Consider the following 41899-nt stretch of genomic DNA (forward strand, 5'->3'; position numbering starts at 1 on the left):
GATCATCACGGCGTCGCAGGCCAAAAATTTTCCGTGTTCGCGGACATATTTGTCAATCCCCTCTCCACCCACTTCTTCCTCCCCTTCCAAAACAACTTTGATGTTTACGGGGAGTTTGCCGACCGTTTTCAGATAGGCTTCCATCGCGCAGATGTGGCTAAAGTGCTGGCCCTTGTTGTCCGAGGAACCGCGGGCAAATAAATTATCGCCAACAATCGTGGGTTCAAACGGCGGCGTTTTCCAAAGATCAAGGGGTTCGGGCGGTTGTACATCATAGTGGCCATATATAAGGATGGTGGGTTTGCCCGGTGCATGAAGCCAGTCGCCATAAACCAGAGGATATCCGCCGGTGGGAATCAACTGCACATGCTCAAGACCAATCTCTTTGAGAATTTTTGTTTCCAGATCGGCGCATTTTAAAACCTGATCTTTTTTTGCGGGCTGGGCTGAAATACTTTCCAAACGAATAATCTGTTTCAAACTCTCCAAAAAATGGTTTTTGTTTTTTGCAATATAATCGAGAACTTGTTGTGACATAAAACCTCCAGCCCAGCGCAATAAGACTCCTGTCAGATTTTTTCAAGGGAAAAGGATTAACGATGCTTTAATTTTTTTTCTTTGTTCCATACTTTATAACGACCAGCGGCGATTTCCCTTTCCGCGCTTTTGAGCTTTCTTAAAATATCGGGCTCGTCTTCCAGAATATCCAGCGTCTCAAGAATGGCCTCGTATTCTTCAAAAGGGAGAAGAGCGCTCACAGGCTCCCCGTCTTTGAGAATGATAAAAGATTCCCCCAACTCTTGATTACGTCGGGCCAATTCCAGCAATTGCTGTTTGGCTTTTGTGATGGTCAATAATTGTGCCATAGGTTACCTCCTAAATTTTTCATAAACTTCTTTGCGATGTTGTATTCTCAAAACTTCCACAATAATTTCTTCCTGATGGATTTTATAAATAATTCTGTAAACTCCAACTCGATAAGACCAATAATCTCTCAAATCACCTTTTAGCATTTTACCGATATGGGGATCTTGAGAAAGTTTATTTAAACCGTTTGTTAATTGCGTTTTATATTTACCAGTCACACCCTCATAAAAAGTAACGGCCTGTGATGATAATTTAAGTGTCCACATTGATAGCCATTTTAAATTCATTATTTCCTCACGTCAAGGGTTTTGGCGCTTGCTTCTAGATTTTTGTGGGCTTCTTGCCAGGCGGGGACTTCGGTGAAGAGGGCGGTCTTTTTTGCTTTCTCATAAAAGGGTTTGGCGACGAGACTTCCTTCCAACTCTTGCACTGTTTTGGCTTCCATTAGCAGGGGTTCCGATTTTTTTTGGAGCAAGTCATAGACTTTCTGTAGAAGCTGGCTCGTCTCTTCAGATGGGGGATAAGTCGAAACTATCTTTTTTAATTTCAAACCGATTTCTTCTAAATTTGGATTTTCTTTTTGCAACGCGGTTTCCCAATTTTTAAGCGCCGGTTTTAATTGTTCATTGAGTTTTACGGCACTCTCTTTGAGGCCCTCTTCCAACTCCCGATAAAAAGGGGGCTTCAAATCCTCCGGCTTGAAAAGCGCCAGCGCTTCTTTGTATTTTGGATAACCACCGCCATTTTTTGCTTCCGTTAATAATTTTTGCGCGGCTTCAAACTGTTTTTGAATTGCTTCGGATAAATTCTGACTTGTCTCATCTTTTGAAAGAGAACTTTGCAAACGGTTTAAAAGATTTTGTGATCTCTCTTCTTTCTCATCACGACGAAGACTCTCTTTCAAAACAAGAGCCGCTTGGCGCGGTTCCCCTTTTTCCAAAAAACCTCTCACCTCTTCCATGGTGCCGCGTGTTGGATCTGACATTTCCGGCGGTAGACTCTCTTTTTTTGCGGCCGGAACTCCTTGTTTAAGAAGGATCAGCGCTGTTTCAATTTTTTGTTTGAGGGGACTTTGAGGTTCCACAACCGATTGCAACGCCATCTGCCATTGAAGATTGGCTTCATTAAAACGGAGGGATTGATAATCTCTCAAACCTTCCAAATAAAATTGCTCCGACTGTTTTTGCAGTTCCGATGTGAGGTTTTTTATTTTCGATTGCGTTACAGCGAGGTTTGGGTCCAAAAAACGGGCAAGTTCGTAATTCCAAATTCCCTTTTTCCATTCTTGGATGGCAACATGATAATTTCCCTGTTCATAAAAATTTCCAACCAATATTTCGGCGGCGCGATTGTTTCCATAAGAAGAAATCGGCGACAAAAGCAGTAGAAATTTAATGACAAGCGAGCAAAAAACGTTTCGTTCCATCTTTTTCCCTCCAACTTCCCATTCTGATTTTTTCTCCGTCAAAATGAGTGACTGAATTCCCATCCTCTTTTGTTTTTTGGAAGAGGGTCAGAATATTTTGTGCCTCTCCGGGCTCCGGAAAAAGATCGAGCAGATGAGTCTTATTGGTTTCTGAGGAACAGGCGAGAACATTTCCCTCTTCGTCAAACATATAGACTTCTTCTCCAACCCATCGATGCAACAGGGGAATCCAATCCAGCGAGTGTTGGCAGATGGGCTTTGGCAGAGACTTGCTCGCTGGCTCTTTTTTACGACGCAACGAAAAATAGAGATAAAAACCAATTACCCCCAAAACAGGTGATAAAAATAAAAACTGGAGACCATAAAAATTGGGAACGTCGGGATGAAAAAGAAGAAGCGCCGTCCCCAAATTTTCCTGATTCAAACCCAATATCTCTTTTTTAAAAACAAGGTCGCCCCCTTTTTTTTGCGAAAAAATATCTTTTTCACCGAAGTGCTGGAGAGGAACCAAAACTTTTCCCTGAAAATCGCTAACCATGGCTTCCACAACGCCCTGTTGCTGAAGCAGATCACCAAGACCCACAAGAGGTTCCAATTGATTTTGGAGAGGGGTTCTGTTTGATGCGGCGAGCGTCGTGACATAAGACTCACCTCTCGCGATTTCTTTTCGCAGAAAATCTTTTTTTGTCTGATCAATCCAAAGCCAAGCAAAAAAAAGCCAGATTATACCCAGCGATATCAGAAGAAGATTGCGCAATTTCATAGAAATCCCTCGAAGCCTTTGGTTAGAAAACGAATGCCCAGTGGTGCAAAAATGGTTAAGAATACGGAAGGTAGAATGCAAAAGATCAGAGGTAATAAAATTTTCTGCGAGGCTTTGATGCCCAAACGCTCCACTTCCAAAAAACGCTCTGTGCGCATCTGTTCGGCGCTGGCCAGCAGGACTGGTGCTAGCGGAGTACCCAACTGAATGGCTTGCAGAAGCAGAGCGACAAACTGGCGAATCTCGGGCAGAGGCATTTTTTCTTTAAAATGTTGCAGTGATTCTTTTCGTGTTTGTCCCAGCTTCAAATCACTCTGCACTTCTTCGAATGCGATAAGCAGTGGAGTGGCGGGCAAAAGCTTCACCATTTTTTGAATGGCCTGCATCATATCAAGTCCCGCACCAACCGAGAGAGCCAGAAGATCCATGACGAGAGGCAAATCCTTGCGAATCAAACGCCAGCGTTCTCTTTTTTTAAGGATGATCCACAAAAAGGGGTAACCCGCGCCACACAACAATCCGATGAACAGCGAAAAAAAGGAGAAACCAAAAAGAAGCACGGCGATTAAAACTCCTTCCCACGCGAGACAAAAACTCCACGAAAGAAATTCAGACGGATTTAAAATTTTGTCGGCACCGGAAAGTTGCAACAACGAAGATAATTTTTTAGTCTGTTTTTCGAATAAATCCCTTTTAAAAAGAAATCCAAAGAGTGGGATCAAGGGACGATTCCAGACAAGCAGAGGTCCTTCCTTTTGAATCTGCTTCAATGCGGAAAACCACTGGGCTCTTAAATGTTCTTTCTCCAATTTTTTAAAAAAGAGAAATAAAATCCACCCAACCGCCCCGCTCATCATTACAGAGATTAGAAATATCATTTTCCCCCCGTCCATAGTCCATGGTCCATAGTCCCTTGTCCTTCTCCAAACGCCCATTCCATCTGCCAATGTTCCTTCCCCGTATTTTTTGTTACTTCTCCAGATAAAACAAACTGTTCCGCCACGGCTGATTTTGTTTTTGGATCGATCAAAATTTCTCCTGTCCCTTCCAGCGCGATATCCTGAATTCCATAAGCTTTGAGCTTTTGACTCAAATCCCTTTCTTCTTCCGTCAACGGAATAATTTCATCTTTTGCTTTGAGGGAAAGATGCTCCCGATATTTTTCGAAGCTTGTTCCAAGAATGTTGACGGTATTTTTGTCATCGAATGTTCTTTGCAACGCAAGCGTCGGAAAATCTTCAAAAATAAAGGGTGCTGTTTCCTCTAGAGACGGCAAACCCGCAAGATACCATGGAGAGCCGGAAATCAGATGATCCGGGAAAAGGCCGACGCGTTTATTAAAATAAATTTCATTTCCTTCGATGCGGGCAGAAAATTCACGCACCTGAGCTCCGCGTTTTTCAATATAGGTGATATGTTTTTGGGCGAGGGCCGGACTATGGACCATGGACCATAGACCAAGGACCAACAACAAAAATAGTGATTTTAGGTTTTTAGTCCCTTGTCCATGGTCCATAGTCCATTGTCCTTTCCCATGTCCTTTCATATTTCTATCCTCGACAAATGACGCATCCAGAACCAACCGCCTGCATCTAAAATTAAAATCGCGCAGAGAGCCATCCATCCCAGCGCGCTCTCCCACAAAGGAGAAATAAATTCGGGGGACAAACAAAAAAGTGCCAGTCCAAGACCCAAAGGCATGAATCCCAAAATCACTCCCTGAGTCATTCCCTGCGTTGTTTGAAGTCTGATTTTAGAAGAAACTTTTTTTCTTTCCCGCAAAATGTGCGCCAAATTTTCAAAATGCGGGACAAAATTTCCGCCAGTCTGGCGCAAAATCAAAACCGAATGCACCATCAAAGAAAAGTCGGCCAGTTTTAATGCGGACTCTTTTGCAAGAAGGGCTTCTTCCAGCGACCATCCCAAATTAACTTTTTCCAAAATTTCCTTGAATTCCTCTTTCAGAGGAGAAGGCCCCTCTTGACTCGCCATTTGCAAAGCTTGAGGGAAACTCAATCCCGCCTTCATCGCGTTGGCGACCATCGTAAAAAATTCCGGAAGTGTTGCTTCGATCTCCTTTAATTTTTTCCGTTTCATGCCAGCCCTCCGAAAATATCTTCAAGCAAAAAGACATCTCCTTCCAGTCCGGTTATCTTTGAAATTTGCGTGATTTTTCTCTCGCCACCGGACAATCTTGACACCTGAATAATCAGATCAATCGCCGAGGCGATTTGTTCCCGAATTACTTTGGAAGGAAGTTCCATACCCGAAAACATCACGAGAGTTTCCAGACGATTCAGCGCATCGCGCGGAGCATTGGCGTGAAGAGTTGTGAGCGATCCTTCGTGTCCCGTGTTCATCGCCTGCAACATGTCAAGCGCCTCGCCACCGCGGCATTCTCCGATCACAATCCGGTCGGGGCGCATGCGAAGCGCGTTGCGAACAAGATCACGGATGGTGATCGATCCCTTCCCTTCGATATTGGAGGGGCGCGATTCAAGCCGCACAACATGGGGTTGACGCAACTGAAGTTCCGCCGCATCTTCAATGGTGATAATGCGTTCCGTTTCCGGAATAAACGAAGACAAAACATTGAGAAGCGTTGTCTTGCCGGAACCGGTGCCGCCCGAAACAAGAATATTTTTTCGAGTCCGCACTGCTTCTTCTAAAAATGCAAATGTCTCCTCGCTGGCGGCTCCCATTTGTATCAAATTTTTCGGACCCAAAAGTTCTTTGGAAAACCGGCGGATGCTGATGACCGGACCATTGAGAGCCAGAGGAGACAGAATAATGTTGACGCGCGAACCATCATGGAGACGCGCATCAACCATCGGAGAAGATTCATCCACGCGTCTTCCCACCGGCAACAAAATTCGTTCGATTGTTTTTTGCAAAGAGTCGGCATTCAAAAATTTCAACGGGGTGAGGCGGAGTTTTCCCTTCTCTTCCACATAAATTGTACCTGCGCCGTTGACCAGAATTTCACTATAGCCGGAATTGGAGATCAATTTTTCCAAGGGACCAAGACCTAGCAATTCACTCAACAACTCTTCAAGCAGAGCCGTTTTATCGAGCGACTCTGGGAAAGTGTGTGATTTTGCCGCCATCACCTCTAAAATAATTTTGGAAATCTTTGGTCGGAGTTCCTTGTCTTCTTTTTCCGCTTTCAGTCCCTTTGCTTCCATTTCTTCCTGAACCGACCGCAGAAGCGCGATCTTTAAAGAGTTCGTGTCTTCGCCGGAAATGACTTGTTCAACAGAAGAAGGAGAAGAGATAGCCGAATCAATTCTATCTTCCTGTTTTTGAAGTGCCTCAATCACTTCTTCAACCGAAGAGCCCCGGCAGGAAATTTTTGAAAAATCGCTGACGGTTTTGTTTGTCAAAAAAGATTGTGCATCCCAATTCCACGCAACCCAACCTGTTTTTTCCAGAGGAAAATAATTCTGGATAAGCTCATCCGCTTTGCAACGCAATTCCTGCACGAGATTGGAATGGGCCTGCAAAACAAAAAGAAGGCAAAAACTTTTTTCCAACAGTGGAGTTATAAAAGGATTCCATCGCGAACCAATATCAGCCACGACATAATCAAAATGAACCAGCAAAGGTTCCAGAAGAGAAAAGGCACTCCGGGGTGTGAAATTGGAAAGTTCCGATCGCGCCTTTCCCCAACTAAGAGAATCAACGCCGTCGGAATTCTTCAAAAAACCATGAAGCCAATTTTTATCAACGGGCTCGGGAATTTTCTGCAAATCCCGCAAAGTCCGCCAACCATTTTGAGAAGAAGAAAGACGGCCCAAATCCCCCACATATTCAGGATGCCAATCCAAAAGAAGAACCCTAACCCCCTGCTTCTTCAATCCCAAAGCCAGCTTAAGCGCAAACGAAGAAGCTCCGACTCCATCTTTGACACCCATGATATTGATAAAACGTGTCATAGAAAAATTAAAAATCAAAAATTAAAAACCAAAAACACATATCAAAAATTAAAAATAACTACCTGCGGCCCTTCATTGTTAAAATGCTGGGGGCAAAAATATTGGCAAATTCTTGTGTTTCTTTTAACAAGGCATCGCAGGAAACAAGACATTCTTGCGACACAAGACCGCTTTCTTTTAGAAGAGAAAGCCAAAATCGCGATTCATTGGACGATTTCAACGAATGGTTGAAGTAGTTTTGATAGTCTTTTTTTGAACTGGCGCCTTGAGCTTCAAAATAATTTGCTCCAATGCTTGTACCGCTACGGACAAGCTGTCCAGAGATTTCCCGATAAATTGGTTCTTTAGGCAAATATTGCAAAAATTTTATCAAATTCAGGGAGTATTGGTATATTCGCCTTTTGAATTCCATGTGATGGCTTTGATAATTGTTTTGCATAGTTGTTTTTTATATTTGGTATGTGTTTTTAATTTTTGATCTTTGATTTTTGATTTTTCATGTAATCAAGATATTCTCGCATCGACCTCTCCTTAACCATTGCCTCTTCCCTCTTCTGCCACTCTTCCTGAGCCGCCTTGGCGTCGGCCAGTGGATCTGCGATGCGTGGCAAAACAAAAACTACGAGTTCGGAACGACTCGATTGAAAATCTTTCGAAAGAAAAAGTGTGAAGAGCGCGGAGGAGGTGGCCAAATCTTTGGGCACGCGATTGTAAGTCTTTACATCGCGATTGCTCAAAATTCCCCCCAACACCACCGCTTGTCCCAGAGGAAGATACGCCGTGGTGTTTAATGTGTGCGTGTTGATTCCGCCCTGAATGTGAGGCGAAGCCGAAGAAATGGTCGCGTTGAGTTTTAAATCAATGTCGCTCCCCGCCACAATGGGTTGCGCCTCCACTTTTACTCCCACCTCTTTGAACTGCACCGACTGCTGGGCATAATAAGGTACCTGCACGCCGCTGAAAAAATTTGCCAAGTCACCGCTTTTGACAAAAAGGGTTGGGTTTTCCAAAACACGCCCCAAACCTTTTTCCTGAATGAGACGGATTTTCGGCAAAAGATTCATCACAAAACCGATCAGCGATTGTCCCAAACCACCGATGCCTCCACCACTTCCACCTAACCCTTCACCGCCACCTTGAGGAAAAGAACCGGGCGCCCATTCAATTCCAAAAGAGCGCAAGGCCGATTTTTGAATCTCCATAAAATAAATGTCGAGTTGCACCATCGGTTCTTTTCCGGGATTGCGGTCTCCCTGTTTTACTTCAATGAGGTTGAGACAGTTGGGGTCATAAAGTTTTGCAATCTCGAACGCCTTGTTGGAGGCCGATTGGCTAAAAGCCACGCCTTCCAAAATCACACGGTCTCGCACCGAGCGAACCTTGATCCCCGGTGTCGCGATTGCTTTTTCAATGCGCGAGGTAAGTGTGTCCAGCACCGGTTTTGCAAGTGTCACTTCGTTGACAATTTGCGGATAGCGCGCGGAAAAACTTTGTATCCTTTTATAATCGGAGGGCGATGGCGCCTCGCCCACAATATGAATGGTGTTGTCTTGTGTGATAAACTGAATCGAAGAGATCGAACCAAACGATTGTTTCGCCTCTCCCAAAATTCCTTTGAGGTTGGTGCCGTAAACAGTGACAGGAATGACATCTCTCGCCTCACCCTGTTTATCCCACAGCGTAAGCGTTGTGAAACCCTCACCCTTGGCGTTCAAATAAATTGATTTGCGGTCTTCCTGAATAAAAAAGTCGGCAACTTTCGGATCCGTCAACGCTACATCGCCGATTTCATATTCTGTAATGAGCGTGTTTGATTCGCCGCGGGAGAGAGACTGCGCGGGAAGAGACTGTGCCCTTGCCAATAACGGAGTGAAAAATAAAAAATTAAATACCAAAAATGAAAAACACATATCAAAAATCAAAAATTTTTTATTTTTTGTTTGTATTTTTGATTTTTGGTTTTTGATTTTTAATTTTTTCATTATTTGCCCCTATACTCCCTGTATCCGTTGCTCCGCACATGGCCTTTCATTCCCAATACGTCCAACATTGTGGTGGGGCTTAAGGAGAGCGGCTCCTCTTCCAAGAGAGGGCGCAAGGCGAGTGAGATTTTGGATTGTGTTTTTGCGAATTCGATTGTTTGCGCTTGTCTCGGAGTAACACAGAGTGTGATTGTTTTTTTCCGCGAAGCAATATTTTCGGAAAAAGAGCTTCCCGACAAAAAACTTTTCTTGATACTGTTTTTGGCCACCGTTTCCAGCGTCACTTTGGAGCCGAGGTCTTCCCCCACCGCCAACACAAGAATTTTTTGCGCCACGGTTTGTGTTGTCACAGAGGCGGTGTCGGTGGAATCTTCGATCTCAAATGTCGCCAAAATATCGACAAAATTATTGGGTCGCACCAGCCCCGCCACGCCGCCTGCATCATCTATATCCAAACTTAACGCCCGCATTCCTTGTGGAATTTTTACCGCCAGCCCCGTAATACTGCTCAAGGCCATCAACTTCGTTTCTAAAATTTGTTCCCCTTTCAAAATCGGGGCGGCGCTCACAAAACCTACGGCTGACTCCAAAGAAGTCGCCGGACTCGGTTGCAAAAAGCGGCGTGGAATTTGTGTTGTTTGAAGCAGTGATTCATCCAAACGCGTGCCCTCCAAAATATCTTTTTTCGCCACAAGCACGGAAATCGGTTCCTCCAGCGAGTTAAACCGCGCTTCTTTTGCTTTCAAAAAACCCCAAACAAGAAAGAGACTGAAAAAAGCAAACAGGGAGGCGAGCAAAACTGGTTTTTGTTTCCATTTCATTTTTTCCTCCCGTCGCAAATGGCTGGATCGATTTGGCAGGGTCTTTCCAAAACAGAAACGGAGAGTTCTTTTTTCTGTAACGTTTCGATCTGTTTATGTTCCGCATTTATCAAACGAAACCGGGACTCTGTCGAAATTTTAAAAAGCTTCATAAAGGCCCAGAAAAAAACGAGCATGAGCGGCAACAAGAGAATCAGTTCCGTTGTGGCGGCGCCTTTTTTATTTCTGATCATAAAATGTCTCCACAGGGACCCTTGCGGTCCGATAAAACAGTGCGTCTGATTTTTCCGGCGAAAGGGCAAAACGCCAAAGAGAACCTCCATAAGGTTCCGCCGCCGAGAGGGCTTTCAAAGCGTGTCCCTGTTTTTTAACTTCGGCGGATGCTGAAAAACCAACAATGGTGGACGGGTCCTTCACAAAAGCCATACGCAATGGCAAGCTGACTCTTGGAATGCGCTCATGACCTGTGGGGTTAACCATCACGCCGTTTATTCTGTCAAAATAGAAAGTCTCCTGAGGTCCGTCTTTTAAAACAATGGGCGGCTGGAAAACCTGCGTCAAGTTGGACTGGGGAAACTCTTCATGAAAAATACGGTTCGCGATTTGATAGGCTTTTGGATAAGCAGTTTGACCCAACTCTTCCATTTCAGACAAAAGGGCTTCTTGATCTTTTAGAGTTTTTTGAATCTGGTTTCTCGCCTCTTTCTCCGTTTTTCTGGAGCCATTTTTTAGAAAATCTTCTTTGCGGTCGAGAAAGAGTTGATGAACTTTCCAATTTAAAAGCGCCATCTGATTTAAAACTTCGGTTAGATAACCGGCGCCCGCATACACCGCCCGATCGGTCGTTTCTTGCAGACGAATCTTTTCAAAAACCAGTTTTGAAAACTGAACGGTTGTTACCAACAGCAACATCAAAATGGGAATGATGAGGATAAAAAAGACAACAACCTGTCCCCGTTCACCTTTTTTTGTTTTTTTCAATAACTGCATAGTGCGTAGTTTCCTTCCTCTCCGCAAAACGGAATCGGATTGTCCATTTGGGGTTGCCGCCATGCGTCTTGTTTATCTTGGTGCAAAAGATCGAGTTGAACACCATTCAGAGAAAAATGAAGTGGGGCGTGGGTTACAATCGGTCGTGGATAAATTAATTGCGATTCCGCCTCAGCTTTGTCCGTTTGATAGAGACTCAAAAGTCTTGACTGTTTATGAGCCGCGTAGTGCATCAAGTGTCCCTGCAGAACCCAAATCGCCACGGCCACCAATGCGAGAACAATCCCTACCACCCACGGCAAAATCAAAATAAATTCGACAAGACCGGCTCCGCGACAGTTTTTCATGGGTTGGCCTTTGTCATTTCCTGATTTGTCTTGAGAGTTTCAGTGATATTCGCTCCCAATCCGTTAACCCCTTCCTGAAATATGGGAATGATGCGTGAAGCCGCGGCCACAAGCCCAATCACAATCACGGCGATCAGAAGCATATATTCCGTGGCGCTCTGCCCTTTCTGATTCCGCAAAATTCTGCATTCTATTTTAGACTCCGCAAACTCTTCGAGTTTGCTTCGCGGTCTGGCAAAGCCAAACCTTGACTTAGATGATTTGTTCAACATGATTGCCTCCTTTAGTTGATAGACTATTTGATAGACTATGGACTACGGACCATGGACTATAGACTTCAGACTCAACGGCTCTGATTAAACCGAACAAACATCTTGCAGTTTTTTGGCAGATTAGAGTCAGCTCTTCAAAAAGAGAACTATTTAAAAACAAAAGACGTCTTGAAATCTCCAACAGCGCTTCTGTTTCAGAAAGAGATCCCCTAGCTATATACAAAAAATTTAAATAGTCCTTTTTATGCTGTCTGCTGGCTCCTTCCGCAATGTTTGCCAACGTGGAAATGGCAGCGCGTCGCATCTGAGAAATCAAACCGTAACGTTCTTCCTTTGAAAAATTTGAGGTACGAGTATAAATTTGAACCGCAAGGTCGCTGGCTAAAATCCAAGCCTGTATATTTTTAAAGTTTCTCATCATCGTCATGGTCCTTGGTCCATTGTCCATGGTCCCTAGTCCTTTTCACGGTTTTGCCACTCTCTCCGACAGGTCGTGATGCCAAGCAAGAAAAGAAGCTCCTACGCTTCGCCCTCCGTGGCCCGGGTTGTAAAACGCCGCCGCCAGCCAAAAAGCCAGAAGCGCCACGACCAAAACATATTCCACCACGACTCCTCCTTTGTTATTGGGCTTGTCGCCGAAGTCATTCTGAGGAGCGTTAGCGACGAAGAATCTCATTCTGATACTGTTACCAAATTGGATTCTTCGCCCTTCGGACTCAGAATGACACTTTGTCGACAAACCCTTATTGGAACCCATATTGATTTTTATCTAGTGCAGGAAAGGGGCCAGCCGGAGAGGGGGTTATTTTTTAGATGAACTGACGAAGATGCATCAATTCCGTACAGGCCTGCATCAAATCGGTCTTTGTTAATATTATTCCTTTACAGGGCGATAAAATATGACTAAAATTTACCCATACGAAGGTAAAATATGAATAAAAATGAAATTGTGACGCTTATTTATGATTGGCAGAACCTAATCCTGAAAAGAAAGGGTGTGGAACGTTATAACGAATCTGCCATCCTCTCCGCGATTACATCGAAGCCAATCAAAATAATTACCGGGTTTAGAAGAGCTGGTAAATCATTTCTGGCACAAAGAATCGCAAAAATACTCGTCGAGAAAAAGGAATATAAAATTGAAAACATTCTCTACCTGAATTTTGAGGATTATAATTTGGCCGATATCAACTCGGCAAAGAAGTTGGGGGAGATATATTCCGTTTTTCTATCCGACATTGCAAAAGACGGTCTTAAATTAATTTTTCTTGATGAGATACAAAACGTGCATGGTTGGGACAAATTTGTAAGAACGATATATGAAAAAAGCGACGACACGACAATCATACTCACCGGTTCAAATTCCGAACTTCTTTCGGCAGAACTCGGTTCAAATCTTGCAGGAAGGTACATTGAGTTTTTTCTTTTTCCGTTCAGCTTTAGAGAATTTTTGAGTTATAAAAAAATTGAAGTAAAAAATGAAAAAGACTATTTGAGGCAAAAAGCGGAACTCGAAAAATTGTTTTTCGAATACGCATGTTTTGGCGGCCTTCCTGAAATTTTTGAAATTGCGAGCGAAGATGCGAAATACTCCTATCTCAAGGGCATCACGACCAAAGTTGTACTCGATGATATCGTAAAAAGATTTAAGGTAGATAACATCGATGTTTTAGAGCGTTTACTGAGTTATGTCCTTTCGAACATTGGCACTGTTGTTTCATATACCAATTTAAAGGACAGGATAAAATCTCTCGGCATTGAAATTAAGGTCGAAACGGTCATTAAATACATCAATTATTTTACCAAAGCATTTGTTGTTTTGGAGCTCAACAAATTCGACTGGAAACAACGCAAGATATTTTCTTCATCGAAAAAGTTTTACTCAATAGATGCGGGGCTGGCCGGCCTGTATCGCACAGGTCGTGAAAATTTTTCTATGAAACTGGAAAATCTCATTTTCCTCCATCTGAGAAGAAAAACTGACAAAATCTTTTATGGAATAAATGAGCGCGGGCGGGAAATTGATTTTATTCTCAATCGTGATGGCAATGCTTTTGACAAATATCAGGTTTGTTCCGATCTCAATAAGGATAATCTGGCCAGGGAACTGGGCGTTTTCGATCTTTCTGACAAATATCTAAAGAAAGGAACCAATCTGATTCTGACATTAACGAACGAGCTTGAATCCGCTGTTCTCAAAAAACACAACGCGAGTCACTCCAATATAATGAAATGGCTTTTGGAAATTTAAGGTTTTTCTGTTGACAAATTGCGGTGAAAATATAATCAGAGAGCACATGCTCTGCGAATGTTCTCTTTCTGAAAAACAAGCTGTCTCCACCAAACAAGCAAAAAACCTATATCTTCGGTCTACGTCTTTTTTTGTTTCTTTTTATTTTATAAAACCAATATTCCAACAAGGAGGAAAAAATGGGTAACACTGTTGTTGCGTTGTCGCTGGATCGTGTTTTTCGTGCAGTAGGAGAAACTTACGGAAGCGTGCAGGAAAAGGATTTGCGCTACTTTTTGGGAAGCTACGGGTTGCGCGATAAAGACAGTTTGTCCCTTGTACAGGGGGAAGATGGAGAAGCCACGGCATCGCTTGATCTTCAGTTATCATCCGGACCCATCAAAGGAATTTTACGTTTTAGTAAATCGGGAAATGTGTCTGAATCCGTCTCAAGTCCGAATTTTTCTTTTTTCTCGCAGAAAATGGGCAGACCAAATACCCTTGTAACCCGTTTTTTATTTGCATTGGCCTTTGGCCCACAAAATTTGGACACTCCCCTTTCCGATGAAGAAACCAAACTTTTTGCCGGTGCAAAGCTACTTTATGACAATCCGACCCCTTATGACAAAAGAGCGGATCTTACGCAAAAAATTGCAAATCAGCTTCTCTTCGCGGCACGCATGATTGAGCTGGCCGACCAAGAGGGCAATGCTGGCGAACTTCGGACTGAGTTTTCCAAAAAGGTCGGACAATTGGACACAGACGAACTACCCGGTTTGAATAACAATGATGCTTTGGAACGCCGCGCTCTCGTTTCAAGTCTCATGGTCGGTACTTTTGTTCAAATGGAAGCGGGTGCCAGAGCTTGCGCAAAACTTGGAAGATGTTTGGTCATTGCCGAACACCCAACATGCACAGGGAAAAAAATTGAAGACTCAGCACGTTATCATTATGTTTATCGTGGAGTAGAAATCTTCGCAGTGGGAAGACCTTTATGCGCAGATCCCCAAAAACAATATCAGGGATGGGGGATGGGAAAATATTATTAGGTTTTTCAATTCAAGGGCACATCCGGAAACCGTGATAATTGGGAACCTCCCAAAACTGCCCAGATGCTATGGCTGAGCGAACCCGCAACCGGAGCATACCTTTAATGGTATGTGAGGATTGCGGATTTGCGGGCAACAACGCAGATGGACAGTTTTCGGAGGTTCCCTCAAGGCGGGTGGCCTGTGGCCAAAGCTACGGGATAACCCATCCCCTTGGGAACTTTGAGGGGATAGCCGGGCGGGAGGGGAAGACCGCCGTTAAAAACTTCCGAACGGATGGCGGGATTAAGGCGCCGTAAAGCTTTCATATCTATGGCAAGTCTGCCGGCCATTTCGGGAAGATTTAGAAAATCAGGCGTTTTGACGATATCGTATTGCTCCAACAAATCATTTTCCGGCGTTCCGAAGGTTTCCTTTTGCCATTTAAGAATTTCCGCCACCGCCAAAAATTCCGGATAATAATTTCGAGACCAAAATCCGTAAGCGGGATCGTCATATTCATGAATGATAACGGCGATATCTTTGGTCTTCAATTTTTTCCACGCCTTCTCAATCCGCCCAAGACCGGAATGATAGGAATTGACGGCCAAGCCCCAATCCCCGGTTCTTCGATGCAAATCCTTGAGAAGGCGGGCGGCGCCATCGGAAGCGTGAATCGGATCATTGCGTCCGTCCCAAAAGGAATTCATGGGAACATATTCTTTTCCGATCTTCGGCATAAATTGCCACAAACCCGATGCCCCGATTTCCGAAAGTGCTTTGGGATTAAACATGGATTCAATAAACATCAACGCCGTCAGTTCCCCGGGCAAACCATAAGATTCAAAAACGGCTTCAATGTCTCCCAGAGTTTGGGTGGACTTGGCAATTGCAGACTGAAGATTGGATCGCTGTCCCACCTGCACGCGAATGCGGTTTTGCGCCTCCCTGTATTCCGCACTCAAAGGTTTTTTCAGGCGTAAGGAACAGGACAAAAACATTTTTTCATAATATTTTTCTTCGGGAGTCAATTTTTCCTGCTGAACACCTTGGGCCAGATGTTCCAAAGAAACCGTGATTTTTTCACGGACATTTACCACTTGAGTACGAATGATTTCCTCTTTTTGTTTCGGAGAAAGATCTTTGCGCTCCCCTATTTTGGAAAAATCCAGAACTTGGTAGAGAACATTGAGACACTTGTCATCATGAAGGAGAACTTGCCTGCGGTCATAGGTGCCAAAAACCGTTTTCCAAAAACGAACTTCATCGGAAAGGGAAGGGGGAGAAGGAAAGTGCTTGAGTGCGTAAGTGCTTGAGTGCGTCGGTGCCGGAGAAAAGAAAAAACCAATAAAGACAAGAAACAACAGACGCAACATTTTTTTATCCAACTTAAGTACTTACGTACTTACGCACTTTTTTTACGTGCCACATTCTTTTGGAAACCGGTATTTCACAATCAGATCACAATTTTGATGCTGAAGAATTTGTTGGCATTGATCCGCATGGGGCCATTGGGTGGTATCGGCAATTTTCCCGACGAGCGAAAAAAGATCCCGCGTCATCCCGTCCACACAGTCCCCGTCGCTCCACTTTACCCGGCATTCATTGAGTCTTTGACAAATCGCACCGGCGATTTTTTTTGTCTCATCCAGAAGCGGCTGAAGGTCCTTCGCGGCCTTGATTTCCGGCGCTTTTTGAACCGGCGCCGTTTCAGCTTTTTGAGGCGCCTTGCGGCACCCTGTCACAGCTACAAAAAAAACTAAGAGAATGAAAAATATTTTCTTCATGTTCATTCCTCCATGACAATTTTCGTTACTGTCAGTTTTGCCTTGACCACGGGTGATTCTTTATCTTTTGCACTCAATTTCGCTTTGACCACCCGCATCAGCTGAGACGAAGTTTCCACCTGATGTAAAAACCGGATCAACTGCGGCAGTTCCGTTTCCGCATCAATATCCACCGTATATTCCTTGTAAAATTCGCGGACCTTTCCTTCCTGCGGTTTCATGTCCGCCAGCGTAACCTCATTGGCCCTTGCCGTTTTTTCAATTTCGGAGAGCATCATGGCCGCCTCCTCCCCCTTGCCGGACGGCTTTCTGATAAATTTGCGGTATTCCTCAAAACGCTTCCCGATATCTTCCTTCATGGTGATGTTGATCATGTTCTGTTCCAGTTTTTTTTCCTCTTCAACGGTTCGTTCTTTGAGTGAAACATAAGAATCATACAAGGGCCTCGCCACCAGAAAATCCGCGAGCAAAAACGCCAGAACGGCCGCTGTGCCCAGCGAAAGCATTTTCTCCCTTTTGGAGAGTTTGTCAAACCTTGCTTGTATATCTTTGATATTCATTTATAATCCGCACACAATTTCAAATTCAGACATGTTTTTGTCGCCCATTTTTTTCTTGCTCACCTGCTCGGATTTCACGGTCTTGAATATCTTCAGACTTTCCAGCGCCTTTGCATATTCAAAAACCTCGGACATCTCGCCCGCGTAACCTTTCAGGATGATTTTGTCTCCATCCAGATAATCGAGGGAATCAAAATAAACCGAATGAGGAATAGAGGCGGATATTTCCTTCAAGTATTTCAGAAAAGATTTGTCGGCATTCGTCCTGTTCTGGATCATTTTCAACTTTTTGACCTTTCCCTCGACATCGGAAGCCGCTTCCGACGTTCTTTCAATATTTTTTTCCAGCTCTGAAATATAACGAAGCCGCTTGTAAAAATCCCCGCCGATGAAAAAAAGAATGGCGGCGATCAGCGCCAAAGAGAGCGCTCCGGTCAGCATGAGCTGTTTTCCCCTTTTTTTCACCAACCGTTTGAGCTTCACTTCTTCCGGGGTAAGATCAAAGAGAAGCCGGATCCCGCCGTTTCCAAATCCGATCAAAGATGCAATGGAGGGTGCGGATTCTTCCGGTCCGCGCGCAAAATCCACATCCATGGCGGGATCCATCAGCTCCACGGACATTTCAAGGACCTCTTCCATTTTCTCCCTCAAACAGGAAAATTTTCCGACCGGTCCTGCCAGCACCGCCTTTTCAGGAGAATCAAGGCTGGCTTCATCCATCGTGAGCTTCACAACCTTTTTGAGTTCCTCGCAATATCTTCCGGCCGTATCCGCCCCAACCGGATCGGTCAGGGTAAAGGAAAATCCCCTCGAGAAAGCAAAAGCTCCGTTTTTGCAAAAAACCACATCCGTGGAAGTCGCGTCGGGTTCCACCAGCATAATCACGCCGCCTGACACAGCCAGATCGTTCTCTTTTTGCCTTTTCAGATACCAGCGCAAAAGCCCTTCCGAGCTGATGCCGATGCGATCCACTTTCAGACCGGATTGTTCCAAAATATCCAGTCTTTCATCCACGAACTTGCGTTGACAAAACGCGATGACGACGTCGCTGTATCCTTCTTCCTTGCGGCTTGCGGTCACCGCATAAGAGATGACCACTTCGTTTCTGGAATACGGCGTCTGCTTGACCGCCTGCATCTTGACAATGTCGTCTATTTCGCCGTGTTCCGTGGATGGAATTTCGATCAGCCTTAAATTCACCATGTTTCTCGGCAGATATGTCGTCACATGCCGGCTTTGAAGCGCCACTTCCTTTAAAATTTTCGGAATGGCTTCGTGCAAGGGTTCGCGAATCTCTGAAATTGATTTTGTCTTGAGATACGTTTCCGTTTTTTTCTTTCGGGTGAGGACCTGAAAAATTTTAAGGCAATCCGTGCCGATCTCCACGACAACGCTTGCGCCGGATTTTTTAAAAAGATTCGTTTTAAAAAAATTCAAAAGATCCATTTTATTCATTCCATGATTTTAATTCACCGTTTCGATTGACGACAAAACCAATGCTTTTTCTGCGTTGTCCTCCAAAATCAATGACCAGATTGCCCCGATAAACATCGGAACGCACGCCCAAAAGTCCCAAAGACACCGCCCGTTCCAACTCCGCCTTATCTTCACCGCCAAGTCCCAAGGTTTCCGCGATAAGGCCTATCTGCAACGTCTGCTCAAAAATCACATTTTTTCTTGAACCGGCAATAGTTTGGGCCCCACCATATGAAAGGCCGAGACAGCGAAGGGTATCCACATCCGCCGTATTGATATTGACTTGTCCCAAACCATAAATCGTCACTGCCCCCCGGATTTTTTCAAAAACTTTCGCGGACATTCCGGGAATCCACCAAAGTTCTTCCATCGCCTCCAAATCCGCGTTTTTGCACGAGTAGGGTTTTTGGAGCTTCTCGCATTCTTCCGTCTCATTTTCCTTTCCACCCTCTTTTACCACATTGGCATCTCGCCAATCCACAAGACTCAAAGAAAAATTTTCAGCTTCAGACGGCGTCATTTGTCCCATGATCTGAAACACCTTCGAAAGAACATCGGCCGGTACACGGTTGATATTTATTTTTCCCTCTTCATCCGTCAGGCCGAAGCGTCCTTCCCTCCCCAACAGACTGTAGTGTACGCCATCAAAAGAAATATCTTTAAACCGAGTCTTGTCATCCGCCCATCCCTCTTCAATCCCGTCATAGCCTTGGGTTTTGTCGTCTTTGATAATGCTCAAGGCCTCTTCAAACACCCGGCCGGAAACAGCAAACGACTTGGCCATCCATTTTATCCTGTTGGCCGCGTCACTGTTCGCGGACACAAGTCCTCCCACCGCCACGGCCAAAATCGCCAAAAATGTGACGGCCCAAAGGCTTAAAATAGCTATGGACCCTCGCTCCCCGCGATGCTCACGGAAAAACGATTGTAAATTGTCTTTCATTGTTGTCCGCCATAACGGTTTTTAAACGCACGGCCTGTGGGGCCTTATTTTCTTTCCAAGCCGTTTGCCATAAATGCGAATCCTGATATTCGAAGATGATTTTTTTGACGCCCTGAATTTCTTTCTGGCATTCTTTTTTAATCCCTTTGATCCAATCGGCATAGGAGGTTTTTTCGAAGCAAAGGCTTTGAGATGCCGCATCATAATAATAGCGGATGCGCCCCGGTTCCTGATGGAGCGCCTCTCCCTCTTTGTCCGTCTTTACCAAAACAAGGCCCGGAAAAGAAATTTCGTTTTCCGCGCCCTCAAATCCGATGGCCTTGAAGGCAAAACTGTTCCGTAAATTTTTCTGCATTTTTTCCAGAGCCAAAAATAGATGCATCTCGCTGGCACCCCGATCCAGACGTTTCCAAATGTGGACTCCCGCGGAGAGGGAGGAATAAATCGCGAGGGCAATCACCGCCACAATGGAAACGACGAGGAGCATTTCAATCAGCATGAAGCCGTTTTTATTTTCTGACATAAGTTGCCGCCGTCAGTTTGCGGCCGCTTCCTTTTTTTTCCACTTCAACTTCCAGTTCGTAGAGATCCTTTGGCAGTGCCTTTTTGATTTTTGTCGTCCATTCCCAATGGCCTTCCTTTCCGCTTTGACTCGCGGATATTCCAGAATCGAAGCGCATTCCCAACCGGCCCTCCGCCATTTTCTGATGAAGAATCCAAAAACCTTCGGCCGTGAACTGCGCTCTTTTATACGCCTCCAACGCGGTATGGTAACCCCCGATAATAGGAATCAGCCCAACCGCCAAAATGACCACACTCAAAAGAACTTCAATGAGTGTAAAGCCCTTGCAATTCTTAGTCCCAGTTTCCAATGTCGTCATTGCTCTCTACCCCATCCCTCCCCGTGGAAAAAAGATCATAACCGTTTGGATTATGCGTGCCCGGGGATTTATATTTATAAGGCCTGCCCCATGGGTCCACCGGTTTGTTCGTCAAATACGGTCCGTTCCACTGAGAACCGTTGGATCCGGATGGGGCATGAAACAGGATTTCGAGTCCTTCTGCCGTGGTGGGAAAAGCCCCCATGTCGATTTCGTACATCTTCAGGCCCGTAGCGATGTTGGCGCGGATGTCCGCTTTCGCGGCCGTCATTTTTGCCTTTTCGGACCGCCCGGTGAGTCTTGGAACAACCATGGCGGCCAAGGCCGAAATAATGGCGACAACCAGAAGAATTTCAATCAGTGTAAAACCTTTTTTGTTCATACGCCTCCCATCACATCCATTTGGAATACAGGCAATAACATGGCAAAGACAATGAATCCGATAATACCGCCCACGGCCAAAATCAGCACCGGTTCGATAAGCGTCGTCGAGGATTTCAGCAATCCTTCAATCTCTTTTTCATACGTATCTGAAAGATAGGAAAGCGTCTTTCCCAGATGACCGCTTTCCTCTCCCACCGAAACCATGTCCAGCGCCATGGGAGGAAAATAGCTGATTTTTTTTAGTGCCACGGCAAGAGACGCCCCCTTGACTACCAAGTCCCCTTCCACTTCCTTAAAACGGTTTCCGATGATTTCGTTGTCCACCGTCGCGGCAGACAACGGTACGGCCTTGAAAAGAGGGACACCATGATCCAAAAGAAGGCCCAGTGTCCTGCTGAAATTCAAAACCGCGCTCTTAATCACAAGCGACCGGACAAAAGGAATTTTCAATTTTATTTCATCGAAGAAACGTTTTTTGGAAGACTGACCGCTCAGACGTTTGACAAAAGCGATTGCAAGGAGAACAAATCCCAAAATCCAATACCAGTTTCCGGAAAGAAAATGGCTGATCCCCAAAACCACGGCGGTAGGCCACGGCAGGTCCTGCTGATTGCTTAAATAAACTCCCAAAAGCCTCGGCAAAAAATAGGTGAGAAGAACAAATACGGTGAGGCTCCCCATCACCAAAATAAAAACAGGATAAACAAGCGCTCCCCAGATTTTTCCGCGAATTTCCTCGTTTCTTTCCTGATGGAGTGCTAACTTTTCTATCATTTCTCCCAAAACACCGCCGGACTCGCCGCCGCGCACCATGTTGACCAAAAGGGGCGAAAAAACTTTGGGATTCTGCTCAAACGCCCCGGAAAGCGTTAATCCGGCACGCACGGAGGCAGACAGGTCCGCGGTGAGATTTTTCATACCGCCTTTGCGCGCCTGTCCCTCCAAAAGGACAAGAGCCTTGAGGACGGGGACGTTTCCCTTGAGGAGGTTCGCCAAATTTCGCATGAAGAGAAGAATTTCTTTTCTTTTGACGACAATGTCCGCGCGTTTTCTCGCGGAACTTTTCCCCGATCCGTCACTGGGCTTCAAGCGAATGGGCACCAATCCTTGGGCATCCAAAAGTTTCACGGCTTGATCTTCACTGGACGCCTCTAATTCTCCCTCAACCACTTCTTTGGGTCCCTTTTTTGCCTTGTAAATATATTTCATAAAAATGCCTATGCATTTGAATCCCGTTCTGTCATTCCCGCGTAGGCGGGAATCCAGAAGCCCTTAAAATCACTGGATCCCCGCCGGAGTTTACCCCTGCGGAGGCAGGGGCGGGGATGACAAAAGAGGGCAAAAGTTTTCTTATAGGACTCAAGTGCATATGCATTTTTCATAAATCCATTCCGATTTCCGTGACGCGGGCTACTTCTTCGGGCGTCGTGAGACCTAATAAAACTTTTGACCATCCGTCTTCGACCAATGTTGTCATCCCTTTTTCTATCGCCATTTTTTTGATTTCACCAGCCGGGGCTCGTTTCAATATCAACGATCTCACCTCATCCCCCACGGGTAAAAATTCATAAATGGCCGTGCGCCCCGCGTAACCGGTATTGCCGCATTCTTCACAACCACGCCCGCGGCAAAAGCCGGCTTTGACCGGACGCTTTGCGTTCAAGGCTGAAACTTTCGCGAGCCATTGGCTGGATTCCTCCGCAGAAATTTTTTCCTTGCAGGCAGGGCAAATCATGCGGACAAGCCTCTGGGCCACAAAGGCCTCAACGGAAGAGGCAATCAGAAACGGGTCCACCCCCATATCCACAAGCCTTGCCACGCCGCTTGCGGCATCGTTGGTATGCAGTGTGGAAAAAACAAGGTGTCCCGTCAGGGCCGCCTGAATCGCAATTTTGGCCGTTTCCGCGTCCCGCACCTCACCGACCATGATAACATCCGGGTCGTGCCGCAGGATGTTTCGAAGGGCGCGCGCAAACGTAAGTCCCACGGCGGCATTCGCCTGAATCTGAGTGATCCCCCCGATTTCATATTCGACCGGATCTTCCACCGTAATGATTTTTCTCTCCCGCGAATTGATTCTGGAAAGACAGGTATATAATGTGGTGCTCTTGCCGCTACCGGTGGGGCCCGTTACAAAAACAATCCCATGAGGCTTGGCGATTAACTGCTCAAAAATTTTCAGGGCTTCTTCCTGCATCCCCAGATTTTCAAAACGAAACTCCGCCTTGGAAGGTAAAAGTCTTATCGCCAAATCTTCGCCGTGTCTTGCCGGCATGCTGGAAACGCGCAGGTCAAATTCCTTGGGGCCAATCTGGATGCGGCTTCGGCCGTCCTGAGGGAGGCGCTTCTCCACGATATCCATCCCCGCCATAATCTTGATGCGGGAAAGGATGGCGGGCGCCAGATACCGGATGTCCATGGGCAGATGGGCGTCGGATAAAACGCCGTCCACGCGGTAACGCACCGCGATTTTTCCACGGGCCGGCTCCACATGGATATCGGTGGCTCCTCTACGAACAGCCTCTTCCAAAATTTGATTGACCAGTTTGACTACCGTGGCATCTTCCGAAGATTCCGAATCCCCGCTGATCTCCGAAACTTCCTCTTTTGCCGAAATATCCGAAATGGAAACCGAGTCTTCGTCTTCCGTGAGAATTTTCTCAACTGTTTCCGCGCCGACGCCGTAATGTTTGCGGATGGCTTCCGCGATATCTTTCCTGCAGGCCAGAACAACCCGCGGATGCAGACCCACATTCACTTCAACGTCATCGAGAGGCCAGTTGTTTAATGGGTCGTTCACCGCGAGGGTCAGCACGTTTCCTTCCCGTTTTACGGGCATTATTTTGTAATAAGTCACCAGTTTGATGGGCAGGGCCTTGACCGCTTCCGGGGAAATTTCGGTTTTTTTAAGATCAATAAAATCGATGTGCAACTGTTCCCCCAAGGCAAGGAGCACATTTTTCTCCGTCACCTTTCCCATTTTTTCCAGTATTTCGCCGATGGGCCTCCTGCTTTTTTGCTGTTCCTTGAGAGCGGTGTCCACATCTTCCTTGGTCACCAGCCCTTTTTGCACCAGAATTTCTCCCAAACGTAGCCTCATAAAAAAATTAAAAATTAAAAATAAAAAATTAAAAATAAAAAATCAAAAATAAAAAATTTAGAAATCAAAATTTAAAATCCCCAATCAAAATAATTTTCCAATCATGTAAAATTTTCCGGCATCTTGGCCGTCCATCTCTCCGCTCATGATTTTTTCACAACCTGAAAGTGTTTCCTCCACTTCGACATAGGTTCCCTTCTTTCCGGTATGAATTTCCGCCACGTAAAAAGGCTGTGTCAGAAAATTTTTGAGTTTCCTCGCTCTTTCATAAAGAGTTTTGTCGGATTTGGAAAGCTCTTCCACACCGATAACCGCAACAATGCGGCGCAATTCTTCGTACTTGGCAAACATTTTTAGAGTTTCTTGGGCAATGTCGAAATGGCGCTTGCCCACAACATCCGGGTCCAAATTGGAGCAGGATGAAAGCAGGGCATCAATGGCCGGATACATGCCCATCTGAATCATTTCACGCGAAAGCACCATGATGGAATCCAGATAACTGAAGATCGTCACCACGGCAGGGTCCGTGAGATCATCGGCGGGAACGTAAACCGCTTCAATTGCCGTGATGGAACCCCCCTCATCCAAAGAGCGGATGCGCTCCTGAAATTCGCTGACTTCGGAAGCCAGCGTCGGCTGATAGCCCGTTTCGGAAGGCACCCTCCCCAGAAGAGTGGATATCTCCGCGCCCGCCTGCACGAAGCGATAAACATTATCCATAAAAAATAATACATCCTTATTTTGTTCCTGAAGATATTCCGCCATCGTAATGCCGGTCAGCACGGCCTCAAAGCGGGCCCCCGGCGGTTCGTTCATCTGGCCGAAGACCATCATCACGCGGTCCAGAATTTTTTTGTTCACGAATTCGTGATAAAGCTCGTTGCCCTCGCGGATGCGCTCCCCAACGCCCGCAAACACGCAGGCACCCTTGTATTCCCCCGTGATGTTGTGGATGAGCTCCAAAGTCAAAATGCTTTTTCCCAAAGCGGCGCCGCCCAATATCCCCGTCTTGCTCCCTTTAACGAGCGGAAACAAAAGGTCTATGATCTTGATTCCCGTCTGCATCACTTCGAACTGTTCACCAGCAAGCCGGTCCGTATCCAAACTAAGCCTTGAAATATCTTTGTGAATAGTCCTGAATTCCGAAGGGGGAATGGGCCCTTTGCGGTCAATGGGTTCACCCGCTACATTGACAATTCTGCCAAAGAGCGATTCTCCCACGGGGACTTTGACGGCACAACCCGAAGGCTTGACTTCGGCGTTTCTCTGCAAATTCAGCGTAGAGGCAAGGGAAATACATCGCGCGATATTTCCCTCCAAATGTTCGGCCACTTCCAAAAGAAGATCCCTTTTGTCGAAGGTCCGAACATTCAGAGCCGTGTACAAATCGGGCACCTCGGAGGCCTCTTTAAACTGAACGTCCACCACGGGCCCCTGCACGGCGATGACTTTTCCCGATGCTATCTGTTTTTCGTTTACCATCTTTTTATAAATTTCTTCCGCTCAATAATTTCGACGCAAAAATTTCCCGCATCCCTTTGTCCACCATTTCATGGTAGGCGCGGAAATAACGATGCTGGAGCACTTCTTCTTTTTGCGACAAAGCACCGTAGCTCTCTTCCAAACTCATCATCCGGGCGCTTAATTCCGCCAGTTTGCTGTCCTCGAAGATATTGTAAAGTTTGTAGGTCATCCACATCCCTGCCAGATAATCCATAATCCCTTTAAGGGAAGATTCCATGATGACTCTTCGGTCTTTATCGTCATGAGCCGGTTCTGTTTCCTTTCGAATAGACGCCTCCGTGAAAGGGAGAAGGGCCGTCACCTCGCCTGTCTGCGCGGTCAGAGACACCGGTTTTGGATACGCCACAAAAACACGGCCCATTTTTTTCTTCAAAACCTCTCCGGCAATAAAATCTTTCAGTGCCACGGCGCGTTCGTAGCGCTCTTCGGGAGCCACTCCCGGAAAGGCGGTGTATTCCAGCTTTAGGTCCTTGAGATAATTGGCGCCCTGTTCGCCCACCACGATGATATTTCTTTTTTCGTTTTGGGTTTTTTCAAGACCCGCGTGGATCACTTTTGAATTCAGACCACCCATAAATCCTTCATCGGAGGTAACGAGAATAAGGCCGGTCACATCCGACATCACGGCGGTAAAAACGTCTTCCACTTTAAGAGAGCCCAGCATTTCAAAAAAACCGTCAAACGATTCCAGAAATTTCGCGAAGCGCTCTTCCTTGTTGGACTCCAGAGAGCGAAATTGCGAAGCCGCGATCTCCTTGATAATCTCGATCAGCTCCGTAAATTCGCGGTGAAACGTCAGCTCTTTTTTGGCGTCAGCAACCGATGGCATAAATTAGCACTCCCCCCGCACAATTTCCTGCAATTGTTTTGGTGATGGCAACTTGCCTTTCAGTTTGTCTGGAAGTTTTGATTGGAGGTGATACTCAGCAACACCAATGGGGTTGGACTTGGATTTGAGCGCAAACTCAACTTCCAAAGAGTCCTTCTCAGCGCAGAGAATAATTCCAATGGAGGGATTATCATGAAGAGTGCGTTCTTTTTCATTCAGCAGATTTAGATAAAAATCCATCTTTCCTGCAAATTCCGGCTCGAATTGCCCGACCTTCAGTTCCACGGCCACCAGCGCTTTGAGAAAGCGGTGATAAAACAGAAGATCAATGAAATATTCTTTCCGCCCAAGCACGAGGCGATGTTGCCGGCCTATAAAGCAAAAGCCATAGCCCAATTCGAGAATAAACTCCTTTAACTTCTCGATGAGTCTGTCTTCCAGTTCTCTCTCACTCACCTCGCGATGGATGCCGAGGAACTCGAGGCTGTAGGAGCTCTTGAGTGTTTCGTCTGCCTGCTCGGCAAAGCGTTCGGGTAAAGTTGCCGGAAAGTTGTGAGTTTTCCCCTGCGAAAGAGTGCGTTCATAGGCCTCAGCCTTAATCTGATTGAGAAGGACATTGCGGCTCCAACCGAACCTCGCCGTAGCGCGAAGATAATAAAGACGGGCAGGAGGATCTTCCACTTTATTTAGAATCAACAAATGATGGCCCCATGGGATTTCGGCAACGGCCTGTCGCCAAAATTCGGAATTATTTATGTCTTTTTCTTCTCCTATTTTGGCGACAGCCTGTCGCCAAAATTCAGGGGAAGAGTACGAGATGAAAAAGCGTTTCATATCCCGCAAATTACGGGGCGAAAAACCGGTCACTCCGGGAAAGGTGTTGAGCAAGTCTTTTGAGAGCCGCTCAATAACCGATTCACCCCACCCGAGCTGTTTTTGTTTTTCCGTAATCGCCAAACCGATATCCCAATAAAGAAAAATTAGATCCCGATTAACCGCTCGAACAGCTGAAACACGTGCCGACTGGATGCGGAATTTTAATTGTCCAAGAAATTCATGATATGCAGTTAACTTGGTCATTTGATCATAAAGAAATATCGAAGCTTCATTTTTTTTAAAGATTTCCCTTCTTCAGCATTCCGGCGGCTTCTTTGATTCTGTTTTCTACACTGCCGTCCAAAATCAAACTGCCCAGCTTCAAAATAATTCCCCCCGCAAAATCCTTTTTCAACTCTTCTTTCAAGCTGAGTTTTCGGCCCGTTTTTTTCTCCAGAATATTTTTGATCTCCGTCTTGTGCGCGGAACTTAAGGGAGACCGGCTGACAATGCCTATCTCGTCAAAATCCACGGAGACTCTTCCGGCATCCATAGCCCTGATTTCTTCGATGAGTTCACAAGCCAGTTGTTCATCCAGTCCTTTTTCCATTCTTGCACCGACAAAAATACGAACGAGTTCCGCCCCAACCACCGCCGCCTTGGCTTCCACTTCCATCGCCATTCTCTGTACCGCCTTGGCCTCCAGTTTTTTAGCTCCGGAGACAATCCGGTCGCTTTCCTCTCTTGCTTTGGCGAGCATTTTTCCGCGCTCTTCTTCCAATTCTTTCTTGGCCTCCTCGCGCTGTCTGCGGACATCCTCGGTCGTCTGTTCCACTTTTCGGCGGTATTCTTCTTCGGCCTCCTCTATCTTCGTCTTCATTTCCGAGAGGCGCTTTGCATTTTCATCATCAACCAGCTTGAGCCGGTTGACGGCGCTCAAAGTATCTTTGACCATAAGGCGTCGGAGAAAAATAATGACGACGGCAAACACCAACACCTGTATAAGAAGAAAGCCTGCAATAAATTCGATTGTCATAAGAGCTCCTTCACTTTCCGAATAATTGAAACAAAACCAAAAGGGCGATCACCGCAATGGCTTCCGCGAAAATCAGCGCGATAATCATCGCCATCAAAATTTTCGGGGCTGAAGAGGGATTTCTTCCAAGCGCACGGATGCTTGAATAACCGATAACGGCAATAACAGCCGAGGGGCCAAGAATCGTTACCAGCATCACCAATATAATGACAAAATTTCGCACTATTCCTCCACAAGCACCACCAGCCGGTTTCCGCGAAACCGCATAATCCCGCCTTTGACATTCAGATATTTTGTGCCGTCAATAACCATGCGCCCTTTTTTCAGGAGACTCACAACGGGACAATGATAAGGAAGGATTTCGAATTCCCCCGTGTCCCCCTGTAAAAAAGCGCTCTCTGCTTTCCCTTCAAATAAAACTCTCTTCGCGTTCAGTATGACGATATCAAACACTTTTTTTATATTCCTCGATCTGCATCTCTGACAGGCCGTCCAGATTGCCCTTCATCAGCGCGCTCAAAAAAGCGGCCTGCCTTTTCAAAGAAATGGGCGTGTTTTTGTCCTGCCTTAAAAGGGCCGTGATGGCTTCCCCCCTCTTGATCCGGCTCTCCGCCTCGGCAGACAGCCCCACTTTGAGTTTTGTCAAGCGCTGTAAATCTCGGTACCGCATGTATTCCAAACGCAGGGGAGATTTTTTCTCCTTTAATTCCTGCGGCTGGACCAGAGAGCCGATGATGGAAACCGATTGGGCAATGTCCACGGCGGGTTTGAATCCCCCTTTGAAAATATCCGCGTTCAAATAAATTTGGCCGTCCGTCATGGAAATGAAATTGGAGGGAATAAATCCCGTCACATCCCCGTGCAGGGTATCCACGATCAGCAAAGAAGTTATGGAACCGCCGCCGTGCTCCCGATGCAGTTTTCCCGCCCGCTCCAAAAGTTGTGTGTGCAGGTAAAAAATATCCCCCGGATACGCCTCCCTGCCCGGAGGTCTTCCCAGCAAAAGAGAAAGCTGGCGGTAGCACCACGCGTGTTTCGTCATGTCATCAAAAACAACCAGACAGTCTTGGCCCTTTTGCATGAAATACTCGGCCAATGCTGTGGCGGTAAAAGGGATCAGATACTGTTCCCCGGCCGGGGAGGCCGCGGGCGCCGCGGCGATGAGGGTATAATCCAAAGCCCCGCGGGCTTTGAGAAGGCCGGCCACCTTTATTAATGAACTCATGCTCTTGCCGATACAGCAATAAATGCAGATGACGTTTTTTCCCTTCTGATTCAAAATGGCATCCACGGCGATGGTTGTCTTTCCCGTCATCCGGTCACCCACGATCATCTGCCTTTGACCCTTAGCGATGGGAACGAAGGCATCTATTATGGTTGTTCCTGTTTCAAGAAAGGAATCCGCCGGTTCGCGGTCCATCGTTTCCGGAGCCTCACACATGACGGGAAAATAATCGGCAGGCTCAATCTTTCCCTTGTCGTCACAGGGTTCTCCCAGCGCATTCACGACCCTGCCCAAAAATTTTTCTCCGACGGGAACCTTGAAGGTCTCCGCCCGGCTGAAACAGGCGTCGCCTAAGCGGACTTTGGCTTCATTGCCCAGAATCAGCGTCAGCGTGTCCGTCTTGGTAAAGCCCATAATCATCCCGGGCACACCGCTTTCAAACGAGACAACCTGACCGTTGAGACACGAATGAAATCCCGCCACGCGCGCAATATTTTTGCAGACGGCCTTGACTTGTCCCGCTTCTTTGATTTCCATGTTACGGTTTTACGTTTGCAATGGCTTCTTCATTCATCTTCACTTTTTCCTCAACAAAGGTGTCCATGATAAAACGGTTGACGGCCTCGTCTTTCAATTTTTTGTTGTATTCAAAAGATACCTGCTCCTTCACTTTTTCAAACGGCTTTTTTTCGTATTTACCCTTGTTGGCCTCATAGTATCTTAAAAGGTCTTCCTCACGCGCTTCAATTTTTCCAAGTTTTCTTTCCAGAAGTTTTTCAGCAAGTATGCCACGCCGTGCCTGCTCCAGAAGAAAAACAATGTCTCTGTCTTTTTCTAATCCTTCTCTTTTCGCCCTTTTTGCCAGAGCAGTGCGGGCAACATATTGGCGGATGAAATCCGTTCTCCATTCTTTGCTCGTTTCAAAATTTTCCTTAAGAAACCGGTTGAGTTTGTCCGCGGCCTGCTTTATTTCCGAGAAAGTTATCGCTTCCTTTCCGATGGTCGCAATAACTGCTTCTCCCGTCGCCGGTTTTTTCCCGGAGCAGGAGACGGGAAACAGAGAGGCAGAGAGGCAGAGAAGCAGAGAACACCATTTTTTATTCAAATGCCTATATCCTTGAGTCCCGTAAGAAAACCTTTGCTCTCTTTTGTCATCCCCGCGCAGGCGGGGATCCAGTGATTTCAATGGTTTCTGGATTCCCGCTTTCGCGGGAATGACAGAACGGGATTCAAGGATATAGGCATTTTTATTCATATTATTTTTTCAATGCTCCTTCCAGTTCCTGAATTTTGGTCTGTAAATCGGCTTTTTCTTTTTCCAGTTGAGCGACCAGATCACTGGTTTCCGGTTTGACATTCATTCCTTCCTTGACCGCGCGCGCATCGGCAATGCGCTGGATCTCGCCACGGAGTTCGTCCAGTTTTAAGAGCAGGGCTCTTCTCTCTTTGTTTAAATTTTCAACCATCCGGTTGGCCTCGGCCAAATCTTTTTGGACATCCTGCCTATTCACATTTTTTTTAAGCGCCGCGATAGAGGCCTGATTGACTTCCGCATCGCTCTGAAGATTTCGGACAGCCATGAGGAGCCGGTCCCTCTCCGCCTGAAGGGCCTTGGCGAAATCCTCTTTTTTTTGCAGATCCAGTTCCATAATGCGATTTTTAACCAAAAGATCCGCCGTCCCTTTAAAAGGACCGATGGTAACCGCAAACGCTATTGCCACCGTCAAGCCTGCCGCATAAACCCCCAGCAAAATCACGGCCGTTTTTGCCGCATTGATTTTACCGAACAGATTTTTGAAGAAATTCATAAACACCTCCTTGCAGAAGGACCATGGACCATGGACCAACTGCTTTTTCTGGTTTTTAGTCCATGGTCTATGGTCCATAGTCCATGGTCTTGTACTTAAATTAGTATCCCATAAACAACGCCGGATTGTTACGATACAAATCTCGGCGCCGGTTTTTGGACGGATCCTTAATCATTTCTACAATCAGCGTGGCCTCGTCGGCATACAGCGTATCCGGATAACGGGACAGGATTTTTTCGCAATACTCCAGCGATGTCACATAGTCGCTGGTCATCTCTAGTTTCTGCGCCAGATCCAGCCACTGTTTGGCCTGATAGTGATCTTTTTTGCTGAGATTCGCCGTTGATTCGGGAGGCCTCGATGTCAGAGCGCTTGGCGGACGCTGTTTTACCCCGCAGGCAGACGCCAGAAAAAAAAGAGCTATAGCAAGAGCAAAACAAAATGTCCGTTTTTGTGTATGCCAGTTTGTCATTCCCGCGAAGGCGGGAATCCAGAAAAGCTGAAAAAGACTGGATCCCTGCCTTCGCAGGGATGACAAAACGGGGTTTTTAGAAAGATTTTTTTTTAATCGTCCCATCTGCGCCCCTTTGGTTTTTTTCTTTTCTCCGGCGTTTTCGTTTTTCCCTTTTGTTCCACAATATCTTGTTCCCGAATACCTTGTGCTTGGACAATGGGCGGTAGAGGAGCAATGCCCGGCAGGGTTTCATCACCGCTCATCAAGTGCGGAGTCAAAAGAACCACCAGTTCTTGTTTGGACATTTTGTCATTGGTGGAGCGAAAGAGATTTCCGGCCACGGGAATCCGTGAAAGCCCCGGAATACCTGAACGTGTTTTATTCCTCGAAAGTTGCATCAAGCCGCCGATCAGCACCGTGGCACCATCTTTCACCATCACCACCGTATCGGCATTGGTTGTTTGCACAATGGGAATCTGGTCCCCCTGAGAGGTTGTCAGAAACCGCGATACATTGCTGATCTCGGGACGGATTTTCATCGTGATGAAACCATCATCGTTGATATGCGGCGTGACAAAAAGAGATACCCCCACATCAATAAAAGTAACATTTTGCGCCGTGGTGGTAGTGGACTGGCTCTGTGTAATGCTGGAGGTCGTATAGGCCTCCTTGGTCCCCACCATTATTTTGGCCTCCTGATCGTTGACCGCGGAAATATGGGGCGTGGACAAAATGCGGGTGTCACCGAAGGTCTCCAAAAATTTAAGAATTGCTCCCGAGTTGGAATAAGAGGAGGTAGTCACCCCTTTTGAATCCGTTGTCTTGGTCTCGGCAATGGATCCCGCAATAATCTGTCCGAAAGAGCTCAAGCCGGAGGGAAAAGTCTGCTGGAGTGTTGTTCCAAACACCTTTGCCCATTCCACGCCGCTTTGATACTGATCGCCGAGCGTAATCTGAATGATCTTGGCCTCGATCATGACCTCCTGCGTTTTGGTGTCAAACGCGGTAACGACCTTTTTGATTTCTACCAGATTGAGCGGCAAATCCGAAACGACCAGTTTGTTGGTGCGTTCATCCACGTAAACCTTGCCAATTTCTTTGGTGAGAACGGGTGTAATTTTTTCCGCCATTGTTTTCGCCTTCGCGTATTGAAGACTGAAAACCTCTGTTTGCGTCACGGGCATGCGGACCACGGAGGGCAGTTCCTCGTGACGGATGACCTGTTCCATTTCTATTATCTTTTGTGGTGTATCCATCAGGACAACCGTTCCCGTGGAATCGTCATAGACAATGCGCCCCACATCGCTCTTCACATTTTCTAGCATGGCACCGATATTTTTGGCCGAGGCATACTGCAAACGGATGATTTTCGTCTCCCGCTGATCGTAAAACTGTTTTCCATACAGGGCCTTGTATTCCTCTTCCGTCATCACCTGCATGATATTTTCCTTTAAATTGTAGGCCAGACGATGGGTGGAAAGAATAATATCCAGCGCGTCTCGAACGGTGACATTATTCAAAAGGAGGCTCACGGTCCCCGTGATGTTTTTTCCTCCGGCGATGTTCAGGTTGCCCTTGATGGCAAGAAATTTGAGGACGTCCAGAATGTCCATGTCGCGCAGATCAAGGGATATTTTGGTGTCCAGCGTGGGGATTTCACCTTCCGCGGAAGGAGGAACCAGTTCTCCCCCTCCCATCACGGCCGGTTTTTTTGCCGTTTTTTCTTCCTCCGTTTTGGGTTTGTCCGCACCGCCGGAAGCCGGACCGGAAGGAGTTTGGACAGGAGGAGTTTGGGAAGCGGGAGTTTGAGAAGAGGGCTCCTGTTGCGCCGGAGGATTTTGCACGGCAGTTCCCCCAATGGGAGAAGAAGAGGTTGATGAAGTCCCTTGAACTCCCGTGCCGCCGATGGGCGATGGAGAAGGCTGTGCCGGCGCGGGTGCCGGTACCGGTGTCGTTGTCGTTGTTGTTGTCGTCGTTGTCGGCGCCGGCGTTGGTGTGGGCGCCAGTATCGTTTTGGGTGTTTCCGCGGATCTTATATCCTCCGCGACAGACGCAAAACACGCCAAAGAAACCACGGCGAAAAAAAACAATATCTTTTTCACATCAACTCCTTGTTTTTGCCGCCATACTCCACCAAAACTTTGTCTTTGGAAATCTCCTTGATCTTGATTCCCTTAAACTGCTGATCTTTTTTTAAAAAATAAGTCCTGCCGTCGGCTTTGTCCCGAATCATCGCTTCGGGATATTCCCCCCACGCAATTCCCACCAGTTGCAAATCGCCTAAAATTTTATCCGCTCCGGCGGCCGATACGGTCGGTATGTTCTCCTCTTTTTTGGGTAATTCCCCCGGCCGGAAAAGACTTCTCTTCCCGGCATCTTTTAAATACATTTCAACGGATTCGAGAAGGGCGATGTTGCGTCCGCCCGATGGCGTATTGTGTTTGGCCACCCTTGCATAAACATCCTTGATATCCGATTTCAGCGCAAAAACATTGACCACAGAGGCAATCACAACAAGACCGATAACAATGGCCAGTCCCTTGTTGACCACGCCGAGATCAAAACACGGACGGGACAATCCCTCTTTAAATTGAAAAAACCAGTCCTGAGCTTTGCCAACGGTTCCTTTCAGGGCCGCTATCTTCAGCCACGATTTTTTTTCCGTCTCCGGTTCACCGCCGCTGTCGATCACTTGCAAAAGTTTTTCCTCCGCCGTCAATTTTTCCTGCTTCGAAAATTCTTCCACCGAAGTTTTTTCCTGCGGATTTTCTCCGCTGACAGCGTCAAACATTCCCTGAACAGGATTTTTTTTATCTTCCTCCATCTTCAACTGGCTCCTGTTCTTTGGACGCGTTAAGGATGCGCTCTTCCTGAAGCACCATTTCCTGAACGATTTTGCGCGTCACCTCTTCTTTGTTTTCCATGACCAATTTTTCCAGAACATTGTGGCAAAGGAGCGTTACCTGTCTCGGATAACCCTGCGTATGTCGATGGATCTCTTCCATGGCTTCAGAAGCAAAAAGCGGTTTCTTTGCGTTGTAGCCCGCCTGCAGGAGGCGAAAATTAATCAGCTCCGTCATCTCTTCCAGCCCAAGGGGATTGAGCATGTATTTCAGACTGATCCGGTCCCACAAGTTTTTGAGACGCGAAATTTTCGGCAAAAGCTCCAATTGCGACATGAGAACCAGCTGAAGGATTTTGTGCTCGTTGGTTTCGTAATTGAGCAGGGTGCGCAAAATTTCAAGAGAGGTCTTACTCAATTTCTGGGCCTCATCAATTAAAAGGACAATCGTCTTTTTTTCCTCCACCCCTCTTTGAAAAAGATTTTTTTCCAGAATATCGAAGTAATGAACGGTCGAGATGGGCTTTTGTGGAAGCTCTATATGAAAAGATTCCATGAGTTTTTCTAAAAATTCCTCCTCGGATTTGAAAACCGGATTGAGAAGGATGTGAAAATCGCAAGACGGCTCCTTGGAAAGCATTTGGTAGAGCCTCCGGCTCAGTGTGGTCTTTCCGGTGCCCACGTCTCCAAGGATGAGACTCAAACCCCGCTTGAGGCGGAGAGCGATTCGCAGGCGATACAGCGCCGCCTTGTGATCCCTCGCTTCATAAAAAAACGCAGGATCAGGACTTGTGGAAAACGGCTCGTTCGCAAGCCCCAATACCTTATAATAACTCATGCCTGAATTCCCTCCAACGCCCCGCGTATCTCGGACGTCATCTTTTTTTTCATGGCAATCTCTTTTAAAAGTCCCGGCTTTTGCTTTTCAACAACCTGCCTGACATTTCGTTTGAACAGGGATACCTGATCCGGTGTCAGGGCATTTAATTTCCCATGACGATGCAGGTAAAGTAGCACGACCTGCTCCTCCATGGCAACGGGGTTTGCCTTGTCCTGTTTCAAAAGTTCCGTAAGAATCCTTCCTGTTTTTAATTTGTCTCCCATCTCACCGGAATCTCCGGCCTTGATTTTTGTCAGGCGCTCCAGTTCCCTATACTGTACGTATTCCAGACGGAGCATGGCGGAGAGTTCCCGAACGGCCGGCCACTGCACCTTGTTTCCCACGCGTGACACGGAGAGCCCAAGGTCCACGGCCGGTTTAAAACCGTGACTAAAAAGTTCCGCGTTCAAATAAATTTGTCCGTCCGTCATCGAAATAAGATTGGAGGGAATATAGCCGGTGACATCACCCTGAAGGGTGTCCACGACCGGCAAAAAAGTCATCGAACCGCCGCCCCTTTCGGACCCTAGTTTTCCGGCGCGTTCAATCATCTGGGAATGGAGATAAAAAATATCCCCCGGATAGGCATCGCGCCCCGGAAATCGTCCCAAAAGAAGGGAGAGCTGGCGGTAAATCCACGCGTGTTTGGTGAAATCATCAAAGGCCACCAAAACATCCCGACCCTTGTTCATGAAATGCTCTCCCATGCCAGCGGCCGCGTAGGGAGCCAGATACTGCTGGCCCGGAGGACTGGAAGCCGTTGCGGAAACCACAAGAGTGTATTCCATGGCGCCATGCCGTTCGAACAAACGCATCACTCGGGCCAATTGAGCCTTTGTCTTTCCGATACAGCAATAGATGCAAAGGACATTTTTTCCTTTTTGATTAAGGATGATGTCCGTCACGATAGTGGTTTTGCCGGTCATCCGGTCTCCGATGATGAGCTGGCGCTGTCCCTTGCCCAAGGGGATCATCGTATCGAGAATTTTGATGCCGGTTTCCAAGGGCTCATCGAGAGGCACACGCTCCAAAACGGACGGGGCCTCAGCAAAAAGAGGACGGAATTCCGTGTTTGAGTCGCTTCTATAATTAAGCGCTTCCTCGCTTTCTCCCAGCGCATTAACCACCCGGCCGATCAGCCAATCCCCGGTCGGCACTTCAAACGATTCCAGTCTTGTATATGCCTTGTCCCCCGCCTTGATTGTCCCTTTTTCCTTGAGCAAAAGGACAAGGACATCCTCTTTGTCAAATCCCATGATCATGCCAAGGGAATTGTCCATGAAATAAATTTTCTGACCGTTCATGCAGGAAGAAAGGCCCCTGATCTTGACGATGGATTTTTCCACCGCCCTCACCTCGCCGTATTCTTTGAAGTGTAACATCTTTTCCTCACACTTTTTTGTATTGCGTTACGGGACCTCTACCGACTCTTCGCAGGTAACCCTCACCAGTCAGTTTTTCAAGAAGGTATTTCGCGGTCGTGGAACCAATACCGCATAAGCTTTCGACTTGACGGCGCGAGATCAGTTCGCTGGCTTCAAAATAATCATCCAGTATTTTTTTTGCGTCGCCTTTTGAAGAAAGTTTTTTTTGACGATAAAAAATAACCTTAAACTGATCCGAATTAACGATGAATTCGGGCGGCGGATTTCCATTTGCCTTCAATAAATGTTTCATCATGCTTATCCCCTGACCCAGTTCCTCTGTTAAGCCCATAATTAACAACGCATGCATGATTTTTGGATTGCGCGAATAATGACGCTTGTCGATATTTTCCAGAGTGATGGTACCCGGTAAATTTCCGGCACTTATCACTTCAAGTCTGTCCGGATAGATACGGCATTCGTTTTTCAGGCCCGCAATGCGATAATCCCTGTGGGCCACAGCGTTGACAATAACCTCTCTTACTGCGTCTTCGGGATATATATATCTTTCCTGCCTTTTTACTCCTCTTACCCCTTCAGTTATCTTGTTGCAGGGTCTTATCAACTCCATGAGCCTTTCAAGCAATTTCGCCGCGGGGGCGGACAAATCTTCCCTGTAAGAATACATCCTGCCTTCAACATCGTATTTGACGAACGTAAAATCTCTCTGTAGCAGAATTTGTTCGTGTTCTTTTCCAAACAAAATGAATGCACCGGCCTTTATTTTGAATTCACCCCGATCGCGTTTCGCCAAACCCATCTTTATCAATAATCCCTCTTCATCCAAACCTCCCATGACAGCCGAAACTTTTTTTCGGGCAAGATAGTATTCATCAAGCGCGGTTCGATCTATTACTTCTATTCCGGCAGGCAGAACGCTTTCTTCGAAAGAAACCTGCGACTTCGATTCGGCAAGTCGCAATAATTCTTCCCCTACTATCCTTTTGTCCTGCGTTCCGACACGAATATAAGTATGGCCGGATGAAACGGAATGCAAATGTCCGCTTTTTTCCACCGTCAGCTTCAAAACTATTTTTCCTTCCGCCGTTATTTCATTCAAGAAAATCGGAATCGGGGGAATACAAACCTCTCTTGCAGTATTTTGTATATTATCCAGCAAAAGCGGCGTTATCTTTACACCGCGTATCTGTCGGTTATCGGTCACTCCTATGTACACGCTTCCCCCATCCGTATTGGCAAAGGCCGAGAGAGTTTTTGCCAGCTCCTTTACGCTAATAGCACCTTTAAACTCTTTGAATTCAACTAGATATCCCTCTTCCCATGGGATGTTATTTTCTGCCTCACGCATATCTGATTTTATAGTCAATCGGTCAGAATCGGTCAATTTGAAAATTAATCGGTCGTTATTTTATTTCTTCCACTTTGACGCTTTTTTCTGCGCGGACTTGTGCCCACCAGAGGACGAAGAAGAGAAAACTGATGACTCCAAGGAAACCGACGATGACAAAAATAATCCGCCATGTTGTGCTTGTTGCGGGTGCCCCGCCGGCAAAGATGGATTCGGCAACCATTTTAAGGGCCTCGGAGCCTTTGGGACCGCCCGGCCCCTCTCCGGATCCGCCGCCCACACCAACGGATCCACCGGCACTCCCTCCCGCACCACCCCTGCCCGCCGCAACATAGGCAACCTTTCCCAACCCCAAATCCTTGGCCTGCACGCCGGGCGCCACGGTAATCAACCCCGCCATTTTTTCCAGCTTGTCGATCCTGTTTTTGATTGTCTCCAAAAAGGAAAGGCTTTGATGAAAAATTTCCACATGTTCCCCAAGCCCTGATTCTTTTCCCTGATTTTGTCTCAGACCCGAAACGCCCTCCACAATTTCTTTGCTCAAAAGGTTGGCCTCTTCGCTGAATGTCGTTCCATCAAGGGCTTTGGCAAGGGCTTTGGCGCGTTCCTGAATTCCCAAGAGTACGCCTTCCGGCAGTCTCCAAATGTCCCGAAGAATCACTTCAAAAATCTTGATGTCCGCCGGTTTCAAATCCACCGCGTCTTTGTAAAGATAAAGTCTGCCCTGTTCCAGATCGTGAAGGACTTCCAGAAGGCCTCTGTCCAGAACGTCTTTTTCGAGCACTTCTTTGGGAAGATAGTGTTTGACGGCGATTCTTGTGGCTTCCGTCTGAGAGGGGTTTTTGACTTCCACTTTTAAAGTAACCTTCTCGACTTCAGTCGTGCCGCTACCTTCCTGACCTTCCGAAGTTTCACCCAAACCGAGCGTGGCACCCTCCACCCAACGTCCCATGTCCCCTTCCGCACCTTCACCCGCGTTTTTTCCGGGAAAACCCGAAGGTCCGCCGGGGCCGCCCGGTCCCTCTCCGGAACCACCACCTGCCCCGCCGCCTTTCTTGAATCCCATCCCCTCACCGGCCAGTTTTTCAAGGAAGGCCGTATCTTTTTTGATCTCTTGGAAGACAAGAAGATTTTTGCGGTGAACCTCGATGTGTTTGGCAGGGCCCACGTCTTCATCCTGACTTGTGAGGATATTATCCAAACGGGTCTGAATGGTTTCGCCCAGTTTCTTGGCCGCCTCAGAATATTTCCAATTGTCCTTCAGCAGTTTAACCAGCTCCGACGCGTAACCTTTCTGGAAGGTGATTTCCCCATCAGGAATCCGCCAGATATCCTGTAGCCGGACCTGCAAAACTTTTTCTTCCGCGGGTTTTAATGTTGTTTCGCCATAGGCTTCGTAAATTCCCTTTTCAGCATTGAAGCCCACTTTCAAATCACCCGCATCCATGACGGATTCCCTCGTCGCCTCTTTCGGCAGAGGGATTCTAACCGGCACCGTAAAGCTTTCCTCCTTGGAAGGATTCACAATGAGGACTTTGAGGAGCACGGAACCCGATTCGTACCAAGTTTTGACCACCGGCGCTTCGAAACCCTTCTGCTGTTTGGCCATCGTTGTTAAGACATCCAACATGGCCTTCACCCGCTCAATTTGATCCTGCAAGGATTTAACGTCCGCGGCCGTGGCCGGTTGAGCCAATTTTTCCATCCCGGGATGACCTTGGGACGCGGCCATCTCACCCACTTTGGCCATCGCCTCGGTAAGTCCCGTCTTCAGAGAATCCGTCGAAACACCGCTGGCAATTTTCGTAACATCCGATTGAACTTTTCCTAATTTATCGCTTAAGGAAGTCAGGGCCGACTTTGTCGCGTCGCTCGACGAGCCAGTTGTTGTCAGTGCCGCCTTGGCTTCTTCCGCGGCTGATGCGGCCCGTGAGGCCGTCGAACTCGCGTTGGAGGCATAAGTTGACGCGTTGGTGGCATCTTTCCCGATTGTGGTGAGACTGCCGGAAACACCGGCGATTTTTCCAAATACGCTGGAAGAGGAAGAAGAATCTGAGGCGCCACCCAAAAGCGATGTTACCGAGGAAAGCGCCGTGTTGATAGTGCCGGTATCCACGCTGAGACCGCTGTTGATTTTTGTGAGAATGCTGTCAATGTTTGTTTTTGCCGAAGACAGATTTGTTGAGAGCGTACTTGCGGCGGTGTTTACCGTGCCAACGGTCGTTGTCAAACTATCCAGACTGGTATCAAGTGTATTGACGTTGGTGTTGACGGAGAGCATGCCTCGAAGCAGAGTGTCCAGTTTGTAATTTAGACTGCCTACGACATCACCGCTGACCCCTCCCACCTCCGTACCCACTGTGGTAACTTTTGTGCCGAGTTCGGTACCCACTGTGGTAACTTTCGTCCCAAGTTCGGTACCCATTGTGCCGAGCTCGCTTCTAACCGTGGTCACTTTTGTGCCCACTTGATCCACGTAATCCTTGAGAAGACGCAAATCCTCGTACATGGAACCACCGCCGGCCGCGCCTTCCTCATAGCCGAACTTTTCTTGCAATTCGGTGACTTTATCGTAGGCACCCATCGTCTGTGTGAACAATTCATCCGCAGTCTTCGTTCCCCACTTGTTCTTCACATCCTTCACCAATCCAAAAACGGTATTGCTGTAGGCGGGATCTTCGGGAGATCCCATCATGCCCCTAAGATTCGCCAGATCGGCCGTTGCCATGCCTACCTCCGACCAGTCAATCATGTCGGTCTTCATTTTGATGCCGGTGATGCTGTTCCAGTCAATCGTACCAGTCTTCGTCTTAATGGTTGCAACATCCGCCCAGTTGATGGGATCCGTTTTCTGCTGGATGGTACCGGCTTTGGTCACAATATCCGTCACGTCCGCCCAGTTAATACTCTGCGTCTTCGTCTTGATGGCCGCGATGTTGCCGGTGCCGATCTCGTTGACCAAGCCGGTTACATTTGTCCAGTCAATCGTATCTGTTTTTGTTTTGATCCCCGTGATCTGGTCCCAGTTAATGGTATCTGTTTTTGTTTTAATCGCCGAAACATTCGTCCAGTCAATGGGGTCTGTCTTGGCTTGAATCGTGTTGGTGGTTGTTACAAGGCCCGTCACGTCCGCCCAGTTGATACTCGCGGTCTTCGTGTTGATCGCAGAAATGTTGCCGGTGCCGATTTCCGTAATGAGTGTGGCAACATTATTTTTCGCCGTCGTTACATCCGTCCAGTTGATCGTATCTGTTTTTGCCTTGACGCCTGTCACGTCCGCCCAGTTGATCGTATCGGTTTTCGTTTTAATCGCGGCCACATTCGTCCAGTCTATCGTGTCAGTCTTTGCTTTAATCGCACCGGAAGTTGTCACCAGTCCCGTCACGTCGGCCCACGCGATGGTGTCCGTCTTTGTCTTAATCGCCGCAATGTCTCCGGTTTGTGTGAGAACCGTCGCAACATCATTCTTGGCCGTCGTTACATCCGTCCAGTTAATTGTATCGGTCTTTGCTTTGACGCCTGTTACATCGGCCCATGCAATCGTATCGGTCTTCGTTTTGATGCCGGTCACATTTGTCCAGTCTATCGTGTCGGTCTTTGCCTGAATTGCTCCCGTCGCTGTGACAATTCCCGTCACGTCCGCCCACGCGATGGTGTCGGTCTTTGTTTTGACTGCCGCAATGTCTCCGGTTTGAGTGAGAATCGTCGCAACATTATTCTTGGCTGTCGTCACATCCGTCCAGTTAATTGTGTCCGTCTTGGTTTTGATGCCGCTTACATCCGCCCATGCAATCGTATCGGTCTTTGTTTTGATGCCGGTCACATTTGTCCAATCAATCGTATCCGTCTTCGCCTGAATCGCTCCCGCGCTTGTCACAAGGCCCGTCACATCCGCCCAGTTGATACTCGCAGTCTTCGTGTTGATCGCGGCAATGTTGCCTGTGCCGATTTCCGTAATCA

General features: G+C 47.0%; 46 protein-coding genes. 2 read left to right on the forward strand and 44 right to left on the reverse strand.

Annotated elements, in window-relative coordinates; translation table 11 throughout:
* From HY877_06755 to HY877_06840, 18 genes are all read right to left on the reverse strand, one after another.
* Nucleotides 1-537 (reverse strand): M20/M25/M40 family metallo-hydrolase (locus tag HY877_06755; protein MBI5299970.1); only part of this gene is annotated, 537 nt, incomplete at its 3' end.
* 56 nt (nucleotides 538-593) lie between these two features.
* A complete protein-coding gene (locus tag HY877_06760) occupies nucleotides 594-866 on the reverse strand; it encodes a type II toxin-antitoxin system Phd/YefM family antitoxin (protein ID MBI5299971.1) in 273 nt (90 codons plus the stop codon).
* A 3-nt stretch (nucleotides 867-869) separates the two neighbouring features.
* Nucleotides 870-1154, reverse strand: a complete 285-nt coding sequence (locus tag HY877_06765) for a type II toxin-antitoxin system RelE/ParE family toxin (GenBank protein MBI5299972.1) — start codon at nucleotides 1152-1154, stop codon at nucleotides 870-872.
* Nucleotides 1154-2293, reverse strand: a complete 1140-nt coding sequence (locus HY877_06770) for a hypothetical protein (GenBank protein ID MBI5299973.1) — start codon at nucleotides 2291-2293, stop codon at nucleotides 1154-1156. The genes HY877_06765 and HY877_06770 overlap by 1 nt, the downstream gene beginning before the upstream one ends.
* Nucleotides 2259-3056 carry a hypothetical protein gene (locus HY877_06775; GenBank protein MBI5299974.1) on the reverse strand — a complete coding sequence of 266 codons (798 nt, stop codon included), beginning with the start codon at nucleotides 3054-3056 and terminating at the stop codon, nucleotides 2259-2261. The genes HY877_06770 and HY877_06775 overlap by 35 nt, the downstream gene beginning before the upstream one ends.
* Nucleotides 3053-3934 (reverse strand): type II secretion system F family protein, encoded by an 882-nt coding sequence (locus HY877_06780; GenBank protein ID MBI5299975.1) that lies wholly within the window; start codon nucleotides 3932-3934, stop codon nucleotides 3053-3055. The genes HY877_06775 and HY877_06780 overlap by 4 nt, the downstream gene beginning before the upstream one ends.
* The gene (locus HY877_06785; GenBank protein MBI5299976.1) at nucleotides 3931-4572 is read right to left on the reverse strand and encodes a hypothetical protein; all 642 of its coding nucleotides are present in this window, start codon (nucleotides 4570-4572) and stop codon (nucleotides 3931-3933) included. The genes HY877_06780 and HY877_06785 overlap by 4 nt, the downstream gene beginning before the upstream one ends.
* 26 nt (nucleotides 4573-4598) lie before the next feature.
* Nucleotides 4599-5153: a type II secretion system F family protein gene (locus tag HY877_06790; GenBank protein MBI5299977.1), complete on the reverse strand. Its 555-nt coding sequence runs from the start codon at nucleotides 5151-5153 to the stop codon at nucleotides 4599-4601.
* Nucleotides 5150-6991, reverse strand: a complete 1842-nt coding sequence (gene tadA, locus HY877_06795) for a Flp pilus assembly complex ATPase component TadA (protein ID MBI5299978.1) — start codon at nucleotides 6989-6991, stop codon at nucleotides 5150-5152. Before tadA (HY877_06795) ends, HY877_06790 begins: the two co-directional genes overlap by 4 nt.
* Nucleotides 6992-7049: 58 nt before the next feature.
* The gene (locus HY877_06800) at nucleotides 7050-7430 is read right to left on the reverse strand and encodes a four helix bundle protein (GenBank protein MBI5299979.1); all 381 of its coding nucleotides are present in this window, start codon (nucleotides 7428-7430) and stop codon (nucleotides 7050-7052) included.
* A 28-nt stretch (nucleotides 7431-7458) separates the two neighbouring features.
* Nucleotides 7459-8973 carry a pilus assembly protein N-terminal domain-containing protein gene (locus HY877_06805; protein MBI5299980.1) on the reverse strand — a complete coding sequence of 505 codons (1515 nt, stop codon included), beginning with the start codon at nucleotides 8971-8973 and terminating at the stop codon, nucleotides 7459-7461.
* A complete protein-coding gene (gene cpaB, locus HY877_06810) occupies nucleotides 8973-9794 on the reverse strand; it encodes a Flp pilus assembly protein CpaB (protein MBI5299981.1) in 822 nt (273 codons plus the stop codon). Before cpaB ends, HY877_06805 begins: the two co-directional genes overlap by 1 nt.
* Nucleotides 9791-10027 carry a hypothetical protein gene (locus HY877_06815; protein ID MBI5299982.1) on the reverse strand — a complete coding sequence of 79 codons (237 nt, stop codon included), beginning with the start codon at nucleotides 10025-10027 and terminating at the stop codon, nucleotides 9791-9793. Before HY877_06815 ends, cpaB begins: the two co-directional genes overlap by 4 nt.
* On the reverse strand, nucleotides 10014-10784 hold the full coding sequence (locus tag HY877_06820) for a DUF29 family protein (GenBank protein ID MBI5299983.1): 771 nt from the start codon (nucleotides 10782-10784) through the stop codon (nucleotides 10014-10016). Before HY877_06820 ends, HY877_06815 begins: the two co-directional genes overlap by 14 nt.
* Complete coding sequence (locus HY877_06825; GenBank protein ID MBI5299984.1) at nucleotides 10772-11131, reverse strand: pilus assembly protein; 360 nt, start codon at nucleotides 11129-11131, stop codon at nucleotides 10772-10774. The genes HY877_06820 and HY877_06825 overlap by 13 nt, the downstream gene beginning before the upstream one ends.
* A complete protein-coding gene (locus HY877_06830) occupies nucleotides 11128-11403 on the reverse strand; it encodes a hypothetical protein (GenBank protein ID MBI5299985.1) in 276 nt (91 codons plus the stop codon). The genes HY877_06825 and HY877_06830 overlap by 4 nt, the downstream gene beginning before the upstream one ends.
* Complete coding sequence (locus tag HY877_06835) at nucleotides 11384-11821, reverse strand: four helix bundle protein (GenBank protein ID MBI5299986.1); 438 nt, start codon at nucleotides 11819-11821, stop codon at nucleotides 11384-11386. Before HY877_06835 ends, HY877_06830 begins: the two co-directional genes overlap by 20 nt.
* 45 nt (nucleotides 11822-11866) lie before the next feature.
* Nucleotides 11867-12079, reverse strand: coding sequence for a hypothetical protein (locus tag HY877_06840; protein ID MBI5299987.1), 213 nt, complete (start codon nucleotides 12077-12079; stop codon nucleotides 11867-11869).
* Nucleotides 12080-12334: 255 nt separating this feature from the next.
* On the opposite strand from HY877_06840, the gene HY877_06845 reads away from it, so the two are divergent.
* Both HY877_06845 and HY877_06850 read left to right on the forward strand, forming a co-directional pair.
* On the forward strand, nucleotides 12335-13654 hold the full coding sequence (locus tag HY877_06845; protein MBI5299988.1) for an ATP-binding protein: 1320 nt from the start codon (nucleotides 12335-12337) through the stop codon (nucleotides 13652-13654).
* A gap of 179 nt (nucleotides 13655-13833) precedes the next feature.
* Nucleotides 13834-14682, forward strand: coding sequence for a hypothetical protein (locus HY877_06850; protein MBI5299989.1), 849 nt, complete (start codon nucleotides 13834-13836; stop codon nucleotides 14680-14682).
* A gap of 167 nt (nucleotides 14683-14849) precedes the next feature.
* Here the strand turns inward: HY877_06850 and HY877_06855 are convergent, their stop codons facing one another.
* The 26 genes from HY877_06855 to HY877_06980 form a co-directional block, all read right to left on the reverse strand.
* On the reverse strand, nucleotides 14850-16037 hold the full coding sequence (locus tag HY877_06855; protein ID MBI5299990.1) for a lytic transglycosylase domain-containing protein: 1188 nt from the start codon (nucleotides 16035-16037) through the stop codon (nucleotides 14850-14852).
* Nucleotides 16038-16079: 42 nt separating this feature from the next.
* Nucleotides 16080-16448 (reverse strand): hypothetical protein, encoded by a 369-nt coding sequence (locus tag HY877_06860; protein ID MBI5299991.1) that lies wholly within the window; start codon nucleotides 16446-16448, stop codon nucleotides 16080-16082.
* 2 nt (nucleotides 16449-16450) lie between these two features.
* Nucleotides 16451-17008 (reverse strand): type 4a pilus biogenesis protein PilO, encoded by a 558-nt coding sequence (pilO, locus tag HY877_06865; GenBank protein MBI5299992.1) that lies wholly within the window; start codon nucleotides 17006-17008, stop codon nucleotides 16451-16453.
* Nucleotides 17009-18463 (reverse strand): pilus assembly protein PilM, encoded by a 1455-nt coding sequence (pilM, locus tag HY877_06870; GenBank protein MBI5299993.1) that lies wholly within the window; start codon nucleotides 18461-18463, stop codon nucleotides 17009-17011.
* Nucleotides 18456-19427 (reverse strand): general secretion pathway protein GspK, encoded by a 972-nt coding sequence (locus HY877_06875; protein ID MBI5299994.1) that lies wholly within the window; start codon nucleotides 19425-19427, stop codon nucleotides 18456-18458. Before HY877_06875 ends, pilM begins: the two co-directional genes overlap by 8 nt.
* The gene (locus tag HY877_06880; protein MBI5299995.1) at nucleotides 19396-19950 is read right to left on the reverse strand and encodes a type II secretion system protein; all 555 of its coding nucleotides are present in this window, start codon (nucleotides 19948-19950) and stop codon (nucleotides 19396-19398) included. The genes HY877_06875 and HY877_06880 overlap by 32 nt, the downstream gene beginning before the upstream one ends.
* Nucleotides 19937-20308, reverse strand: coding sequence for a prepilin-type N-terminal cleavage/methylation domain-containing protein (locus HY877_06885; protein ID MBI5299996.1), 372 nt, complete (start codon nucleotides 20306-20308; stop codon nucleotides 19937-19939). The genes HY877_06880 and HY877_06885 overlap by 14 nt, the downstream gene beginning before the upstream one ends.
* Nucleotides 20283-20690, reverse strand: coding sequence for a type II secretion system major pseudopilin GspG (gene gspG, locus HY877_06890; protein MBI5299997.1), 408 nt, complete (start codon nucleotides 20688-20690; stop codon nucleotides 20283-20285). Before gspG ends, HY877_06885 begins: the two co-directional genes overlap by 26 nt.
* Entirely contained in the window at nucleotides 20687-21901 is a 1215-nt protein-coding gene (locus HY877_06895; protein MBI5299998.1) for a type II secretion system F family protein, read from the reverse strand. The genes gspG and HY877_06895 overlap by 4 nt, the downstream gene beginning before the upstream one ends.
* A gap of 169 nt (nucleotides 21902-22070) precedes the next feature.
* Complete coding sequence (tadA, locus tag HY877_06900) at nucleotides 22071-23792, reverse strand: Flp pilus assembly complex ATPase component TadA (GenBank protein ID MBI5299999.1); 1722 nt, start codon at nucleotides 23790-23792, stop codon at nucleotides 22071-22073.
* Between the two features lie 84 nt (nucleotides 23793-23876).
* A complete protein-coding gene (locus tag HY877_06905) occupies nucleotides 23877-25256 on the reverse strand; it encodes a F0F1 ATP synthase subunit beta (protein MBI5300000.1) in 1380 nt (459 codons plus the stop codon).
* A 22-nt stretch (nucleotides 25257-25278) separates the two neighbouring features.
* Nucleotides 25279-26145, reverse strand: coding sequence for a F0F1 ATP synthase subunit gamma (locus HY877_06910; GenBank protein ID MBI5300001.1), 867 nt, complete (start codon nucleotides 26143-26145; stop codon nucleotides 25279-25281).
* Nucleotides 26146-26148: 3 nt separating this feature from the next.
* Complete coding sequence (locus HY877_06915; protein MBI5300002.1) at nucleotides 26149-27225, reverse strand: DUF1016 domain-containing protein; 1077 nt, start codon at nucleotides 27223-27225, stop codon at nucleotides 26149-26151.
* A gap of 34 nt (nucleotides 27226-27259) precedes the next feature.
* Complete coding sequence (locus HY877_06920; GenBank protein ID MBI5300003.1) at nucleotides 27260-27997, reverse strand: F0F1 ATP synthase subunit delta; 738 nt, start codon at nucleotides 27995-27997, stop codon at nucleotides 27260-27262.
* Nucleotides 27998-28007: 10 nt separating this feature from the next.
* Complete coding sequence (locus HY877_06925) at nucleotides 28008-28220, reverse strand: hypothetical protein (protein ID MBI5300004.1); 213 nt, start codon at nucleotides 28218-28220, stop codon at nucleotides 28008-28010.
* Nucleotides 28220-28450 (reverse strand): hypothetical protein, encoded by a 231-nt coding sequence (locus HY877_06930; GenBank protein MBI5300005.1) that lies wholly within the window; start codon nucleotides 28448-28450, stop codon nucleotides 28220-28222. Before HY877_06930 ends, HY877_06925 begins: the two co-directional genes overlap by 1 nt.
* Nucleotides 28443-29759: a F0F1 ATP synthase subunit alpha gene (locus tag HY877_06935; protein ID MBI5300006.1), complete on the reverse strand. Its 1317-nt coding sequence runs from the start codon at nucleotides 29757-29759 to the stop codon at nucleotides 28443-28445. The genes HY877_06930 and HY877_06935 overlap by 8 nt, the downstream gene beginning before the upstream one ends.
* A gap of 1 nt (nucleotide 29760) precedes the next feature.
* The gene (locus HY877_06940; GenBank protein ID MBI5300007.1) at nucleotides 29761-30477 is read right to left on the reverse strand and encodes a hypothetical protein; all 717 of its coding nucleotides are present in this window, start codon (nucleotides 30475-30477) and stop codon (nucleotides 29761-29763) included.
* Nucleotide 30478: 1 nt separating this feature from the next.
* Complete coding sequence (locus tag HY877_06945; protein ID MBI5300008.1) at nucleotides 30479-31108, reverse strand: hypothetical protein; 630 nt, start codon at nucleotides 31106-31108, stop codon at nucleotides 30479-30481.
* Nucleotides 31109-31130: 22 nt separating this feature from the next.
* A complete protein-coding gene (locus HY877_06950; GenBank protein MBI5300009.1) occupies nucleotides 31131-31607 on the reverse strand; it encodes a hypothetical protein in 477 nt (158 codons plus the stop codon).
* Nucleotides 31595-33586, reverse strand: coding sequence for a hypothetical protein (locus HY877_06955; GenBank protein MBI5300010.1), 1992 nt, complete (start codon nucleotides 33584-33586; stop codon nucleotides 31595-31597). Before HY877_06955 ends, HY877_06950 begins: the two co-directional genes overlap by 13 nt.
* Entirely contained in the window at nucleotides 33583-34308 is a 726-nt protein-coding gene (locus tag HY877_06960) for a hypothetical protein (protein MBI5300011.1), read from the reverse strand. The genes HY877_06955 and HY877_06960 overlap by 4 nt, the downstream gene beginning before the upstream one ends.
* Entirely contained in the window at nucleotides 34295-35164 is an 870-nt protein-coding gene (locus HY877_06965; GenBank protein MBI5300012.1) for an AAA family ATPase, read from the reverse strand. The genes HY877_06960 and HY877_06965 overlap by 14 nt, the downstream gene beginning before the upstream one ends.
* Nucleotides 35161-36588 carry a F0F1 ATP synthase subunit alpha gene (locus HY877_06970; protein MBI5300013.1) on the reverse strand — a complete coding sequence of 476 codons (1428 nt, stop codon included), beginning with the start codon at nucleotides 36586-36588 and terminating at the stop codon, nucleotides 35161-35163. Before HY877_06970 ends, HY877_06965 begins: the two co-directional genes overlap by 4 nt.
* 7 nt (nucleotides 36589-36595) lie before the next feature.
* Entirely contained in the window at nucleotides 36596-37939 is a 1344-nt protein-coding gene (locus HY877_06975) for a putative DNA binding domain-containing protein (GenBank protein MBI5300014.1), read from the reverse strand.
* 55 nt (nucleotides 37940-37994) lie between these two features.
* Nucleotides 37995-41899 (reverse strand): hypothetical protein (locus HY877_06980; GenBank protein MBI5300015.1); only part of this gene is annotated, 3905 nt, incomplete at its 5' end.

Source organism: Deltaproteobacteria bacterium (assembly GCA_016213065.1).
Lineage (GTDB): Bacteria > UBA10199 > UBA10199 > SPLOWO2-01-44-7 > SPLOWO2-01-44-7 > JACRBV01.

Bases quoted from the DNA above. Each gene is read 5' to 3' on its own strand.
- HY877_06760 (MBI5299971.1), bottom strand. From the start codon at position 866: ATGGCACAATTATTGACCATCACAAAAGCCAAACAGCAATTGCTGGAA.
- HY877_06765 (MBI5299972.1), bottom strand. From the start codon at position 1,154: ATGAATTTAAAATGGCTATCAATGTGGACACTTAAATTATCATCACAG.
- HY877_06770 (MBI5299973.1), bottom strand. From the start codon at position 2,293: ATGGAACGAAACGTTTTTTGCTCGCTTGTCATTAAATTTCTACTGCTT.
- HY877_06775 (MBI5299974.1), bottom strand. From the start codon at position 3,056: ATGAAATTGCGCAATCTTCTTCTGATATCGCTGGGTATAATCTGGCTT.
- HY877_06780 (MBI5299975.1), bottom strand. From the start codon at position 3,934: ATGATATTTCTAATCTCTGTAATGATGAGCGGGGCGGTTGGGTGGATT.
- HY877_06785 (MBI5299976.1), bottom strand. From the start codon at position 4,572: ATGGACCATGGACAAGGGACTAAAAACCTAAAATCACTATTTTTGTTG.
- HY877_06790 (MBI5299977.1), bottom strand. From the start codon at position 5,153: ATGAAACGGAAAAAATTAAAGGAGATCGAAGCAACACTTCCGGAATTT.
- tadA (MBI5299978.1), bottom strand. From the start codon at position 6,991: ATGACACGTTTTATCAATATCATGGGTGTCAAAGATGGAGTCGGAGCT.
- HY877_06800 (MBI5299979.1), bottom strand. From the start codon at position 7,430: ATGCAAAACAATTATCAAAGCCATCACATGGAATTCAAAAGGCGAATA.
- HY877_06805 (MBI5299980.1), bottom strand. From the start codon at position 8,973: ATGAAAAAATTAAAAATCAAAAACCAAAAATCAAAAATACAAACAAAA.
- cpaB (MBI5299981.1), bottom strand. From the start codon at position 9,794: ATGAAATGGAAACAAAAACCAGTTTTGCTCGCCTCCCTGTTTGCTTTT.
- HY877_06815 (MBI5299982.1), bottom strand. From the start codon at position 10,027: ATGATCAGAAATAAAAAAGGCGCCGCCACAACGGAACTGATTCTCTTG.
- HY877_06820 (MBI5299983.1), bottom strand. From the start codon at position 10,784: ATGCAGTTATTGAAAAAAACAAAAAAAGGTGAACGGGGACAGGTTGTT.
- HY877_06825 (MBI5299984.1), bottom strand. From the start codon at position 11,131: ATGAAAAACTGTCGCGGAGCCGGTCTTGTCGAATTTATTTTGATTTTG.
- HY877_06830 (MBI5299985.1), bottom strand. From the start codon at position 11,403: ATGTTGAACAAATCATCTAAGTCAAGGTTTGGCTTTGCCAGACCGCGA.
- HY877_06835 (MBI5299986.1), bottom strand. From the start codon at position 11,821: ATGAGAAACTTTAAAAATATACAGGCTTGGATTTTAGCCAGCGACCTT.
- HY877_06840 (MBI5299987.1), bottom strand. From the start codon at position 12,079: ATGAGATTCTTCGTCGCTAACGCTCCTCAGAATGACTTCGGCGACAAG.
- HY877_06845 (MBI5299988.1), top strand. From the start codon at position 12,335: ATGAATAAAAATGAAATTGTGACGCTTATTTATGATTGGCAGAACCTA.
- HY877_06850 (MBI5299989.1), top strand. From the start codon at position 13,834: ATGGGTAACACTGTTGTTGCGTTGTCGCTGGATCGTGTTTTTCGTGCA.
- HY877_06855 (MBI5299990.1), bottom strand. From the start codon at position 16,037: ATGTTGCGTCTGTTGTTTCTTGTCTTTATTGGTTTTTTCTTTTCTCCG.
- HY877_06860 (MBI5299991.1), bottom strand. From the start codon at position 16,448: ATGAAGAAAATATTTTTCATTCTCTTAGTTTTTTTTGTAGCTGTGACA.
- pilO (MBI5299992.1), bottom strand. From the start codon at position 17,008: ATGAATATCAAAGATATACAAGCAAGGTTTGACAAACTCTCCAAAAGG.
- pilM (MBI5299993.1), bottom strand. From the start codon at position 18,463: ATGAATAAAATGGATCTTTTGAATTTTTTTAAAACGAATCTTTTTAAA.
- HY877_06875 (MBI5299994.1), bottom strand. From the start codon at position 19,427: ATGAAAGACAATTTACAATCGTTTTTCCGTGAGCATCGCGGGGAGCGA.
- HY877_06880 (MBI5299995.1), bottom strand. From the start codon at position 19,950: ATGTCAGAAAATAAAAACGGCTTCATGCTGATTGAAATGCTCCTCGTC.
- HY877_06885 (MBI5299996.1), bottom strand. From the start codon at position 20,308: ATGACGACATTGGAAACTGGGACTAAGAATTGCAAGGGCTTTACACTC.
- gspG (MBI5299997.1), bottom strand. From the start codon at position 20,690: ATGAACAAAAAAGGTTTTACACTGATTGAAATTCTTCTGGTTGTCGCC.
- HY877_06895 (MBI5299998.1), bottom strand. From the start codon at position 21,901: ATGAAATATATTTACAAGGCAAAAAAGGGACCCAAAGAAGTGGTTGAG.
- tadA (MBI5299999.1), bottom strand. From the start codon at position 23,792: ATGAGGCTACGTTTGGGAGAAATTCTGGTGCAAAAAGGGCTGGTGACC.
- HY877_06910 (MBI5300001.1), bottom strand. From the start codon at position 26,145: ATGCCATCGGTTGCTGACGCCAAAAAAGAGCTGACGTTTCACCGCGAA.
- HY877_06915 (MBI5300002.1), bottom strand. From the start codon at position 27,225: ATGACCAAGTTAACTGCATATCATGAATTTCTTGGACAATTAAAATTC.
- HY877_06920 (MBI5300003.1), bottom strand. From the start codon at position 27,997: ATGACAATCGAATTTATTGCAGGCTTTCTTCTTATACAGGTGTTGGTG.
- HY877_06935 (MBI5300006.1), bottom strand. From the start codon at position 29,759: ATGGAAATCAAAGAAGCGGGACAAGTCAAGGCCGTCTGCAAAAATATT.
- HY877_06940 (MBI5300007.1), bottom strand. From the start codon at position 30,477: ATGAATAAAAATGCCTATATCCTTGAATCCCGTTCTGTCATTCCCGCG.
- HY877_06945 (MBI5300008.1), bottom strand. From the start codon at position 31,108: ATGGACCATAGACCATGGACTAAAAACCAGAAAAAGCAGTTGGTCCAT.
- HY877_06950 (MBI5300009.1), bottom strand. From the start codon at position 31,607: ATGGGACGATTAAAAAAAAATCTTTCTAAAAACCCCGTTTTGTCATCC.
- HY877_06960 (MBI5300011.1), bottom strand. From the start codon at position 34,308: ATGGAGGAAGATAAAAAAAATCCTGTTCAGGGAATGTTTGACGCTGTC.
- HY877_06965 (MBI5300012.1), bottom strand. From the start codon at position 35,164: ATGAGTTATTATAAGGTATTGGGGCTTGCGAACGAGCCGTTTTCCACA.
- HY877_06970 (MBI5300013.1), bottom strand. From the start codon at position 36,588: ATGTTACACTTCAAAGAATACGGCGAGGTGAGGGCGGTGGAAAAATCC.
- HY877_06975 (MBI5300014.1), bottom strand. From the start codon at position 37,939: ATGCGTGAGGCAGAAAATAACATCCCATGGGAAGAGGGATATCTAGTT.